Here is a 47301-nt window from a genome sequence, read left to right as displayed (position 1 = left end):
ATTGAGGCGGGCGAGTGTTGAGCGAGCAATAGGCTTGGCTCCGAGGTGGTAGAGCTTATGCCGCTGACTGGCGAGGCTGGACTCGATATCTCGAAGGCTTTGTCGGCCAGAAATCTGGGACATCGCAATGCCAATGAACTGATCCCAGCGTGAAGCAGAACGGAGCTTTTGCCCTACATGATGCTCACGGGCCGTTCGCTCGAAATCATGTCTGGACAAGGGCTGGAGCAACTGATGAAACGCGGTGTTATGATGAGACAAAGCCTGAATCCTTTGTGAGTAGAGTGTTTGGTCGCACTCTCATTTTACTCACTCGGATTCAGGCTTTTTCATTTACTGCTATTTATGGGACAGCAGTGGCATAAAGCCAGCTTTTTTCGTTTCGACTCTTACTGCTTGACGCGCTTGGTGCCCATGATTTCGACGTCAACACGACGATCAGGACGCAGGCAAGCGATCAGTTCGGCGCCACGGCCGGTGCAGTTAGCAACCGGTGCGGACTCGCCCAGGTAGCCAATGCTCATCTTGTTGGCGTCTACACCGGCATCAGCCAGGTTGGCAGCAACAGCTTCGGCACGGCGCTTGGACAGCTGCTCGTTGTAGGCGTCGCTACCGATCGGGTCTGCGTGGCCGACCAGTTTAACTTCCTTCAGGCTGGACAGGGTACCAATGTAGTTAACAATGTTGGAGGTATCGCCAACCTTGGTGCTGTCGAAGTCGAAGTAAAGTGCGAATTTTTTGGTGTCTTCCATCATCGCGTACATCGGCTCTGCCGGTGCCGGCTCTTCAGCTTTGGCGACAACGCCATCACAGCCGACTACGACTGCATTGCTTTCGCTCCAGAAGCCGGTGTGCCAGCATTCGCCAGAGCTGGTGCGCCAGATGGTGTCATCGCTGGTGGTTACATAACCTGCGTTGGTTTCGTGAGCTTGCGCCAGGGAGGCGCCAAGGGCCAGGGTGAGGCCAGCTGCAATCGCGAGTTTCTTCATCATCATATCCTTTTGAAAGTAGTGATGGTTTGTCTATTACGTATAGACGATTAAAACAATTTTGCCAGAGGTCCAGCTTGTTTTGTCAAAAGGACCAGTGTTCTTAGCATCCCTTATCAGGGTAAAACCTTTTTATACGGCTTTACCATGACGCTTTTGTAGACCCCGGCCGCACAGTACGGGTCTTTGTCTGCCCACTGTCTGGCCTGGTCCAAGGATTCAAACTCGGCTATCACCAGGCTGCCGGTAAAACCGGCGGGCCCCGGGTCTTCGCTGTCGACTGCAGGGAGAGGGCCGGCTGCGAAAAGACGCCCCTGCTCCTTCAACTGTTCCAACCGAGCCAGATGGTCGGGCCTGGCTTCCAGGCGTTTTTCCAGCGAGCCTTCAACATCCTCGGCTATAATAGCGTAATACATCGTCATGCCTCGTCAATATTAGTCTTGTTTGTGCTGCTGCGGAAGATGTTTAGAGATATAAACGCCCTGAGCGAGGATAAAAAGCAAGGTTAAACCCAGCATACCAAACAGCTTGAAGTTGACCCAAGTGTCTTCGCTGAAACCGTAGGCGACAACCAGATTCAGAACACCCATGCCCGCAAAAAAAGCGACCCAGCCCAGATTGAGGCGACGCCAGGTTTGCTGGGCCAGCTCGATACTGCTCTCCATCAGGCGCTGCACAACGGTCTTGCTCCCGATAAAGTGGCTACCGAGGAAGGCGATGCCGAATAACCAGTTAACGATTGTGGGTTTCCATTGAATAAAGGTCTTGTCCTGAAAAAGCACGGTGGCACCGCCGAGTAAAATAACGAGGGCCAGTGTGACCAATTGCATCTTTTCAATTTTGTGTGTTTTGAACCAAGTGTATGCCATCTGCGCCAGAGTGGCTGGAATCAGCACCGCTGTAGCTAAAATGATGTCACCGCTGACCTTGTAAACCACAAAAAAGACGATAATAGGGAGGAAATCGAGTAATATTTTCATAATAAGCAGCGCAGCTGTTTTCTTTGCGCTCAGTATAAAGGTCAGCCGATTAGAGTGAAACAGTATCCGAGTTACGATCTGCACTGTCATAGCCTTGCCTCCGATGGCGTTTTGGCTCCCGATGCGCTGGTTCACAGAGCTTACGAAGCGGGAGTCCGGGTGTTGGCGCTGACTGATCATGACTCGCTGGATGGCCTGGCTGCGGCTCGGGAAGCGGCGGGTGCGCTCGATGGATTCCGGTTAATAGACGGAATCGAGCTTACCTGTTTGTGGGAGCGGCGAGTCGTTCACCTGCTGGGCCTGGGTGTGGATCCTGAGGCGCCAGGTTGGGCAGAGTATCTGGCGAACCTCCGGCGGCTGCGGGAAGAGCGTGCCGAGCGAATAGCACACAAGCTGGTGAAGGCGGGGTTGCCTGATCTGCTTGAGGTTGCAAGGCGCAATGCCGGTGATGGGCAGATCGGTCGACCACATTTTGCGCAGGCGCTCGTTGATATGGGGCGAGTATCAACCGCCCAGCAGGCGTTCGACTGTTGGCTGGGGCGGGGTAAGGTGGGCGACGTGAAGGCATTGTGGCCAACTTTGGAAGAGGCGGTGGCTCAGGTGAAGCGAGCTCGGGGTTTTGCAGTAATCGCCCATCCTACAAAGTACAACCTGACTTTTAGCCGCCTGCGAACGCTGGTGAAGGATATGCTTGCTGCAGGGGGGGATGGTATCGAGGTCAGCTATCCCGGAGTGACTCCCAATCACCTTCGTGATTTGCAGCTTCTGGCCGAACGAGAAGCGCTTTGGGCGTCCGCGGGAAGTGACTTTCATTCACCGGAGCAGCGCTGGACGGCGTTGGGCCGATTCCCTGCGTTTAAATCCACCAGGCATCTGCTGGATGTCTTGATACCGAACTACACTGTGTAAAATAAGCGGTAACCTATTTGTTCGGTGGGTCGTTGGTACCATTGAAAGCGGGTTATTTAACCATCGTCCGGGATTCTCGGAGGTGTGTTTTGGATACGATTCAGGAGCCATTTGTGAGCCAGTTTTTTCAAATTCACCCAGAAACACCGCAGCAACGATTAATACAGCAGGCGGTGGAGATCATCAATAACGGTGGTGTTATCGTTTATCCCACCGATTGTGCCTATGCACTCGGTTGTCATCTGGGGGATAAAAGGGCCATGGAACGGATAAAGCGGATCAGACAACTGAACGACAAACATAATTTCACGTTGGTTTGTCGAGATCTTTCGGAAATATCGACCTATGCGAAGGTCGATAATCAAGCCTATCGCGCCATCAAGGCACACACCCCGGGTGCTTATACATTCATTTTAAGTGCCACCAGTGAGGTTCCCCGCAGGCTGCTTCATCCCAAGCGGCGTACGATCGGTATTCGTGTTCCAAATAACCCGATTGCCTTGGCTCTCACCGGTAGTTTGTCGGAGCCGATAATGAGTACTTCTTTGATTATGCCGGGTGACGAACTGCCGCTGACCGATCCTTATGATATTCGCGAGCTGCTTCAGCACGATGTGGATCTGGTCATAGATGGCGGGTATTGCGGAATGGAAGCGACCAGTGTTGTTAGTTTGATTAATGATATACCTGAGGTTTTGCGGCAGGGGGCCGGTGATACGAGCGCATTTGTGTAATTGAATCGGCTTAAATTGTTTTTATTCTTGCATTATTTTATTTATGAATGATAATTGCGTTTATTAATTAACCGGATGGGTGCGAGTATAGAATGACCGACTTTATCAAGAATCTGACCCGCAAAAATTCACTGCGTAAACAGACTCAGGACCTGGGTGTTGCTGACCTGGAAAAAGTGCTGTCCGACCTGACGGATATCATTGAAGAAAAACGTGCGGAAGAAGCGGCTAAGGCTGAAGCGGAGGCAGCGAAAGCCGAAGCGATCGAAGCGATCCGTAAACAGATGATGGAGGCCGGTATTGAGCTGGGTGAATTGGCTCAGCAGGTTGATACTTCACCGCGCAAGAGTGTTAAGGCTAAATATGTTATTGCCGATAGTGACGGCAAAGAGCATTTCTGGTCGGGTCGTGGCCGCACGCCGGTCGCCTTTGCTGAATATATGAAAGCTAAGGGTATCGGCAAAGATCAGCTGCCAACGGTAGACTAATCTCGAACAGACGAGATTTATAAAGGGGCCATGACCGTAAGGGTTGTGGTATCGGAAGAGCTCTCCAGTGCGCTGGGGAGCTTCTTTTATTTAGAGGCGACGTCAAATGCAAGATGAAAAGTTGCAAAAAGTATTGGCGCGCTCCGGGTTTGGCTCACGTCGTGAGATGGAGCGTGTAATCAGCGAGGGTCGTGTTCAGCTGAATATGACCGTTGCTAAGCTGGGTGACCGCGTTAAAGAGGGTGACAAGGTCGAGCTTGATGGGAAAACAGTGAAGCTTATTTTCCCGTCGGAAAGTACCTCCCGTGTGTTGATCTACAACAAGCCGGTGGGAGAGGTGTGTACGCGCCATGATCCTGAAGGGCGGCCAACGGTATTTGATAATCTGCCGCCTTTGAAACAGGGGCGCTGGATTGTTATTGGTCGTCTCGATATAAACACCACTGGATTACTGCTTTTTACGACGGATGGTGAGTTGGCCAATGCGATGATGCATCCGTCTGCAAATATCGATCGAGAATATGCGGTTCGTGTTCTCGGTGAAGTGGATGAGGCGATGCTCGAGCGTTTGACGCAGGGTGTTTTGCTTGATGATGGAATGGCGCGCTTTACCGATGTTCAATACTTTGACGGTGAAGGCGCTAATAAATGGTTTCATTGTGTCGTGATGGAGGGGCGTAACCGGGAGGTGCGTCGGCTCTGGGAGTCTCAAGGAATGCAGGTAAACCGCCTTAAACGCGTTCGCTTTGGGCCGGTATTTTTGCCCAGTGATGTGAAAGTCGGGACCTGGCGAGAGCTTGAGGTGAAAGAGGTCAATATTCTGCGCGATGAGCTCGGCCTGGAGCGGGTTTCGGCACGGTCTCGCTCGCCTGAAGTGGCAAAAGAAGAGCAGCGTCGCTACCGGCGGCAGCGAGTCCGCCAGAGTACCGAGGCACCTGCGGGAGAGCAGAAAGAGAGTGTGCGGGGTAAGCCGAAAGCGCGGCAGGTGGGGCGTCGCAATACACGGCGTTAATCGAGTCTAAACCGGCAGCGGAGTGAGCCGCTGTCGACTCCTGCTTCAGGCGCTGCCGTTGCCCTGAGCGTCCATTGATTGACCGTTAACATCCTTGCTTTGCGGCCCCATCAGGTACAGGTAAAGGGGCATGATCTCTTCCGGTGTCGGGTTGGTTTGTGGGTCTTCCGCCGGGTAGGCGTAAGCACGCATACTTGTGCGGGTCGCGCCCGGGTTGATGCAGTTGACGCGGACCGATGTCAGGTTTTCCAGCTCATCGGCCAGAATCTGCGACATGCCTTCGGTGGCAAACTTGGACACGGAGTAAGCGCCCCAGTGCGCCCGGCCCTTTCTGCCAACCCCGGACGAGGTGAAGATGATTGATGCGTCCTCGGATTTCTGCAGCAAGGGGAGCAGCGTCTGAGTCATTAAAAACGGGGCGTTTACATTCACTTTCATAACCTGATCCCAGATCACGGGATCATAGTTTTCCAGCGGTGTTCGTACGCCCAGAACCCCCGCGTTATGCAGCAAGCCATCCAGATGACCGAACGTATCGTGCAGCTGGTTGCTGAGCTCGATATAATCGTGCTCAGCTGCGGTCTCTAGATTAAGTGGAACAATCGCGGGTTGGGCAGCGCCGGCAGCTTCCAGTTCATCGTAAACCTTTTCCAGCTTTTCCAGTGTGCGGCCAAGCAGAATCACCGTTGCACCGTGGGCGGCATAGGCGTGTGCGGCAGCGCGACCAATACCGTCTCCCGCGCCGGTAACGAGAATAATGCGATCTTTTAGCAGATCTGCGGGCGGTTGATAGGTAAACATAAATAGTGGTTCCTTGCAGATGGCTATAAGAGGGATTCTAGCAGTGCGCGCAGTTCCTGAGTATCGGTGACCAGATGGGTTGCCTGCCAGGAGGCAGGGTCTTCATCGGTACCTATATATCCGTATCCGCAGGCAATAGTCGGCATGCCGGCGTTCTTTCCCGCTTCAATATCCCGTTGATGATCACCGATATAAAGGGTCTGGGCCGGGAGACTGTTCAGTTGACGGCAGCCAAGCAGAAGTGCTTCCGGGTTCGGCTTCGGGTGGGTGACATGCTCCGGACAAACAAGTGTCTTGCAGCGAGAATCAAGCTCCAGGTGCGCCAGTATTAAAGAGGCAAAACGCTCGGACTTATTGGTGACAATGCCCCAGGGAATGTTCCGCAGGTCGAGCCAGTCCAGAAGCGGCGGGATCCCCGTGAAAAGAGCGCCGCTTGCCGTCGGGTTGTCCTGGTACGCGTTTAGGAACCGTTCGACCAGCGGGAGGGTTGCGGGGTCATCCGGGGATGCATTGAAGGCACGGCAGACCATGGCACGGGCGCCTTCCGACACATGTGGGCGCAGCAGCTCGAAGGGTAGCGCGGGGTGAGTCTTATCGAGCATACCGCTCAGTATTCGGTGGAAGTCCCGCGCACTGTCAAGCAGGGTGCCGTCGAGGTCGAACAGTACGGCCTGCAGTTTGGTCATGCCGGGTCCGGCTTCTGAGCGGCGACCAGGTAGTTTACGCTCACGTCGTTGCTGTCGAGGCTGTAAACGCGGGTCAGCGGGTTGTAGACCAGTCCTGTCATCTCGGAGATTGACAGGCCGCTCTCGCGTATCCATTGGGCCAGCTCCGCCGGGCGAATAAACTTCTGAAAATCATGGGTGCCGTCCGGTACGAGCTTCAGAAAGCGTTCTGCTCCGATAATCGCGAACAGATAGCTTTTCGGGTTGCGATTCAGTGTAGAGAAAAAGAGCTTGCCGCCGGGTTTGGTCAATCGGGCGCATGCCCGAACCACGGAAGCCGGATCCGGTACATGTTCCAGCATCTCCATACAGGTCACGGTATCAAAGCTCTCCGGCGCTTCTTCGGCCAGTTGCTCGACCGGTATCTGTCGATAACGAACGCTGACGCCGCTCTCAAGGCCGTGCAATTTAGCAACTTTCAGCGGTGCCTCTCCCATATCAATCCCGGTAACCTCGGCGCCACGACGGGCCATGGACTCCGAAAGGATGCCGCCGCCGCAGCCGACATCCAGGACCGTCTTGCCGGACAGTGGTGCTATACGGTCCACAAAGCCGACACGCAGTGGGTTGATATCGTGCAGAGGTTTGAATTCACTCTCCTTGTCCCACCAGCGGCTGGCAAGCTCTTCAAACTTGGCGATTTCAGAGGGGTCAAAGTTGTGGCCGTGCTGTTGAGTCATGGTGAACGGGTACCTGAGTGAGAGGCTCTTGTGCCGTGTCTGTTGTGGCTGCATTCTATCACTACCGATGAGTGGCATTAAGTGGAGAGGTGGGTCTATGGTCTGGCTGTGGAAGAAACGCGAAAAGAAAACGCCACTGTCGAATCAAGCGAATGCCGGCATGAGCGGCAAAGGGGAGTCGGGGCTCTCCGTGTCAGGAGGTGCTTCCGGCGGGGGCAGCGAAGCGCTGCGGGTTGAGCTGTATCGAATAGCGGACGTTGTTCCCGTGCAGGTCGGTGATGATGTTACAGAGAGGGTGCGAGCGTCTCCAGAGGCGTTATTTGTGCCGGAGGAGGCGGTTCTCGAGCTGCGTTTCGCCGATGGGCAGCCGGACGAGGCTGTTGTGCTTGATGATACATTTTCACTGGGACGCTCAGTTCAGTCCATGTCGGGTTTTGCGATCGTTGCCGTCAAGGGCGGCAAGCTGTTGCGAGTCGACTCAGCTCAGCTGAGTGCCCTGAGTGACAGCCTGAGCCAGTTCTTGCTTAAACGGCTCTCGGTTGGGGAGGGGCGTGTTCTGTCTGCTGTATTGGCGGCTCAGAGCCGGGTGTTGGGACATCGTCAGCGTTTGGCCGAGCAGTTTTACTCGCTCTCGGTGAAAAGTCACAGTGATCTCGCTCAGTCTCAGTTGGTCCAGAAGGTTATAGCAAAGGTGCCTAAGCTTCCGGTTTCCACCGGGGAGCTGTTGTCGAAACTGTTGGATGAAACGAGCTCGCGAAGCGAAATCGCCGAACTCGTGCGTCAGGATCCGGTTCTGACCAGTCTTTTACTTAAAGCGATCAACTCCTCTCAATACAGCTTCGAGCAAAAAATAGCGGATGTGAACCGGGCCGTGACATTGATCGGGTTTGATGGTGTTTACCAGGTAATCATGGCAGAGGGTTTGCGTAAAAGTCTGCCTGATACACCGGTGTTCCGGCACAGCTATCAGAAAGCCGTTGAACTGTCGCATATCGCGTTTGCACTGGCCCAGATTACCGGGCGCGTGGCGCCCGCCGAGATGTCGACGGTTGCCTTGTTGCATGATTTAGGGCGTGTCGTGGCGGGTCTGCTGAGCGAGCAGAGTCCGGCATTGGTGCCCTTTGTTGGGCTGCTGCCTCCGGCTGTATTGGGTGGTCAGTTGCTGAAATCCTGGTCGCTGCCTGAACAGATCTGGTCGGCTGTGGCTGCTCAGGATTATCCCGAGTTTGCGGAACCCGACCGTCTGGAGCCGCTGATTCGCGATCGTGTTGCCATTTTGTATCTTTCGGAGCTCATTTATGAGCAGCAGGTGGTACGCCAAGAGGTGGGTGAGGCGGTCTATCTGCGAAGCTATCTACGCGCTGTAGGGCTTGGTAACAAGTCGCTGGATCTGATTTGGGAGACGGAACTGGTGCCTGTTATGCGAAAACGGCTGACGGCCCTGCCGGCAGGACTGAAGCAACTGATCGAAGCGCAGAAATCGGCGTAGCAATGTTTTTGCAAAGAAACTCTTAGACAAAAGAGACGGGCTGCTTGTTGCGCTCGGCTAGGCGTTAAAACCCTTCGTATGTGATATAATCCCGCGGTTTCAAAACACAGTGCATTACGCGCTGTGGGCCTTACGAACCAAGGAATGCTGAGCGAATGGGTGATCTAGCCAAAGAAGTTCTGCCAGTCAATATCGAAGACGAGCTAAAACAGTCCTACCTCGATTATGCCATGAGTGTAATCGTGGGGCGTGCGCTTCCCGATGTGCGTGACGGTCTCAAGCCGGTGCATCGCCGCGTGCTCTTCGCGATGAGCGAGCTGAACAACGACTGGAATAAGCCTTATAAGAAATCTGCCCGTGTGGTTGGTGATGTGATCGGTAAATATCACCCTCACGGTGACAGTGCCGTCTACGACACCATTGTCAGGATGGCGCAGGACTTTTCCATGCGTTATATGCTCGTGGACGGGCAGGGCAACTTTGGCTCGGTCGATGGTGATTCGGCGGCAGCCATGCGATACACCGAAATACGCATGGCCAAAATCTCCCATGAGTTGTTGGCGGATCTGGATAAGGAAACCGTTGATTACGTCGATAACTATGACGGTACCGAACGGATCCCCGCCGTTCTTCCGACCCGGGTGCCTAACCTTCTGGTGAATGGCTCTGCCGGTATCGCGGTGGGTATGGCGACCAATATCCCGCCCCACAACCTGGGTGAGGTAGTGCGTGGCTGTATCGCCCTGATCGAGAATCCGGAGCTGTCGGTTGATGATCTGATGGAGTTCATCCCGGGGCCCGACTTCCCCACCGGCGGCATCATCAACGGCCGTGCCGGTATTCTGCAGGCGTATCGTACCGGCCGTGGCCGGATCTATGTGCGTGCCCGCCATCATATTGAGGAACATCCCAAGAATGGCCGGCCGATGCTGGTTATCACTGAGATCCCTTACCAGCTTAACAAGGCACGTTTGATTGAAAAAATCGCCGAGCTGGTTAAAGAGAAGAAACTCGAGGGTATCAGTGAGCTTCGCGATGAGTCCGACAAGGACGGGATGCGCATTGTCATCGAACTTCGCCGTGGCGAAGTGCCCGAGGTCATCATCAATAACCTGTTTGCCCAGACCGCGCTGCAAAGCGTGTTTGGTATCAACATGGTGGCGCTGGTTGATGGTCAGCCCAAGGTGCTTGATCTTAAGTCCACGCTGGAGTGTTTCATCCGTCACCGTCGCGAAGTCGTGACCCGTCGTACCGTTTACGAACTGCGTAAAGCGCGTGAGCGTGGCCATGTCCTTGAAGGGCTGGCGGTCGCACTGGCGAATATCGATCCGGTGATCGAACTGATCAAGAGTTCCCCGACCCCGGCCGAAGCGAAAGAGCGCCTGATCGCGACACCCTGGGTGCCGGGCTCGGTACTCGATATGCTGGAACGCGCCGGTGAAGATGCCTGCCGTCCGGATGATCTGGAGCCGCAGTATGGTCTGCGTGACGGGCATTATCACCTGTCGCCGGTTCAGGCGCAGGCGATCCTGGATCTGCGTTTGCACCGTCTGACCGGTCTGGAACATGAAAAGCTGCTGGGTGAATACCGCGATCTGATCGAAAAAATCGCCGAGCTGCTGGAGATTCTCGGTTCCTATGAGCGCCTGATGGAAGTAATCCGCGAGGAACTGGACGCGATCATTGCTGAATACGCCGACGAGCGTCGCACCGAGATCCAGGCATCGATGCAGGATCTGACCGTCGCCGACCTGATCACCGAAGAGGATATGGTGGTCACAATTTCCCATGGTGGCTACGCCAAAACACAGCCGCTTAGTGCGTATCAGGCTCAGCGCCGGGGAGGTAAGGGTAAATCGGCGACGGCGATGAAGGATGAGGATTTCATCGAACATCTGCTGATCGCCAATACCCACGACACCATCCTGTGCTTCACCAACCACGGCAAGGTTTACTGGCGCAAGGTGTACGAGATTCCACCGGCCAGTCGTACCTCGCGGGGACGTCCGATCATCAATATCCTGCCGCTGGCGGAAGGGGAGCGTATCAGCGCGATCCTGCCTGTGGGCGAGTTCGACTCAGAGCGCTTTATCTTCATGGCGACCGCCAACGGTACCGTGAAGAAAACGCCGCTGGATGCGTTCTCTCGGCCACGGAGTACCGGCCTGATTGCGCTGGAAATTGTTGAAGGTGATCGCTTGATCAGCGCCTCCATCACCAGTGGGCAGGATGACGTGATGCTGGTTACCAGTGCCGGCAAGGCGATCCGCTTTAATGAGAGTGATGTTCGCTCCATGGGACGTACCGCCCGGGGTGTGCGCGGTGTGCGCATGGATGACGATACCAGCGTTATTGCGTTGATTATTCCACGCGAAGGTGGGCGTGTATTGACCGCTTCCGTTCATGGTTACGGTAAACAGACCGCCGTGGATGATTTCCCGCTGCGCGGTCGCGGTGGTCAGGGTGTGATTGCCATGCAGTGTACCGAACGTAACGGTGACCTGGCGGGCGCCGTACAGGTGCTGGAAGGTGATGATGTCATGCTGATCAGTGATCGCGGCACATTGGTGCGTACGCGAGGTGATGAGATTTCGGTGCTGGGTCGTAACACCCAGGGTGTGATGCTGATCCGTCTGGCTGAGGGTGAAAAACTATCCGGTCTGGCGCGCATTGAAGAACCGGACGAAGAAGAGCTGGACGCGGAATCTACCACCGAGTCCGACACTGAATCTGAGCAACCGGGTACTGACAGCTGATAGCGGGGCCGTTTTCGGCACGTTTTGGGGAGCGATAGAACGAATGACACGTAAGCACAACTTCAGTGCAGGTCCTGCGGCGCTGCCGCAGGCCGTGCTGGAACAGGCTCAGCAGGAGATGCTGGATTGGCAGGGCCGGGGCCTTTCGGTGATGGAAATGAGTCACCGGGATAAGGCGTTTATCGAAGTAGCCGAGACCGCAGAGCGCGATATCCGGGAGCTGTTGGCGATTCCGGAAAACTACAAAGTATTGTTTCTGCAGGGCGGTGCCACCAGCCAGTTCAGTATGGTGCCGATGAATCTGCTCAGGGGCGCTAGTAGCGCTGACTTTATCGATACCGGGATCTGGTCCCGAAAGGCGATTAAGGAAGCCGGGCGTTATGCGCAGGCACGGGTTGTCGCGAGTACTGAATCTCAGGCGTATTGTCGAGTGCCGGGGCAGGCTGAGCTTGATCTGGACCCGGCGGCGGCCTACGTGCATTACACCACCAACGAAACCATTGGTGGTGTTGAGTTTGATTATGTGCCGGAGACCGGTGAAGTGCCGCTGGTGGCGGACATGTCCTCCGATATTCTGGCCCGTCCCATCGATGTCAGCCGTTACGGCCTGATCTATGCCGGTGCTCAGAAAAATATTGGTCCGGCAGGGCTGACACTCGTCATCGTGCGCGATGACCTGATTGGCGAAACCGTCGCGGGCACACCCACCATGTTTGATTACAAGGTGCATGCGGACGCAGACTCTATGAACAACACGCCGCCCACCTTTGCCTGGTATATGACCGGGTTGGTCTTCAAGTGGCTGAAGGCGCAGGGTGGGGTTGAGGCTATCGCGCAGATCAACCAGCGCAAGGCCGAGAAACTCTACGCGGCCATCGACGGATCCGGCTTCTATAACAACCCCATCGATCGCCCGAACCGGTCGATCATGAACGTACCCTTCACGCTGGCGGACAGTAATCTGGATAGCCGTTTTCTGGATGAAGCCCAGGCGGCTGGCCTCTTGAACCTGAAAGGGCATCGCTCAGTGGGTGGCATGCGTGCGAGCATCTATAACGCCGTACCGGAAGCGTCGGTGGATGCGCTGATCGCGTTTATGCAGGAGTTTGAGCGTCGCTGCGGTTGAGGGGATGGCAATGAGTCAGCAGGAGACCCAGGAACAGGCCCTGAAAAAGGTGCGTGATCGGATCGATCAGGTGGATCGCGAGATACACCGGTTGCTCAATGAGCGCGCCCGCTGTGCCCAGCGCGTGGCGGAAATTAAAGCTGAATACGACAGCGAAGATGCGGTGTTCTACCGTCCCGAGCGGGAAGCCCAGGTGCTCCGACGTGTCATGGAGCGCAACGAAGGCCCCCTGGCAGATCAGGAGGTGGCTCGTCTGTTTCGGGAGGTGATGTCCGTTTGTCTGGCGCTGGAGCAGCCCATGCGCGTGGTTTTTCTGGGCCCGGAAGCCACCTTTACCCAGCAAGCCGCGCTCAAGCATTTTGGGCACTCTGTGCGTTGCTCGGCACTGGATAGTATGGAAGCGGTTTTCCGTGACGTGGAGTCCGGTCACGCCAACTACGGCGTGGTTCCCATCGAAAACGCCGCGGATGGCATGATCAGCCATACCCTGGACCTGTTCAGTCGCTTCAATGTCAGTATTTGCGGCGAAGTTGAGCTGCGTACCCACCAGCATCTTTTGATGCGTCCCGATGGAGAGCTGTCGAACATTGAGCGTATCTACGCCCATCCGTTTGCGTTGAACCAGTGCCATAGCTGGTTGGACGGGCATTGTCCCGGCGTTGAGCGGGTAGCGGTCAATTCCAACGCGGAAGCCGCACGCAAGGCGCAGGCGTCTGATCGACCGGCGGCTGCGATCGGTGGTGATATCGCGGCGGAGCTGTTCGATCTCTCCATCGTCCAGTCCAATATTGAAGATCAACCCGATAACACCACGCGGTACCTGGTGATTGGTAGGCAGGATGTAGGGCCAAGCGGGCAGGACAAAACATCGATCCTATTGATGGCGCACGACCGTCCCGGTGTGCTTTATGAGCTGCTGGCACCGTTCAGAGCACGCAATATCAGTTTGACCCGTGTAGAAAGCCGAGCGGCACCTCAATCCAAATGGGATATGTTGTTCTATCTGGACTTTGAAGGGCACAGTGCTCATGACGATGTTCAGGCTCTGCTCAGTGAACTTGAGTCGGAGTCGCAGGAGCTCAAGCTATTGGGGTCTTATCCCAAAGCTGTGCTGTGACGCTTGAAGTGGAGTGATAAATTGGCGATCGATTTTTACAGCAGGGCGACCGCTGGCGTCGCGACGCTCAATCCCTATCGGCCGGGTAAACCTGCCAGTGAGTTGCAGCGCGAGCTGGGCTTGACCGATATCGTGAGCCTGGCGAGCAACGAAAATCCCTTTGGTCCAAGCGTTAAGGCGTTGAATGCAGCGACCGAAGTCTTAACCGGAATGACCCGGTACCCGGATCCTACCGGCTACCGACTCAAGCAGGCGATTGCCGAACGCTTCGATCTGGCTGTGGATCAGCTGACCTTGGGCAACGGTTCCAATGAGTTACTGAACATATTGGCCCGTATCCTGGTGGAACCTGGGCAGGGTGTTGTTTACTCACAGTATGGATTTGTCGCCTACGAAATAGCAGCCCGTGTGGCTCAGGCAAAGCGCACCGTGGTTGCTGCCAGCGGGTTTGGGCATGATCTGGCGGCGATTGCCGGACAGGTTGATGAAACCACCCGGCTGGTTTTCCTGGCAAACCCCAACAACCCGACTGGAACGTCCTTTGACCGGAGCGAGTTTTCCGCTTTTATGCAGCGTGTTCCGGAACAGGTCGTCGTGGTACTCGATGAAGCCTATAGCGAATATGTCGAGCCAGAGGCGGACCTGCCTGATGGTCTGTCGCTGGTAAAGGAATACAGTAATCTGGTGGTGACGCGGACCTTTTCCAAAGCCTACGGTTTAGCTGGGTTGCGGGTTGGTTTTGCCAGTGCCAACCCTGAGCTGACCGATCTGATGAATCGGGTGCGCGAGCCATTCAACGTGAACTGTGCGGCGCTGGCGGCTGCGGAGGCCTCTCTGTTCGATGGTCAGTATCTGGAACGGGTTGTACAGACGTGCCGGGCCGGAAAAGCACAGCTACTCGAAGGGTTGAGTCACCTGGGTGTGTCGGTGCTGCCGTCGCAGGGAAACTTTCTCACGCTGGATTTGGGTCAGGACAGTACCGGCATTTACCAAAGCTTGCTGCGAGAGGGGGTCATTGTGCGACCGTTGCACCCTTATGATATGCCGAACCATCTGCGCGTGACCGTCGGGCTGGAAGCTGAGAATGAGCGCTGCCTGCAAGCGCTGAAAAAGGTGCTGTCGTGCTGAAGTTTTCCACCGACCGGGTTCTGGTCGTTGGTCTCGGGTTGATCGGCGGATCTCTGGCCCGCGCTCTCAGGGCCAGGGGGTTGGTCACCGAGGTGGTCGGTTTTGACCTCAACCGGTCAGAGTGTGAGCTGGGTGTTTCACTCGGGGTTATCGATCGTATCGGTGAAGACCTGCTTGAGGAGGTTCGCCGGGCAGATCTGGTCGTGCTTGCCGTACCGGTCAAAGTGATGGAGCAGGTTCTGGAGCAGATCCGTCCGGCACTGCGTGACAATACCTTGCTGACGGATGTGGGCAGCACCAAAAGTAATCTCGTAGCAACGGCCCGCCATCTTTTCACTGAACTGCCAGCCGGTTTTGTGCCGGGTCATCCCATTGCCGGTGCCGAAAAAAGTGGCGTAGGAGCGTCTGACGAAGCGTTATTTGTTCGGCGCAAGGTGATTCTGACGCCATTGCCGGAATCCGACCCGCAGGCAACCTTGGCCATAGCCAGGCTGTGGCAGGCGGTGGGGGCTGAAGTGTTGCAGATGGAGGTTCAGCGCCATGACGAGGTGTTGGCCGCAACCAGCCACTTACCCCATCTGCTGGCCTTCTCGTTGGTTGATACGCTGGCGCATGAGGCGGAAAACACCGATATATTTCGATACGCGGCCGGAGGGTTCCGGGACTTTACCCGCATCGCGGCCAGTGATCCGACCATGTGGCATGACATCTGTTTTGCCAACCGTGATCAGTTGTTGGTTCAGATCGACCGTTTTACCCAGGGCGTTGGTAAGTTGCGGGAGGCGATCGCGTCCGGCGAGAGTGAGCAGCTGCTGGGGATTTTTACCCGTGCCAAGGCGGCCCGCGAGCATTTTTCGCGGTTGTTGGCCCGCTCGGCCTATGCGCCGGATGTCCGAAATCAAACGCTGACGTTCTACACCCGGCCTGCGGGTGCACTGACCGGCTCGATTTCGGTGCCTGGCGATCGGTCTATCTCCCATCGCGCGGTTATGATTGCGGCACTTGCCGAAGGCGTAACGGACATCGAAGGCTTTCTCGAGGGTGAAGATAGTCTTGCGACGCTGCAGGCCTTCAGAGACCTGGGGGTGGTCATCGAGGGGCCACACCAAGGGCGTGTGCGCGTTTTCGGTGTTGGGCTAAAAGGCTTGCGTCCTCCGGTGGGCCCCCTCTATATGGGCGGTTCCGGCACCACAATGCGGTTGCTGTGTGGCGTGCTGGCTGCGCAAGCTTTCTCCACATCGCTTGAAGCGGATCAGCTGTTAAGCGAAGAGTCGATGATGGCAGTGCTTGAGCCGCTGCGGCAGCTCGGTGCCGAGGTAGAGAGTGAAACGGGCGCTAAACCCCCGTTGCGTATCGCTGGAAATGCGTTTATCGAAGCCCCTGACACGCCGTTGCAAACGGATAGCGCTCAGGTCAAATCAGCGTTGCTGCTGGCCGGACTTTACAGCTCGACACCGACTGTGATCACACAGGCACTGATGACACGCGATCACACCGAACGCATGTTGTCTCATTTTGGTTGTAAGCTGCAATGCAATGAGAATGTTATTGAGCTGTCACCGATGCAGCGCCCCCAGGCCACCCGGCTCAGTGTACCCGGTGATATAAGCTTGGCGTTCTACTATGTAGTGGCAGCGGCCATAACGCCGGGTTCCGATCTGACTCTGGAGCATGTGGGCTGTAACCCGACGCGAACGGCGTTGATTGAGCTGCTGCAGTTGATGGGAGCGGATATCCGGTGGATCAACAGACATGATGACTGTGCGGAGCCGGTAGCGGACTTGCGGGTGTGCTATGCCCCTCTGAAGGGCATCGATATACCCGGAGAGTATGCCCATGCGGCGCTGGACGAGTGCGCCCCGCTGTTGGTGGCGGCGTGTTTTGCTGCCGGTGAGACTCGGTTAATGGCGCCCAGTGATCAGATACTGGCAGGGAACGCCCGCCTGCAGTTGATGATCGATGCGCTGGTTCATCTGGGTGGTGACTGTGAGATCGAGAACAATCAGCTCTCTGTACGCCCGGGGCCGTTGACCGGGGGCGAGGTATCCAGTGGTGGTGATGCGCGTGTCGCCATGGCTTTGAGTGTGGCGGGGCAGCGGACACAGGGCCCGCTCAAGATTACCGCCTGCGCCGGCGTTGGTTTGTACTGCCCGGATTTTGTAGAGCAGGCTCGCCGGGTAGGAATGGAGCTTTTTAAGGAGGAGGACTGATGTCCCCGCAGGTTAACAAAGTACCGGTACTGACAGTCGATGGACCGAGTGGGTCTGGTAAAGGGACACTATGTAAGCTGCTTGCGAAGGCGCTGGGATGGCATCTGCTCGATAGCGGTGCACTCTATCGGCTGACCGCTCTGGCGGCGCGTCATCACGGGGTTTCTGTTGATGATACAGAGGCGCTGGAAGTGCTTGCGGCGCACCTGGATGTTCAGTTTGTGGCCGAGCACGATGAGCTGCAGGTGATCCTTGAAGGTGAAGAAGTCACCCTCGCCATCCGCAGTGAAGAGGTGGGGGCTGATGCGTCCGTTGTGGCAGCACTGGCTCCGGTGAGGCAGGCGCTTTTAAAACGTCAGCGAGACTTTGCGCAGCTACCGGGATTGGTAGCTGATGGTCGCGATATGGGTACTGTCGTGTTTCCCGAGGCCGATTTGAAAATCTACCTGGATGCCTCTCCGGAAGAGCGTGCTCAGCGTCGCTATAAGCAGTTGATTAGCAAGGGGCTGGGTGCTAGCCTTGAAGAGATACTGGACGATATAAGAGCGCGTGATGATCGGGATATGAATCGCGAGGTCGCGCCTCTGAGACCGGCGCCTGAGGCAATCGTGCTGGATAGCACGCAAATGGCAATAGATGAGGTTCTGCTGGCGGTGCTGGACGAAGCTAGACATAGAGGGTTGCGCTGATGTAACCCCTTTTTGAGGACCGAGGGTAATGAGCGAGAGTTTTGCCGAGCTGTTTGAAGAGAGTCTCAAGGACCTGGACATGGCACCGGGCTCGATCGTCATCGGGACGGTCGTGGCGATCGACAATGATTTTGTGATCGTCAACGCGGGACTCAAGTCGGAAGGGGTTATTCCGCTGGAGCAGTTCCGCGACGAGGAGGGTAACGTCGACCTTAAAGTCGGCGATGAGGTTAAGGTTGCCCTCGAGTCACTGGAAGATGGCTTTGGTTCCACTCAGCTCTCTCGCGAAAAGGCCCGTCGCGCTGAAGCCTGGTCTGTTCTGGAGCAGGCCTACAATCAGGAAGAGACCGTATCCGGCCATATTACCGGCAAAGTGCGTGGCGGTTTGACCGTGGATGTTAACGGCATAAACGCCTTCCTCCCCGGTTCTCTTGTTGATATTCGTCCCTTGCGTGATACCTCTCATCTGGAAGGGCAGGATCTGGAATTCAAGATCGTCAAGCTTGATGCGCGCACCAACAACATTGTCGTATCCCGTCGCGCCGTCCTTGAAGCTGCATACAGCGAAGAGCGCGAGAAGCTGCTTGAGAAAATGGAAGAGGGCATCGTCCTCAAGGGTATCGTCAAGAACCTGACCGACTACGGTGCCTTTATCGATCTGGGTGGCATCGACGGCCTGCTGCACATTACCGATATCGCCTGGAAGCGGGTTAAGCATCCCAGCGAAGTGCTTAAGATTGGCGATGAAATCGATGTCAAAGTCCTCAAATTTGATCGTGAACGCAGTCGCGTCTCGCTGGGTCTTAAGCAGCTGCAGGAAGACCCGTGGACCAAGCTCACGCAGGACTATAACGTGGGTGACAAGGTCACCGCACGGGTGACCAATCTGACTGACTACGGCTGTTTCGCCGAAATCACGGAAGGGATCGAAGGGTTGGTACATGTCTCTGAAATGGACTGGACCAACAAGAATATCCACCCCTCCAAAGTTGTGCAGATTGGTGATGAGGTCGAGGTTATGATTCTCGACATCGACCAGCAGCGCCGCCGTATCTCTCTGGGCATGAAGCAGTGCAAGCAGAACCCCTGGGAGGCATTCGCAAGCCAATACAAAAAAGGTGACCGGGTGCAGGGAGTTATTCGCTCGATCACCGATTTCGGTGTCTTCGTAGGACTCGATGGCGGCATCGATGGGCTGGTGCACATGTCCGATCTCTCATGGGATGAGTCCGGCGAAGAGGCGGTCAAGGCGTACAGCAAAGGCCAGGAGGTGGAAGCGCTGGTACTCTCCATCGATCCAGAGCGAGAGCGGATTGCGCTGGGTATCAAGCAGATGAATTCCGACCCGTTCCTGGAATACGCGGATCAGCATCCCAAAGGTGATATTGTTAAGGGACAGGTCACAGAAGTTACGCCGCGCCAAGCTACTGTCGCTTTAGTGGAAGGCGTTGATGGTCAGCTTAAAGTTTCTGAACTTTCGCGAGATCGTGTGGAAGACTTAACCACCGAGCTGAGCGTCGGGGATGAAATCGAGGCTGCCATTGGCAGTATTGACCGCCGGAACCGGGTGATCAACCTCTCCGTTAAGCAGGTCGAGATGCAGGAGCAGAAAGAAGCGCTGAAGTCCGTTCAGGAGCAGAGCGATGATACAGGCCCGACCACCATCGGTGATCTGATCAAGGCGCAAATGAACAAGCGCGACTCCTGATACCCCGGCAGAAAAGCCGGCCTGGGTCGGCTGGAAGCCAGAAAAACCCAGCGAGGAGCTGATATGACCAAGTCAGAGCTGATAGAGCGGTTAATCGATGCCCATCCGCAGCTGTCGGTCAAGGATGTAGAGCTTGCCGTAAAAACCATGTTGGACCATATGACCGAGACACTGGCTGAGGGGGAGCGAATCGAAATCAGGGGGTTTGGTAGTTTTTCGTTGCACTACCGCGCGCCCAGAATCGGTCGCAACCCCAAAACCGGTGAGTCTGTGCCGTTGCCGGCGAAGTATGTTCCCCACTTTAAACCGGGCAAAGAGCTCCGGGATCAAGTTAATGAAAGTTTGCAGGATGAGGGCTGATAGCCTTATCCACAACGGAGGCGGTAAACCGTGAGTTGGTTGAAAACCCTGATTGCGGCGGTGATCGGACTTTTTATTCTGGTCATCGGGATTTTGTTCACGGTACATAATACCGAGCCGGTCGCTATTGACCTGGTCTTCATCCAGCTACCCGAGATGACGCTGTCGCTCTGGCTGATTATAGCTTTTCTCTTAGGCGGCGTTTCAGGTGTGCTGATCTCAAGTATGACGATACTGGGGTTGCGTACCCGTCTCAGAGCGGCACAGCGCAAAGCGACGGCAAGCCGCCAGGAGGTTGAAAAGCTGAGGACGACGGCGCTGAAAGAACAGGGTTGAAATGGAGCTTGACCCGCTACTGCTGACGCTGCTTTTTGCGGCTATTGCAATTGGCTGGCTTCTTGGTCGCGCTCAAGTGAAGCGGACTACGCCGTCCGCCGATCGCTCATCCTGCTCAGATTCCAATCTCAACCCCGAGTATTTCCAGGGGCTTAACTACCTGATGAGTGACCGCACGGATGAGGCAATTGAGAGCTTCATCCGTGCGCTCGAGATTAATTCCGATACGATCCCGGCTCACCTGGCGCTCGCTCGCTTGCTCCGTCGCAAAGGCGATGTGGAACGCGCGATCCGCGTGCATCAAACGCTGCTGGCGCGGCCGGGTCTGAGCCGAACCGATTTTCATCGCATTCAAATGGCCCTGGCCCGTGATTACGAAGCGTCCGGTCTTCTCGATCGGGCTGAAAATCTGCTCGCTGGGATCATCACTGACCACCCGTCTGATCAAATAGCCGTCGAGGCGCGCAAGCTGTTAATCAAGCTCTATGAGAAAGAGGGGGAATGGCTTGACGCACTGGAGGTTGGTAGAAAGTTATCCAGCAGCGAGCAGCAGGCGATGGCTAACGAGCTGTCTCAATATTGTTGCGAGTTGGCTGAGCGGGCGCTGGATGGGAAACGATGGAATCTTGCGGAGCAATATCTGCGAGAGGCCGATGGCTTTGATACCCACTCGGTGCGCGCCAGTCTGCTACTTGCGCGCAGACATATGGAACAGGACAACTGGTCTCGTGCTATTAAGGCACTGTGTCGCGTCCGTGAACAGGATCCGGGCATGGTCTCGGAGACTATCGCGGACTTAAAACGCTGCTATGAAGCCTCCGACAGGCTTTCCGCGTTTGATCGTTATCTGGATACCTGTCTGGCTACAGCCCCCTCAACCACGGTGATGTTAGCCCGGGCTGAACGCCTTTGTGATGAGCAGGGCGTGATCGAGGCCGGGCTTTTTATTACCGATGAACTGAAGAAGCGACCGTCCGTGCGTGGCCTCAATCGGCTGATTGATATGCACCTGGCCCATGGTTCAGACAGTGCCCGTGAAAGTCTTACCGTTCTGCGAGGTTTAACGGGCCAGCTCGAGGCGGACAAACCCAAATACCAGTGTGGTCATTGCGGCTATGCAGGGAGAACATTGCTCTGGCAATGCCCTTCCTGCCGTCAATGGAATAAAATACGCCCCATCCAAGGCCTTGAAGGCGAATAAGTCACCGACTGAGAGAGATATATGCAGGCGGACACCCCAATTATTGTCGCGTTGGACTATCCCAGCGCGGACGCAGCCCTGGCGATGGCACAGCAGCTGGACCCCAAGCAGTGCCGGGTCAAGGTTGGCAAAGAGCTATTTACCCGTGCCGGCCCGGCGATCGTCGAGGCGCTGCACGCGCTGGGCTTTGAAGTCTTTCTTGATTTGAAGTTTCACGACATCCCCAACACGACAGCGAAGGCGGTCAAGGCGGCAGCCGAATTGGGCGTCTGGATGGTGAATGTGCATGCCAGTGGTGGACGTCGGATGATGGAGGCGGCCAGGAACGAGCTGGATACGGTGGTTGACTGTCAAACGCAGCTGATTGCAGTGACCGTGCTGACCAGTATGGAGCGTTCGGACCTGGCTGAGATCGGATTGGATCTGGATCCGATGGAGCAGGTCGTCAGGCTGGCCCGGCTGACACATGACTGTGGCCTCGATGGCGTCGTTTGCTCTGCGCAGGAAGCAAGTCGTCTGCGTGATGAGATCGGTTCTTCCTTCAGCCTGGTCACCCCCGGGATTCGACCTGCTTCAGCTGCTTCCGGTGATCAACGCCGTATCCTGACTCCCGAAGAAGCGGTCAAAGCCGGGTCGACCTATCTGGTCGTGGGACGCCCCGTGACTCAGGCAGATAATCCCGCTGCGGCGGCGAAGAGCATTGTGGAAGAGGCGGTTCGTGCTCGAGGGTTCTTGGCATAAATCCCTTTGGATAGTATGGTTGGAGGGTCGGTCAACGGATGATCGGCCCGCGGGCCAACAGGTTTGCGGCTCAAATGACTCCAAGGATCTAGGAGGTTGCTATGCGACCCTTGCTGAAGGCGCTTGTTCTTGGCGCTGCTCTGTTCTCCCCTTTCCTCCAGGCGGCACCTGTTAATCTTAATACGGCAACGGCCAGCGAGCTTGCCTCTGCACTGAATGGTGTAGGGCCTGCCAAGGCGGCGGCCATCGTGGAATACCGTGAGGCCAACGGTGGCTTCTCCAGTGTTGACGAGCTGGTGGAAGTTAGCGGCATCGGTGACGCGACGCTTGATAAAAACCGGGAGCTGATAGCCGTAGAGGCGGCTGAGGAGCCGGAGAGCTAATGCTCCAGCCGCCAGAGGCCGCGTGAGCAGCCTCTGGCGGGCGCGGTGTCAGAGAACGAAGGCCAACACCAGAGGAATCACGGCCAGGCTCGCCATATTGCTGATCAGTACGATGGAAGCAACTTGCTGAGGTTCCTGGTTATAGCGCTCGGATACCATATAGTTGAGTACGGCGGGCGGTAGTGCGCCAAAGAGAATCAGATAGGCGGTTTGAGTTTGGGTCAGATCCATTGCCATGGCCAAAGGAATGGCAATGACTAGCCCGGTGGCCGGTGACAGAATCGCGCCCCACAGACCCGGTTTCCAGTTGGTAAAATCGATGCTGGTCATACGTACGCCCAGTGAGAAAAGCATCAGCGGAATCGCTATTTGTCCCAGCATGTCGATCGGCGTGTGAATCACGGCAGGCAAGGGGATTTCAAGCAGGCTCCAGACTAAGCCTAACGCGGTCGCCAATATCATTGGGTTTCGTGTCAGCGTCATCGGATGGGTTCGGTGATCCATGATGTAGGCGCCCACCGTGAAATGCAGCAGGTTTTCGACCAGAAACATCACTACCGCTGCTGGCAGCGCGTACTCACCAAAAGCAAGAACAATCAGTGGTATACCCAGATTGCCGCTGTTATTGAACATCATCGGCGGGACAAAGGTTTTGGGTTGGACGCCGAGAACTTTGCAGACAGGCCAGACCAGCAGGCCAGAGCCCAATACGATAATCGCCGCGCCAATCGCCAGCTCTGCATGGGCAACCAGTTCGAATGACTCGGCGGACATCACCGAAAAAATAAGTGCTGGACAGAAAAGGTCCATATTGATGCGGTTGGCTACTGACATGTCGGTATGGGCTCGGCGCGCATAGAGATAGCCAAGTCCGACAATGGCAACAAGGGGGATGACTGTCTGGGCAATGCGCTCCAGCAGCTCAAACGGTGTGGCGTCCATGAAATTCCTTAAATACGCAGGCGGCCCCGTTTGTGGGGCACGGGTAGTCGACCTGACGCCCCGGGTCCGCCTGTTCCTGAATATTCGACCGCCAGCAGAGAAGGGGCGTTACAGGTATTCCTTGCCGGTCGGTACAACGAAAACCGGAATCTTAGCCTGTCGCACCACGTGATGGGTAGTGGGGCTGTGGTGCCCGAAAGTGTTTTCCTGGCCCATGATAATCACGTCGGCCTGGTACTTCTCCGCCTGGGATAGAATGGTGTCAGAGTGTTGACCTTCGGCAACAACGGTTTCCAGCTCAAAATCGAAATCGCGACCCAGGATTTTAAGCTCTTCGTCCCGGTACTTCTCGAGCCGTTGTTTCATTTGATCAAGAATCCGGTTGATACCCTCGTCGTGCATCTTTTTGATGGTATCTTCCGGCAGGTAGGTATGAATCAGGGCGCGCCCCATCTCTCCAACCGGCTCAACCACGTGCAGCATAATGACCCGGGCTCCAAGCTGGTGGGCAAGCTGTACGGCGTGGCGAAATACCGGGCGAGTATGTTCTCCCAGTGAGGTGGTGTACAGGATGGTCTTTATTTCGGGCAATGACATCGATCTTTCTCCTTCATCATGCGCCGGTCGTCTCGCCGGGCGTCATACGTATTCCTGATTTACACACGGGGCTGAATGCAGCGCTCCACCAAATACACGATTGAACGATACTCGATACCGCTGTGGTGGCTAAGCCCTATCTCACAGGTTCGGCTGGTTGAGTATCCGCCGTCGCATTGCTGGACCTGGCCCGGCAAGTGCCTGAGTGCATTTGCGTTAAGCTCCGGTGTACTAAACCCTTTGTCGCCGGCAAAGCCGCAACAGGTGATTCCTTCAGGTACCACGACCTTACTGGCACACTGCTCGACGATATTCTTAAGCGTATCGGCCTGGCCCATCCGGGTTGCGCTGCACGTAATGTGCAGTGCGACCTGCTCGTCAACCGGTTCGATCTCGACACGGTCTAGCACATGATCATGGATAAACTCGGTACTATCGTAAAGCGTGATCGCCGGGTCCAAATGTTCCCTCAATCTTAAACTGCAGGGGCTGGTATCAGAATAGACCGGAATTCGACCGCGTTCAGTGATTCGAAGCAGCTCCTTGTTCACTTCACCCATTTTTGCGGCGGCGGCATCAAACATACCTTTGGACTGGAACGGCATGCCGCAGCAAAGTGCTTCGAGGTTTGCAGGGTAGATAACCCGGTAACCTGCTTTAATCAGAAGAGATTCGGTCACTTCGTGCAGGGAGCGGCTATCTTGTCCATCGCGTTGTGGCCCCATGATACGGCTCGCGCAGCTGGGCAAATAGACGACGGCCGGTTTGTCCGTCTGGGCTGTGCTTTCGACACGCACTGGGGGCGCGGCTTTGGGCATGGCAGGCGTCCACTGCTGAACACGGTTGCCCGATAGTCGCCGCAGCCCCCCGGTCAGGCCAGCCATGGCGCGGCTGCCGAGCAGGCCATGCATGGTATCGGCTGATGACAGAGTCCAACGGGCGATTTTGGACACACCGGCATAGTGGTTGGCGAGCCAGCGGGCTTTGCCGGCATGCTCTTCGTTGCGCTGGTGACGGATTGAACGGGTCAGATCGCCGGTGTTGATGCCCACCGGACAAGCGGTGGAACAGAGTCCGCAGGCTGCGCAGGTTTCATCACCCTGAAAGTCGTAATCATCGCGCAGGCGGCGTAAGCGCTCGGGATCTTCGCCAGTCGCTTTGAGCCGTGCGATCTCTCGCCATATAACGATGCGTTGTCTCGGTGTGGTGGTCAACGCTCGTGAAGGGCAGACCGGCTCACAGAATCCGCACTCAATACATTTATCCACCAGTGGATCGGCGGCAGGCATTGGCTTGAGGTTGCTTAAGTGGATCGTGGGATCGGAGTTCAATATAACGCCCGGGTTGAGGATGTTCTGGGGATCGAGCAGTCCTTTTAGCTCCCTCATCAACTGATAGGCATCGGCACCCCACTCCAATTCTACGTAGGGTGCCATGTTGCGGCCGGTACCATGCTCAGCTTTCAGCGATCCGTCGAAGCGGCCAACAACCAGGTTCGAGACATCATCCATCAGGCCCGCATAGCGGTCGACTTCCTGCTGATTGTCGAAGGCCTGCGGGAATACAAAATGAAGATTCCCCTCCAGAGCGTGACCAAAAATCAGGGCGTTGTCATACCCCCAGCGCTCGAACAGCGTATGCAGCTCCGCCACGGCATCGGCGAGTTGAGCCACGGGGACGGCGATATCTTCAATCAGTACCGTGGTGCCGGTTTCCCGCACGGCACCTACGGCCGGAAACAGGCCCTTGCGAATAGCCCAGAAGCGTGCACAGGCTTGAGGGTCGCTGGTGAAACTGACCGGCTGGCTGGTTTGGAATCGAGTCAAGGTCCGCTCGATTGACTGGATCTGCGCGTCCATCGCCTGCGCGCTTTCTGCCCGGGTTTCGACCAAAAGGGCGGCGGCATCGTCAGGCAGCTCCTTAATGAAGGTGGGCATCCCGGCTTGGTTCTCGATCGATCGCAGTCCTGCGCGATCGATCAGCTCGACGGCCGCGACGGGCTCTGTCTTAAGAGCCGCGACCGCTTCGCAGCTGGTGCGAAGTTGGTCAAAGAAGATAAGGGCCGATGCTTTATGGGGATGCTCAGGTACAGTGCGGTAGGTGATTTCAGAGATAAAACCGAGAGTGCCCTCAGATCCGATCATCAGGTGCTGAAGGATTTCGATCGGGTCCTCGAAGTCGATTAGCGCATTGAGCGCATATCCAGTTGTGTTTTTCAGTCGGTATTTATGGGTAATACGGCTTGAGAGAGCCTCATTGGCTCGGGTGAGTCGGGCCAATGAATCCAATGCGTCAAGCAGGCTACGATGGGATTTGCGGAAGCTTTCTACGCTTTCGGTATCCCCTGTATCGAGCAAGGTGCCATCCGCGAGTACCAGGCGCATGGCGTCCAGGGTTCGGTAACTGTTCTGGGCAGTGCCGCAACACATACCGCTGGCGTTGTTGGCAGCGATACCGCCGATCTTGGCTGCGTTGATCGAGGCGGGGTCAGGACCTATTTTACGTTGGTAGGGTGCCAGATAACGGTTAGCCGTAGCACCTACGACGCCGGGTTGCAGGCTGATGCGTTCGGCGTTATCAAGAATTTTATGGTTGCTCCAGCCATCGCCCAGTACAACGAGAACCGAGTCAGTAATCGCCTGGCCGGAGAGGCTGGTGCCTGCGGCTCTGAAGGTGATGGCAATTTCGTGCTGCCGGGCAGCGCACACCACCCGAATCAGCTCGGCTTCAGATTCTACCCGGACAACCAGTTGCGGGATCAGGCGATAGAAGCTGGCGTCCGTTCCATAGGCCAGAGTGCGCAGAGGGTCACTGATAAGACGCTCGGCGGGAATAAACTGCTGGAGGCTGACCAAAAACTCTTGATGCTCGGACTTCATTGTGCCGTGATACCTCTATGATCGGCCCGTAAGACAATGCTGGGGGTATGTCTGGTTAGGGCCTGTTGAGTCGTTATTGTAGATAGATCGGTGTTGACTGGGGCGACGACCGAATCAGCTCTTGCTAAATTGGTAATACCAATTTACCATTAGTGCTGGGGTACTCTATTTATTTTTTAAGAGTTTTGTCAAATGCTTTCGCTCAAGTGCGTTACGGGGCGAATAGGTGTCAGCGTAGTCGACGAGGAACGGGCCATGGCCTATCAAAGTGTAAAACCGCCTAAACTTTCCGATGTGATCATGCAACGGATTGAAGAGATGATCATGGAAGGGACGTTTAAGCCCGGTCAGCGGCTACCGCCGGAGCGTGATTTGGCGCAGCAGTTTGATGTTTCACGGCCCTCGCTCAGGGAGGCTCTACAGAAATTGGCCGCCAAAGGCCTTTTGACCAGTCGGCAGGGGGGCGGCACCTATGTAACGGAAACGCTGGGTAATGGCCTGGTCGATCCGTTGCTGGACCTGTTTCGAACACACCCGGAGGCGCAGTACGATCTGCTCGAGTTCCGTCATGCGCTTGAGGGAGTCTCAGCCTACTATGCTGCGTTACGGTCAACTGCTGCTGACCGTGAGACGATCCGAGCCCGGTTTGAGGACCTGCAGCGCTATCACGAACTCAAAGCCTTTGATAAAGAGGTTTCGGCCGATGTGGAGTTTCATCTGGCGATAGCCGCGTCAACTCACAACGTGGTTCTATTGCATATGATGCGGGCGCTGTTCAGCCTTCTGCATCAACACATCGGGGACAACCTGCAAAACATATATCCCAAGAGTGAAATGCGTGAACGAATCCATGAGCAGCACGGTCTGCTGCTGGATGCGATCTGTGCAGGTGAACCGGAAGCTGCACGAAAGGCAGCGCATGATCATTTGGTCTATGTTGAAGAAGCCTTGCTTGAGCAGGGTAAGGAGAATACGCGACTGGAACGGGCGCTGAGGAGGGCGGATTTGACTCCTTAGTTTGTACAAAAACTACATGGTCTTTTCGTTATTACAATAACAAATTTTACACCTTCGTCGTTTTGTAGACTGATTGAAATACAATGTGTAGTATTATTACACATAATAAAGGAGAACGCTGTTATTGCAGTGCAAAACTACAAACAGCGAATTGGCCTCCGTTAAAAAAATAAGGGCGATGCGCAGTGCCGGTTCGGATTGCGTGAGCCCAATGCAAATAGACGGCTACAGGAATCGGAGAAAGCACAGTGCAAGAAGAGATGATTGAAGATATCGATCCGATCGAGACGGGTGAATGGCTTGAAGCCCTGGAATCGGTCGCTAAACATGATGGGGATGAACGCGCACGTTACCTGCTGACAAAGCTCGGCTCCCGTGCTGCCGAGATCGGTGTCGGTGGCGCAGGAACGCTGAACACGCCTTACGTAAACACGATTTCGCCGCGCGATGAAGTTCGCATGCCGGGCGACCTGTTTATGGAGCGTCGCATTCGTTCCTTTATTCGCTGGAATGCGATGGCGATGGTCATGCGTGCCAACGATAACGATGAGGGGTTGGGTGGCCACATCTCCAGCTTCTCCTCTTCCGCAACGCTTTACGATATCGGCTTTAACTATTTCTTCCACGGCCCCGAAGGCGACCGTGAAGCCGATATGGTGTTCTTCCAGGGACACATTGCGCCAGGTATCTATGCGCGAGCCTACCTTGAAGGTCGTCTGACCGAAGAGCAGCTGGACAACTTCCGTCGTGAAGTGGATGGCAATGGTCTTTCCTCTTACCCACACCCCTGGCTGATGCCGAACTTCTGGCAGTTCCCCACCGTTTCCATGGGGCTGGGGCCGATTCAGGCGATCTACCAGGCGCATGTGATGCGTTACCTCTCTGCGCGTGATCTGGTTAAGCGTGGCGATCGCAAGGTCTGGGCATTCCTTGGTGACGGTGAGTGTGATGAGCCGGAGACTCTGGGTGCGATCTCTCTGGCTGGTCGTGAACAGCTGGAAAACCTGGTGTTCGTCATTAACTGTAACCTGCAGCGTCTTGATGGTCCGGTGCGCGGTAACGGTAAGATCGTTCAGGAGCTGGAAGGTATCTTCCGCGGTGCCGGCTGGAACGTGATCAAGTGCCTCTGGGGCCGTCACTGGGACCCGCTGTTTGAAAAAGACACCAAAGGTCTGTTGCAGAAGCGCATGGATGAGGTGTGTGACGGCGAGTTGCAGAACTACAAGGCGAACGGCGGTGCTTATACCCGTGAGCACTTCTTCGGTAAATATCCGGAACTGGCTGAGCTGGTTAAGGATATGTCCGACGAGGAGATCATGAACCTTAACCGCGGTGGTCATGACCCGTACAAGGTGTACGCGGCCTACCATGCGGCGATGAATCACTCCGGTCAGCCCACCGTTATTCTGGCGCAGACAGTGAAAGGCTATGGTACGGGTCAGTCCGGTCAGGCCAAGAACGATACTCACTCCCTGAAGAAAGTGGCCATGGATGACCTCAAGTCGTTCCGTGACCGCTTCAACATCCCGCTCTCCGATGATCAGCTCAAGGAGGTGCCTTACTATCGTCCGGCACCCGATTCGGCAGAGATGAAATATATGCTGGATCGCCGTCAGAAGCTGGGTGGCTTCTACCCGGTCCGCCGTACCGAGTTTGAAAAGCTCGATACACCGGAGCTGGAGGCGTTCTCTGGTCAGCTCAAGGATTCCGGTGATCGTACGCTGTCGACCCAGATGGCGCTGAACCGCATCCTCAGCACGCTGGCCAAAGACAAGCAGATGGGGCAGCGTGTTGTTCCGATCGTACCGGATGAAGCACGTACCTTCGGTATGGAAGGTATGTTCCGTCAGCTGGGTATCTATTCATCCGCCGGTCAGCGCTATGTGCCGCATGACTCTGACCAGATCATGTTCTACAAGGAATCCAAGACCGGTCAGATTCTGGAAGAGGGTATTAACGAAGCGGGTGCCATGTCTGCGTGGATCGCAGCGGCAACTTCCTACGCGAACAACAACTGCACCATGGTGCCGTTCTATATCTACTACTCCATGTTCGGCTTCCAGCGCATCATGGATCTGGCCTGGGCGGCCGGTGATATGCAGGCGCGCGGCTTCCTGATCGGTGCAACCTCGGGCCGTACGACGCTGAACGGTGAAGGTCTGCAGCACCAGGACGGCCACAGCCACCTGATGGCGCAGATGATTCCGAACTGTGTGTCCTATGACCCGACTTACGGCTATGAGCTTGCCGTGATCATCCAGGATGGTCTCAAGCGCATGTATGTCAATCAGGAAAACCGCTTCTACTACATCACTACCTTGAACGAAAACTACCAGCATCCGGCGATGCCGCAGGGTGCCGAGGAAGGGATCGTGAAAGGGATCTACCTGCTCGAAGAGGGTAAGTCCGCGGACCTGAAGGTTCAGCTGTTCGGTTGTGGTTCGATCCTGCGCGAAGTGCGCGAAGGGGCCAAGCTGCTGCGCGAAGAGTTTGGTGTCGAATCCGATGTCTGGAGCACCACGTCCATCAACGAGCTGCGCCGTGAAGCACAGGATGTGGAGCGCTGGAATCTGCTGCATCCGGAGGATGAGCCTCGTGTGCCGTACATTCAGCAGGTGCTGGATGGTCACGAAGGACCGGTGGTTGCGTCCACGGACTATATCCGCCTGTATGCCGATCAGCTCCGTGAATATATCCCGCGTCGCTACAAGGTGCTCGGAACCGATGGTTTCGGTCGCTCCGATACCCGCAGTAAGCTGCGCGAATTCTTCGAAGTTAACCGTTACTACGTGTGTGTCGCGGCCCTCAAGGCGCTTCAGGAGGAGGGTAAAGTTGAGCCTTCCGTCGTTGCCAAGGCTATGCAGAAGTTCAATATCAACCCGGAGAAACCGGCCCCCTGGACCGTGTAAACCGGCAACTGAACATCTGAAGGTTAACGAGAGGACAGTATAGTGAGCACAACAACGATTACAGTGCCGGATATCGGTGGCTACGACGACGTCGATATCATCGAAGTTCTGGTCAAGGAAGGCGATACCATTGCCGAAGGCGACAGCCTGATCACTCTGGAGACCGACAAGGCTTCCATGGAAGTGCCGGCAACCGTCGGTGGTGTTATCAAAAAGGTATTGGTCAGCGAGGGTGGTACCTGCAGCGAAGGCGATGCCGTTGTCGAAGTGGAAGCGGAAGGTGGTTCATCTGAGCCTGCCGCTGAACAGGCGCCTCAAGAAGAGAAGTCCCAGGAGTCGGCTGCTGAGCCTGCTCCTGCTCCGGCTGCTTCATCCGGTGGTAGCCGCGTTGAATCGGTGACGATTCCGGATCTCAGCGGTGCCAGTGATGTGGACGTAATTGAGGTTCTTGTTAAGGACGGCGATCGCGTCGAAGAGGGTGATAGTCTGATCACTCTGGAAACGGATAAAGCCTCAATGGAAGTGCCGGCGCCGATGTCGGGTGTCGTGAAATCCATGAAGATCAGCGAAGGTGACAAGGTCAACGAAGGCGACCTGTTGTTGGAGCTGGAAGTTTCCGATGGAGGTGCGCCTGCTACCGAGACCCAGCAAGCCCTGGCTTCTGAGGCTTCTGCCGAATCTGCGGCTCCTGCACCTGCCGCATCTGGTGGTGTCGAGCAAGTACTGATTCCGGACCTGAGCGGCGCGACTGATGTGGACGTGATCGAGGTCCTGGTTAAAGATGGCGATACCGTAGAGGAAGGCGACAGCCTGATTACGCTTGAGACCGATAAGGCCTCCATGGAAGTGCCGGCACCCAAGGGTGGTGTGGTCAAGTCCATGAAGATCAGTGAAGGTGACAAGGTCAACGAAGGCGATCTGTTGCTGGAGCTGGAAGTGGCGGGTGGTTCTGAGCCTGCGCCTGCACCGGCTCAGGAGGCTCCCAAGGCGGCGTCAACGCCGGCTCCTGCGGCTGAAAAGCCCGCTGCAGCGGCGCCTTCGGCACCCAAGTCGGCAGCGGATCTGGCCGCGTTGGATCAGAAGAACAAGTCGGTCTATGCCGGCCCTGCAGTTCGTGCGTTGGCGCGTGAGTTCGGTGTTGATCTGACGAAGGTGACCGGCACTGCACGTAAGGGACGCATCGTTAAAGAGGACGTCCAGGCTTACGTCAAGTCGATCATGAAGCAGGTTGAGCAGGGGGGTGGCACTGCTGCCGCAGCTGTGACGGGTGGTTCCGGTATTCCACCGATCCCGGCTGTGGATTTCAGCAAGTTCGGTGAGACCGAGATGGTCAAGCTGAGCAAGGTGGATAAGATCACCCGCGACAATATGTCTCGCTGCTGGCTCAATATTCCCCATGTGACTCAGTTTGATGATGCCGATATCACCGAGCTGGAGAACTTCCGTAAGGAAATGAAGGATGCGGCGGCGAAAGAAGGGGTTAAGCTGACGCCGCTGCCGTTCATGATCAAAGCAGCTGCTATTGCACTGACCCGTCATCAGAAGTTCAACGCATCGCTGCACTCGGATGGTGAGCATATTGTCTACAAGAAGTATGTGAACATCGGTGTTGCAGTGGATACGCCGAACGGTCTGATGGTGCCGGTCATCAAGGATGCGGACAAGAAGAGCGTCTACGAACTGGCTCGGGAAGCGACGGAATTGGCTGGTAAAGCCAAGGATCGCAAGCTCAAGCCCAACGAAATGCAGGGTGCCTGCTTTACCATCTCAAGCCTGGGCGGTATTGGTGGCACCGGCTTTACGCCGATCGTCAATGCGCCGGAAGTGGCTATCCTGGGTATTTCCAAGGCTGATATCAAGCCGCGCTGGAATGGCAAAGAGTTCGAGCCGCGTCTGATGCTGCCGCTGTGTCTGTCCTACGATCACCGCGCGATCAACGGTGGTGATGCAGGGCGCTTCCTGACCGAGCTTAATGGCCTGCTCAGCGACATCCGTCGTCTGATTCTCTGATTACGGAATCGGATTTGAAAAGGGCTCCTTCGGGGGCCTTTTTTGTTTATACGGTACAGCGGGTTCTGCGTTGACTGGTATATCGAGATGGCGCGCTCTGTTATATCGGCAGAGATATGCTGCGATAAAACATCTGCATCAGAGTGCAAGGCTCTGAAGGGCGCTGAAAGTTTATGATGAAACTTGAACGTGTAAGGAAGAAAGCGTGAAGAAATGGTCGGGGTGACAGGATTTGAACCTACGACCCCTGCCTCCCGAAGACAGTGCTCTACCAGGCTGAGCTACACCCCGACTAGGTTGCCGTTTCCGATCGGATACGACGCTGGTACTTGGGTTGCGTGTTACTGCAACATATCGACTTGAGCGATTTGGCAGCAGATCGGGAAACCTGCGTCGTTCAAGTGAGCGCGAATTATAAGGGTTTTTGTTTCGCTGTCAACAAGTTGGGGGCGATTTGGAAGGGTGTTTAAATGGTTGATGCAGGCCGATAGCCAAGGTGCGTACCGAACGCCAAAAGCCGCATATGGCTGGGATACGTGGAGATTGGCGTAAAAATGGTCGGGGTGACAGGATTTGAACCTACGACCCCTGCCTCCCGAAGACAGTGCTCTACCAGGCTGAGCTACACCCCGACACAAGATGAAGAGAGCGAGCGCCCCTTCTGCCGTTATCGACTTTTGGCTAAAAGCCTTGCTGATACGACGGGGCGCATTATAGTGGCGGGCCTGTGCGATGCCAAGAGGCTAAATGAAAAAGAGGCCGTTGTTTTCGACTGCGTTGTGGGCGAGGAATCTGGAGGGGAGTGATGTTACGGGGCGTATTGGTTCTGCTGGGGTGTCAGCTTCTAGGTGAGCTGTTCGTTGTTGTTACGGGGATACCCGTCCCGGGTCCTGTTATTGGTATGTTGCTGCTGACTTTGGCTCTTGTTGTCGCTGGGCGGGCTGTGCCTGCCTGGCTGAAGACGGTATCGGATGGGCTGCTTAGCCATCTGGCGCTCTTATTTGTGCCGGCGGGCGTTGGCTTGATGGTGCACTTCGAACTACTCAGTCGGGAGTGGTTGGTGATGATTGTGACATTGGTCATCAGTACGGGGCTTACGATGGCGGTTACCGGGTGGGTGTTTCAGAAAATCATGCGCAGCCGGGGAGGGGAGCATGACTGAATTCTGGGTCTATTTCACGGCACGCCCTTTGCTATGGATCGTTCTGACGCTGGCGGTATTTATGTTCAGTCGGGAGATCAATCGCCGCCTGGGTGGGTCGTCCCTGTTTCATCCGGTATTGATCTCCATGGCCATCCTGATCGTGCTATTGGTCGCCACCGATACCAGTTATCAAACCTATTTTGAAGGTGCCCAGTTCATTCACTTTTTATTGGGACCGGCGACGGTAGCGCTGGCGGTGCCTCTATATGCCTATTTTGATCGTATACGTGAGAACTGGTTACCCATATTGGTAGCTGTACTCGTCGGCTCCCCTTTTGCGGTTATCAGTGCAACGATCATCGCCTGGGCGATGGGGGCAGAGCGCGAGACCATGTTAACAATGGCGCCGAAGTCGGTGACGTCGCCCATCGCCATCGGCATTGTTGAGAAGATCGGCGGGTATCCTTCCATGGCAGCGGGCATAGTGCTGGTGACCGGAATGATCGGCTGTGTGCTTGCGCCCTGGGTGTTCCGTTTGTGCAGAATTAAAGATGCCGCTGCGCGTGGATTTGCCATGGGGTTGGCTGCTCACGGTTTTGGCACTGCGCAGGCGCTCTCAATGGGGGCCTTGATTGGGGCCTTTGCAGGGCTTGCGATGGCGGTCAACGGTCTGGTTACGGCGTTCGTGCTGCCATTGCTGGTTTCTTTAGTCTCGGTCTGAAGTCGATGATTTGATAAAAATGCTGCACGGCAGTAAAGTTTCGCCCCGACCGAAAGATGAGCAAAATCTGCACTGAGGACACATGCGATCATGACACCGCTGGAGCGATATAAGCAGGATCTGCAAAGGGACGATTTTTCCTATGATCCGACACAGGAGATGGCCGTTGGACATCTACAGCGTCTGTATGATGATCTGGTCGCCGCAGAGAATGCGCCCACTCCCGGGTTTATGCAGCGTCTCAGTGCAAAAGTGAAACGTGAAAAGGCGGAACCGGTAAAGGGACTCTACTTTTGGGGTGGTGTAGGGCGTGGAAAAACCTACCTCATGGATACCTTCTATGACAGCCTGCCGTTCGAACGCAAAATGCGCACACACTTCCATCGGTTCATGCAACGCGTGCACCATGAGCTGAGACTGCTGGATGGAACCAAGAATCCGCTGGTAGAAATTGGCCGTAAGTATGCGGAAGAGACGCGCATCATCTGCTTCGATGAGTTCTTTGTTTCCGATATAACGGATGCCATGATTCTCGGTGGGCTCATGGAGCAATTGTTTGGTAACGGTGTCTCCCTGGTTGCAACATCGAATATCGTGCCGGACGGTCTCTATAAAGACGGATTGCAACGGGCGCGCTTCTTACCCGCGATCGACCTGCTAAAGCAATACACGGAGGTTGTTAACGTAGATGGTGGGATCGATTACCGTCTGCGAACACTGGAGCAGGCTGAGCTTTACCACTGGCCATTAGATGGTGCAGCGGATGAGAGTCTTAACAAAAGCTTCGAAGGGCTTGCCCCCGACCTGGAAGAGGTGGTCGAAGGGGAGGTGATCGAGGTAAACGGTCGCGGTATTCGCAGCCGTCGCGCGTGTGAAGATGTGGTGTGGTTCGATTTTGATGCGCTCTGTAACGGACCGCGCTCACAGAATGACTACATTGAATTGTCCAAGCTTTATCATGCCGTCGTTTTAAGTAATGTGCCGCAGTTGGGGCGCGCTAACGATGATGCCGCCCGGCGCTTCATCAATATGGTGGATGAGTTCTACGATAGCGGCGTGAAACTTATCATTTCGGCGGCCGTTCCCATCGATCAGATCTACAGTGAGGGGCGCCTTGAATTCGAAATTCAGCGCACGCAAAGCCGCTTGCTGGAGATGCAGTCCCACGACTATCTGGTGCGTGAGCATCGAGCCGGTTAGGTGGCTTTTTAGGCTGGATTTCCGAATGCGCCTTGTCTATAATTCGCGCTCCTCTGCAAGGGGTAGAGGATAGTGTACGTTGCAAACCCGGTTTCCGGGTGGGCAACCAATAACTATAAGGTAAGTCGGAATGGCCGGTTAAACCGGGTTCGAGACTTAAGATAGGTATAGAAACAATGAGCACAACTGTTAGCGCAAAGCCAGCCGAAGTGAAACGCGACTGGTACGTTGTTGACGCCGAGGGTAAAACTCTGGGTCGTCTGGCGACAGAAATCGCACGTCGTCTGCGTGGTAAGCACAAGCCGGAATACACTCCGCACGTGGATACCGGTGACTACATCGTTGTAGTCAACGCTGAGAAGGTCAATGTGACCGGCAACAAGCGTAACGCCAAGATGTACTATCGTCACTCCGGTTTTCCGGGTGGTCTGAAGGAAGCAAACTTCAACACGATGGTACAAACCTTCCCTGAGCGCACAATCGAGCTGGCCGTTAAAGGTATGCTGCCGAAGGGTCCGTTGGGTCGCGCCATGCACAGCAAGCTGAAAGTGTACGCCGGTGCTGAACATCCGCATCAGGCTCAGCAGCCTAAAGAACTGAATATTTAAGGGGAAGGCGAATAATGGCTACTACTCAGTACTACGGCACAGGCCGTCGCAAAACCTCAACCGCGCGCGTCTTCCTGCGCCCGGGTACCGGCACAGTAACGATCAACCAGCGTAGCCTGGAAGATTACTTCGGCCGCGAAACTGCTCGCATGATCGTTATGCAGCCGCTCGAACTGACTGAAACCAAAGAGAAGTTCGATGTTTACGTCACCGTTGCCGGTGGTGGTGGCTTTGGTCAGGCAGGTGCAATCCGTCACGGTATCACCCGTGCACTGATGGAATACGACGAAACGCTGCGTCCGACGCTGCGTCAGGCGGGTTATGTAACCCGTGATGCGCGTGCTGTTGAGCGTAAGAAAGTGGGTCTGCGTAAAGCACGTAAGCGTCCGCAGTTCTCCAAGCGTTAATTCGTTGCGCGGCTTTATGCTGCGCTGCAGAATTCAGAAAAAAGCTCGTGGCCTTTTCGGCTGCGGGCTTTTTTTATGTCAATTTTTTGTTGCATAAGTGCAACGATAAGCGGTTGATATTTGGTCGTATAGGGCGATTTTACCTTGTATCTATGGGGTAATTTCTTTAAGATTTCCGCCATTTGAAAAATCCGGTTTCGTGGTTTTCATGACTGAAAGGACGGCCAAACTTTTGTGTGTGCGAAAGTGGTTCGTCGATTGAGGGGAGATGAAGTTAATGAGCAATGACGGCGTGAATAAGGGTCGGCGCCGGCTTCTGATCGGTGCCACCTCTGCCGTAGGTGCAGTGGGTGCCGTGGGAGCTGCTGTCCCGTTCGTGGCTTCCTGGAATCCGAGTGCCAAGGCGAAAGCTGCCGGTGCACCTGCCAAGGCGGATATCAGCAAGCTTGAGCCTGGTCAGCAGATGATCGTTGAGTGGCGCGGTAAGCCAGTATGGGTCGTGAAACGTGGCCCGGAGGCACTGGCTAACCTGGAAAAGATGAACGATCGACTGGCAGATCCAAACTCCGAAAAGCCGCAGCAGCCGGATTATGTGCCGGGCACCCCCGCTCGTGCGCTGCGCCCGGAGATCGCGGTGATGGTGGGTATCTGTACGCACCTGGGTTGCTCGCCGACCTATCGTCCGGAAATCGCACCGGAAGATCTGGGTGAAGACTGGCTGGGTGGCTTCTTCTGCCCCTGTCACGGTTCCAAGTTCGATCTGTCCGGGCGCGTCTTTAAAGGCGTTCCGGCACCGACCAACCTGGTAATCCCACCGCACTCTTATGAAGACGATAACACGCTGGTTGTCGGCGTCGATCAGGAGGCTGTGTAATGGCTGGTACACGCAATAAAGGGAATCCGGGCCTGATGGGCTGGATCGACGACCGCTTCCCCGCCACAGCGATGTGGGAAGATCATCTCTCCAAATACTACGCGCCGAAGAACTTCAACTTTTGGTACTTCTTCGGTTCACTGGCACTGCTGGTGCTGGTTAACCAGATCCTGACCGGTATCTGGCTGACCATGAGCTACAACCCCAGTGCGGAAGGTGCTTTCGCCTCAGTTGAGTACATCATGCGTGATGTGGAGTACGGTTGGATACTGCGATATCTGCATTCCACCGGTGCTTCTGCATTCTTCGTGGTCGTGTACCTGCATATGTTCCGCGGCATGATGTACGGCTCTTACCGTAATCCGCGTGAGCTGGTGTGGATCTTCGGTATGACCATCTACCTGGCGCTGATGGCAGAAGCGTTCATGGGCTACCTGCTGCCATGGGGGCAGATGTCATACTGGGGTGCTCAGGTTATCGTCTCCCTGTTTGGTGCGATCCCGGCTATTGGTCCCGATCTTCAGCAGTGGATCCGCGGTGACTACCTGATCTCGGGGATTACCCTGAACCGTTTCTTCGCACTGCACGTTATTGCGCTCCCGATTGTTCTGTTGGCGCTGGTTGTGCTGCACATCATCGCGTTGCACGAAGTGGGTTCAAACAACCCGGATGGTGTCGAGATCAAGAAGAACAAAGATGAGAATGGTGTACCGCTGGACGGCATCCCGTTCCACCCGTACTACACCGTGAAAGATATTGTCGGTGTTGTGGTCTTCCTGGCCGTCTTCTGTACTGTCGTTTTCTGGTTCCCGGAGGGCGGTGGTTACTTCATAGAGAAGCCGAACTTCGAACCGGCTAACCCGCTGAAGACACCTGCGCATATCGCGCCGGTCTGGTACTTCACTCCGTTCTACGCCATGTTACGTGCGGTCACCTTCCCGCTGTTCGGTTTGGATGCCAAGTTCTGGGGCGTCGTGGTAATGGGTGCGGCGATTGCAATCCTCTTCGTACTGCCCTGGCTGGACCGTAGCCCGGTCAAATCGATTCGCTACAAGGGTATGCTGAGCAAGCTCTGGTTGCTGATCTTCGCAGTAAGCTTTGTGATCCTTGGCGTATTGGGTGCAATACCGTCTACGCCTGCGCGAACTCTGGTAGCTCAGATTTGTACCTTGCTCTATTTTGCGTACTTCCTACTGATGCCCTTCTACACCAGAATGGAACGCACTAAACCGGTACCGGAGAGGGTTACAGGATAATGAAAAAGTATCTTATTGCTCTGATGATGGTGCTGGCGCCGATGACCGCCAGTGCCGCTGGTGGCGCGGGAGTGCCGCTGGATTCGATGAATGTGGATCTGGAAAACAAGGCGTCCCTGCAGCGTGGTATGGCGACTTTCGTCAACCGTTGCATGGGTTGTCACTCGGCTCAGTACCAGCGTTTTGAGCGCGCGGCGACTGACCTGGAAATGCCGAACGAACTGGTCGAAGAACACCTGATCTTTGATAGCAACAAGAAGATCGGTGAGCAGATGACCATCGCCATGGCGAAGGAAGATGCGCAGAACTGGTTTGGTAACCCGCCGCCGGATCTGACGCTGGAGTCACGCCTGCGTGGTCCGGATTGGGTTTATACCTACCTGCGTAGCTTCTATCAGGACGAAGCGCGCCCCTGGGGTGTGAATAACACTGTATTCCCGGACGTGGGTATGCCCAACGTACTGGAAGATCTCCAGGGTACCGTGATCAATCACTGTACGCCTGAGGAGCTGCATTCGGGCAGTCACGGTAAAGTTGATCCGCTCACGGGTGACCGTATCGGTGGCTGCATGACGGTAGTGCCTGAGACTGGCTCCATGAGCGAAGAGGAGTTCGATCAGTACGTGTACGATCTGGTCAACTTCATGGCTTACATGGGCGAGCCGTCAGCCATGGTCTCTGGTAAAATCGGTACTTATGTATTGATCTTCCTCGCGATCCTGTTCGTATTCGCGTTTGCGTTGAAGAAAGAGTACTGGAAAGACATTCACTAAACACTTGGGTGTTGTGAATATGAAAACTACGCGGTCCCCTGGGCCGCGTAGATTTTTTGTTTAAGCACCTGACTTATTGATGGGGAATACTAGATGGGAGTTGTGGCCAAGCGTTCTTCCATGACCTTTTACTCGAATGGTGATGACCATTACAGCCACCGTGTACGTATCGTGCTGGCGGAGAAAGGGGTTGCAGTGGATGTTGTCGACTGCAAGGAGAGCGAATTGCCGGAAGATGTGGCGGCGCTGAATCCGTATAACAGTCTTCCGACCCTGCTGGATCGCGAACTGGTTCTGTATGAGCCGAATGTGATGATGGAATACCTGGATGAGCGTTTTCCACATCCGCCGCTGCTGCCGGTCTACCCTGTTGCGCGGGCTGAAAGTCGTCTTTTTATCCACCGCATTCAGCGTGACTGGTGCAAGGTGGCTGACGATATTCTCGAAGGCAAGGTGAAAGGTGCTGCGCTCGAAGAGGCTCGTAAGGATCTGCGTGATGGCCTGGTGGCTGTTTCGCCGATTTTCAACGAAAAGCCGTTTTTTATGAGTGAAGAGTTCAGCCTCGTGGATTGCTGTATCGCACCCATTCTATGGCGGTTGCCTATGATGGGTGTGGAACTGCCGGAAGCGCAGTGCAAGCCGCTGGTGGGTTACATGAAGCGTCTGTTCGAGCGTGATTCGTTCCAGGCCAGCCTGTCTGACGCTGAGCGGGAAATGCGCGACTAAGCATATCTCTGCTTATCGGGTAAATGATCAAAACAAGGGATGGGGTTGGTGCTCCGTCCCTTTTTATTTGGGGAGGAAGGATGTCTGTTACGGCGAGTCGGCCCTATCTGTTGAGGGCTCTGTACGAATGGTTGAGCGACAATAGTCTGACCAGTCATCTGGTGGTGGATGCGACTGTCGATGGGGTGAAAGTCCCTGAAGCCTTTGTTCAGGACGGCCAGATTACGTTGAATATCGCCCCGGGTGCAATTCAGGGGCTGTTGATGGATAACTCCGCTGTCAGTTTTAATGCCCGTTTTTCCGGTCAGCCGATGAATGTGTATGTACCAGTAGCTGCTGTGCTGGCGATCTACGCGCGTGAAAACGGTGTAGGTATGGGGTTTGGGGCGGAGCCGGGTGCTGATGCGCTAATCGCCGAGCCGGAGCCGGAGCCGCCGACGCCTCAAGGTGGGGGAGGCGGGCGGCCCTCACTGAAAGTGGTTAAGTAACGTCGCTCAGTCGATATATTCGAACACTTTGACGATCTTGCGTACGCCGGGAACGCTGCGCACGATCGTCACGGCTGTTTCCGCTTCGGGGCGTTTGATCAGGCCCATCAGATAAACGACCCCGTTTTCGGTAACGACCTTGATACGGTTACCTGCCACGCCTTTATCGGCCAGTAGCTGGATCTTGACCCGGCTTGTCAGGTACACATCGTTGGTGCGAACGATACCTGAGGTGGGGCCGGCAATCTCCAGTTCGTTGTGGATCTTGGTAACTTCCCGGGTCGCAGCGGTTATCTGTTGCGCTTCATTTCGGATGTTTTGGTCCGGGACTTGTCCGGTCAATAGCACCTGGCCGTTGTAGCTGGTGACATTGATGTGTGACTGGGCCAGGCGTTCCGAACCCTTGCTCAGGTTGACAAGAACCTTGGTTTCAATGACCTCATCTTCAATATAATTACCCAGGGTGCGGCTGGCCGGATCTTCCTTGATTGGCTCGTCACGCGCAGAGCTAATGACGGTGGCGCATCCGCCCATAACGCTGGCGGCGAGCACGATAGCGAGGCTCAGTGAGGTTTTCTTCACGTTCAAGCTCCAAAAAGTTGGTAATCGATCAGGTCGCACAGGCAGTGCAGGACCAGAAGTTGTGCGTCGTACACCAGCGATTCGTCGGCGCTGGGAATGCAGATCTCAATTTCGTCACGGGCCAGCAGAGCCGTCATGTTGCCACCGTCACCGCCGGTCAGTGCGATTACTTGCATCTCTCGGTCGTGGGCAGCCTGTATCGCCTGGACCAGGCTTGTGCTGCGACCGTTGGGGGAGACGGCCAACAGTACGTCGCCGGGCTGTCCAAGTGCTCTGATCTGCTTGGCGTACACTTCCGCGAAGCTGCTGTCTTCAGTGATTGCGCTCATGGCTGCGCTGTCGGCATTTAGCGTCATCGCGGGAAGCCCGGGCCGTTCCTGGCGGAATCGGCTCAGCAGTAGCGATGAAAAATGCTGACACAAAGCGCCGGCGCCGCCATTGCCAACGCAGACAATCTTGTTTTCATTGACCAGGCAATGCAACAACAGTTCACCGGCTTCGGCAATCAGCGGGGTGTAGTGCTCGATGGTTTGGGCGTTGATCTCCATCGAGTTGTGAAACTGGCTGACGATACGGTCTTCTAGTTCCATGCGTCATTATATCCGGGCTTCAGGGTCGAAAGGCGTCTTTATACCATATCGGCGGTCGTTCAGCCGAGTCTGACTCGTAAGCAATTACATCAAAGCGGCAGGGTAGCGCACTCCAGCCGGGGTTGCGTGCCAGTAAAAAACGGGCGGTTCTGATCAGTTTCTGCTGCTTTCGTAGGTCAACCGACTGTGCAGCGCCGCCAAAACCTGAGCCGCTGCGCTGTCTGACCTCAATGAACACCAGGTGTTCGCCGTCACGCATGATCAGGTCGATCTCGCCCAGGCGACACTGTGCGTTGCGCTTTAGGGTTTTGAGCCCCATTGACTGTAAATAGTGCTCGGCTTTCTGTTCGGCATCCTTGCCCTTTGCTTTGCGATCCATCGCGTTGCTCCTAGTTTATGGATGGGGTTTCCCCGGTCTGTGGCGCTTCGGGCGCTGGCGTAAAGCTGACCGGTTCCGGTACGCCGTCGTTAAAGCGAGCCCAGGGAAGCTTTCGATGGACCCGGCCATTGGCGCCGATGCTCAGTGTACCGGTTTCTGCGGCCAGGAAGGCGTCAGGTGCCTCCGCCAGTTGTTTGAGGTAGGGATGGAGCTGGTAGGCATCAATGCCCAGTGCATAGAGCCGACCAAAGCGTCCGTCGGCATCGGTGCGTTTGTCGGTCAGGGACTGGTGGATCGGGCTTGGAGGAAGAATGACCCAGGGGAGATCCAGAAAATAGATACCATTCAGATCCACATCCCGCACCGCATCAGGGTTGCCTTCATAGATGTGCGAGGTGGCATATACCGGCAAATCTCCGGCAAAGTGGAATGCGAGCATCGGTTTGATCTGCCGGGCGTCCGATGGCAGTGCAATGATCAGGATGGCATCGATGTCATCCCGCGGGCGCTCATCAAACTCGAAGCGGCTGCCTGTGACGCGACGAATCTCGGTGGCACGCGCCTGGCTCTGGTCGGTCAATAGTAGCGAGGCGATCTGGCCGGACAGGGTCTCGTCTGCTGTGTAGGCGAGCTCGGCAGAGACGGCTCCGCCCAGGGCTTCCAGCTCTGTGGTCAGACGTCGAGCCAGCCGAGCGCCCCATTCGGCATCCGGGCGAATCATGGCGACACGTTGGTAGCCTGAACGGTTGGCTTGCTGGGCGAGCAGCGTTGCTTCCTGTTCCGAGGCTAAATCCAACTGGTAAAGGTTCGGATTGGCGGTCGGAGATTGGTTGAGAGCCAGAATCGGCACCGGTGGGTTGCTGATGCCACTCAGGCGCTCTACATAGTCACGGGCCAGCGGTCCGATAATCAGGTCAATCTGTTCCTGCTGAACGGCGGAGAAAAGTTTATCCGGGGTATCGATGAGCGTGCTGTCCAGACTGATTATTTCCGGGGCGTTTGCTGGCGTGGTTCTCAGGCTGGCGGCAAAAAAACCTTCGCTGATTGCTCGGGCAGGTTCGGCAAGCGGGCCGGAGAAGGGAAGGAGCAGGCCGATTTTTCGGGGAGCCAGTTTTTCACCGCGTTGAGTTGAGAGACCGGCCGGTGCGAGTCGATAGGCCGGGTGGCTTTCCCATAGTGTGCGCCATTGAGACAAAGCGTTTTCATCGCGACTGATATCACCAGTGGAGCGAACAGCCAGTGCCAGTTCAAACCAACCCTGTTCGAAAAAGTCGTTGTTCTCGTTCGTCAGTTGTTCCAGCGTGGCCGTGTCGATTCGGTCCAGCAGTCGCCAAAGGCGGTTATGGATCGATTGGCGGCGCTGCGGCGATTGTTCTGCCTTGGCTTCGGCGATCATCTGTCGGGCCGCACTGACGGGATCGCCTCCATCGGTAAGCAGTTGTTCCTGCAGTGCATCAGCCCGGGTGCGTTGTGATGGGCTCAGCATTGCGGTTGGCAGCTTGTCCAATGCCCGCTGCGCCAGGTTTCGATCGCCCAGCATCATGGCGGCCTGTGCTTGAAGCAGCAAAACGTCATTGATAGATGTCGGCTGCAGCAGGGTGGTGTCGAGGGCGGCGAGTAGATCAAGCGCCTCCAGCGGCTGATTTTGCCCGATCAGTGTTTTAGCGGCGGTCAAACGCAGACGGGCTGCTGTCGCTGGATCTGCCGCGGCGGCTTGTTGCAGAAGGGCCTCGGTTTCGGTGGGACGGCGCTCTGCTTCCTTCTCGGGCATGGGGACGGTGCTACAGGCGCCGATCAGGGTGGTCAGAAAAATGCACAGAGGCAGTCTCATTCTATTCAGCATATACTCGCACCACTGCAGGTATGGATGGAGAAAGATGTCGGAACCGATTCTATATATAGTCGCGACACCGATCGGTAATCTGGGCGACCTGTCGCCCCGGGCCCGGGAGGTTCTGGATGGTGTTGATCTCGTCGCAGCCGAAGATACCCGCCACAGCGGCCGTTTGCTTGCGCACTTTAACATTAAAGTGCCGATGATATCAGTGCATGATCACAACGAACGGCAGCGTGCCGATACGGTGCTGGAACGGCTGCGAGCCGGGCAGTCCGTGGCGTTGATCTCGGATGCGGGGACGCCGCTTATTTCCGATCCCGGGTTTGTGTTGGTGCGTGCCGTCCGCGAGGCGGGCTTTCAGGTTTCGCCGGTACCCGGTTGCTGCGCATTTATCGCTGCATTAAGCGCCTCGGGCCTGCCTTCCGACCGCTTTCTGTTCGAGGGTTTTTTACCGGCCAAATCCTCGGGGCGTCGGCAGCGGCTGGAGGCACTGGTTGATCAGGAGCCAACGCTGATCTTCTATGAGTCTACCCATCGGATACTGGCAAGTCTCACCGATATGCAGGCTGTGTTTGGTGGTGAACGCTATGCGGTCGTGGCGCGGGAACTTACCAAGACCTTTGAGACCATCCAGGGTGATACGCTAACGGGTCTTGTCGAGTGGATGAGCGCTGATCCCATGCAGCAGAAGGGGGAGTTTGTCGTCATGGTACAGGGCGCGCCGAAGCAGGAGGCAAGTATCGATGCCGAGGTGCTGCGCATTCTCAATCTGCTGGCGCAGGAGATGCCGCCGAAAAAGGCCGCGGGTCTTGCCGCCCAGATCACCGGTCTGAAGAAAAATGCGTTGTATCAGGCGCTATTAGATCAAACTCAATAGATAGTCGTGCGGCGGGGTTGTGTATAACCCCGCACCCGGTATACTTCGCGCCGGGAGTCTGCCAGACAATCGCTGCTGCGTTCGCGCAGGGGAGGAAAGTCCGGGCTCTGCAGGGCAGGGTGCCAGATAACGTCTGGGCGGCGCGAGCCGACGGAAAGTGCAACAGAAAGTATACCGCCTAAGCATCTTCGGATGCCGGTAAGGTTGAAATGGTGCGGTAAGAGCGCACCGCGTGGGTGGCAACATTCCACGGCGATGGTAAACCCCACCCGGAGCAAGACCAAATAGGGACCCTTAAGGCGTGGCCCGCGCCGGGTCCGGGTAGGTTGCTGGAGACCTGTGGTGACGCAGGTCCTAGATGAATGATTGTCCACGACAAAACCCGGCTTATCGGCAGACTCCCACTGCCGTTCCCTCCTTTCAGCCCTAATCGAATCACCTCATTCCATCGGTGAGGAGCGTAAAACGCTTTTTCGTGACCGAATTTTTCCTGCCTGATTGAATTATTCACAAGCCTATCCCTGTTTTTCGGGACTGCGGCTAATCCCGTCTTTTTAATAATGTCTTTGAACTCAATCACTTCCCCGATATCTCGGTTTTATCGTGTTCGCGGCTGAATGAATGGCCCAAAAATGCCGCCGACTCTCGGCTTGTGGGTTTCAGTTGAGGGTGGACTTTTCACTACTTCTGGATCATGAACTTAGGAGAGATGTGTTCAGCAGCCGAAAACAATTTTTGAAGCTGAGAGCAGACTTTAGCGCAGTCTGATCGTTTGATATGGACTTTTCGTTTAACTCTTTGTTTATATGAGATTTTTCGTATTATTTCTACAGGTTAAATGTAGCGGCATACAGCCATTAAAGCAAATTAAATGGAGGTGTGACCGTTGGCCAGAAGTGCCATTGTCTCGATAGCGGTATGCAGTACATCGATCTAACCTAGGGACTTAACGTTCGAGGGGAATGACAATGAAGGATAGTGAGACCCAGGGGGAGGAGCAGAGCTTGTCACCAGATGATGAACGTCTTATCAAGACGGGTCTCAAGGTCTTCAAAAATATTGCAACTAAGTGGAGCATGACTCTTGAGCAGCAAAGTGCTTTGTTAGGTTGTGATGACGAGACTCTTAACCGTTGGATGCATGGAAATGTGACACCTACCGAGCAGGAGCTCATGAAGCTTGTGCTAACGAGGATTTCACATGTCTTCGGCATTTATAGATCCCTCCACCTTTTAATCGAAAACGAGGAGCTAGCCGACTCCTGGTTGCACAAATCCAATCTTGAGTTTGATGGGCAAAGTGCAACTAGCCTAATAGTTCGAGATGGCCTCAATGGCTTGGAACGGGTACACGAATATCTCCAGAAGCTGTGTGAGCATCTTGCGTGAATGTGGGCGGATCAAAGAGTCATGAACTTGATGTACAGCACATGAGTAAGTTGATGATTTGGCACTTTGCTATCACACATCAGATAGCTCTTGATACTAAAAATGCTCTGTACTGGCAATCTTCTCACCTCGGCAGCATAATCTTTCGATTACATTAAAGAACGAAATGGATTTCAGCTGATGTGGCATGACAACGAAACCACAATTGACTATCTGAACTTTGGGGTAGTTGCCGACGCTTGCGCTAGCTTACTGAAACAGAGTGGCGGTCAACCAATTTCGATAGGTGTGTCAGGTGGATGGGGAGCAGGCAAGTCTTCTCTCGTTAAAATGATTGCTGCTCGCTTAGAGGAGCCCTCGGAGCAACAGCTTCAAAAAAACCGTTATGTAGTCATTACTTTCAACCCTTGGCTTTATCAAGACTTTGAAAGTGCACGTAGTGAACCGCCCCGGCTTTACCGGAGACTCCATATCTTGAGAGGATGGAGTTATGAACTCACCAAAACGATACTCCCCCGAAGTCCGGGAGCGAGCT

Annotated in this window: 47 protein-coding genes, 2 tRNA genes and 1 other RNA gene; 34 read left to right on the top strand and 16 right to left on the bottom strand. The window is 55.4% G+C overall.

What is annotated here, in order from left to right:
* The 4 genes from G403_RS25055 to G403_RS0117415 all read right to left on the bottom strand — a co-directional run.
* Positions 1–261: DUF4372 domain-containing protein (locus G403_RS25055; protein ID WP_027855124.1), on the bottom strand; the 261-nt coding region annotated here is incomplete at its 3' end.
* 128 nt (positions 262–389) lie between these two features.
* A complete protein-coding gene (locus G403_RS0117425) occupies positions 390–989 on the bottom strand; it encodes an OmpA family protein (RefSeq protein ID WP_027855123.1) in 600 nt (199 codons plus the stop codon).
* 116 nt (positions 990–1105) lie between these two features.
* A complete protein-coding gene (locus tag G403_RS0117420) occupies positions 1106–1405 on the bottom strand; it encodes a YciI family protein (protein ID WP_027855122.1) in 300 nt (99 codons plus the stop codon).
* Positions 1406–1423: 18 nt separating this feature from the next.
* Positions 1424–1969, bottom strand: coding sequence for a septation protein A (locus G403_RS0117415; RefSeq protein WP_027855121.1), 546 nt, complete (start codon positions 1967–1969; stop codon positions 1424–1426).
* A 54-nt stretch (positions 1970–2023) separates the two neighbouring features.
* On the opposite strand from G403_RS0117415, the gene G403_RS0117410 reads away from it, so the two are divergent.
* The 4 genes from G403_RS0117410 to rluB all read left to right on the top strand — a co-directional run bounded on the left by G403_RS0117410 (position 2024) and on the right by rluB (position 5112).
* The gene (locus tag G403_RS0117410) at positions 2024–2878 is read left to right on the top strand and encodes a PHP domain-containing protein (protein WP_036234373.1); all 855 of its coding nucleotides are present in this window, start codon (positions 2024–2026) and stop codon (positions 2876–2878) included.
* 113 nt (positions 2879–2991) lie between these two features.
* Complete coding sequence (locus G403_RS0117405) at positions 2992–3612, top strand: L-threonylcarbamoyladenylate synthase (protein WP_027855119.1); 621 nt, start codon at positions 2992–2994, stop codon at positions 3610–3612.
* Between the two features lie 92 nt (positions 3613–3704).
* Entirely contained in the window at positions 3705–4100 is a 396-nt protein-coding gene (locus G403_RS0117400) for an H-NS family histone-like protein (RefSeq protein WP_027855118.1), read from the top strand.
* A 106-nt stretch (positions 4101–4206) separates the two neighbouring features.
* Entirely contained in the window at positions 4207–5112 is a 906-nt protein-coding gene (gene rluB, locus G403_RS0117395) for a 23S rRNA pseudouridine(2605) synthase RluB (RefSeq protein WP_027855117.1), read from the top strand.
* Between the two features lie 45 nt (positions 5113–5157).
* Here rluB and G403_RS0117390 read toward each other — a convergent pair whose 3' ends face one another.
* Genes G403_RS0117390 through ubiG form a run of 3 tightly spaced genes read right to left on the bottom strand, consistent with a single transcriptional unit; the run spans position 5158 to position 7318 of the window.
* Complete coding sequence (locus G403_RS0117390; protein WP_027855116.1) at positions 5158–5913, bottom strand: YciK family oxidoreductase; 756 nt, start codon at positions 5911–5913, stop codon at positions 5158–5160.
* Positions 5914–5936: 23 nt separating this feature from the next.
* Positions 5937–6599, bottom strand: a complete 663-nt coding sequence (locus G403_RS0117385; protein ID WP_027855115.1) for an HAD family hydrolase — start codon at positions 6597–6599, stop codon at positions 5937–5939.
* Positions 6596–7318: a bifunctional 2-polyprenyl-6-hydroxyphenol methylase/3-demethylubiquinol 3-O-methyltransferase UbiG gene (gene ubiG / locus G403_RS0117380; protein WP_027855114.1), complete on the bottom strand. Its 723-nt coding sequence runs from the start codon at positions 7316–7318 to the stop codon at positions 6596–6598. The genes G403_RS0117385 and ubiG overlap by 4 nt, the downstream gene beginning before the upstream one ends.
* Before the next feature lie 97 nt (positions 7319–7415).
* Between ubiG and G403_RS0117375 the strand changes: the two genes are divergently transcribed.
* From G403_RS0117375 to G403_RS0117315, 13 genes are all read left to right on the top strand, one after another.
* Positions 7416–8807 (top strand): HDOD domain-containing protein, encoded by a 1392-nt coding sequence (locus tag G403_RS0117375; protein WP_027855113.1) that lies wholly within the window; start codon positions 7416–7418, stop codon positions 8805–8807.
* 155 nt (positions 8808–8962) lie between these two features.
* Positions 8963–11563 carry a DNA gyrase subunit A gene (gene gyrA / locus G403_RS23780; RefSeq protein ID WP_036234370.1) on the top strand — a complete coding sequence of 867 codons (2601 nt, stop codon included), beginning with the start codon at positions 8963–8965 and terminating at the stop codon, positions 11561–11563.
* A gap of 43 nt (positions 11564–11606) precedes the next feature.
* A complete protein-coding gene (gene serC, locus G403_RS0117365) occupies positions 11607–12689 on the top strand; it encodes a 3-phosphoserine/phosphohydroxythreonine transaminase (protein WP_027855112.1) in 1083 nt (360 codons plus the stop codon).
* Between the two features lie 10 nt (positions 12690–12699).
* Positions 12700–13806: a prephenate dehydratase gene (pheA, locus tag G403_RS0117360; protein ID WP_027855111.1), complete on the top strand. Its 1107-nt coding sequence runs from the start codon at positions 12700–12702 to the stop codon at positions 13804–13806.
* A gap of 21 nt (positions 13807–13827) precedes the next feature.
* Positions 13828–14934 (top strand): histidinol-phosphate transaminase, encoded by a 1107-nt coding sequence (gene hisC, locus G403_RS0117355; RefSeq protein ID WP_027855110.1) that lies wholly within the window; start codon positions 13828–13830, stop codon positions 14932–14934.
* On the top strand, positions 14928–17144 hold the full coding sequence (locus G403_RS0117350) for a bifunctional prephenate dehydrogenase/3-phosphoshikimate 1-carboxyvinyltransferase (RefSeq protein ID WP_027855109.1): 2217 nt from the start codon (positions 14928–14930) through the stop codon (positions 17142–17144). Before hisC ends, G403_RS0117350 begins: the two co-directional genes overlap by 7 nt.
* Positions 17144–17833, top strand: coding sequence for a (d)CMP kinase (gene cmk, locus G403_RS0117345; RefSeq protein ID WP_027855108.1), 690 nt, complete (start codon positions 17144–17146; stop codon positions 17831–17833). The genes G403_RS0117350 and cmk overlap by 1 nt, the downstream gene beginning before the upstream one ends.
* 28 nt (positions 17834–17861) lie before the next feature.
* Positions 17862–19541, top strand: coding sequence for a 30S ribosomal protein S1 (gene rpsA / locus G403_RS0117340; protein ID WP_027855107.1), 1680 nt, complete (start codon positions 17862–17864; stop codon positions 19539–19541).
* A gap of 63 nt (positions 19542–19604) precedes the next feature.
* Positions 19605–19901 carry an integration host factor subunit beta gene (ihfB, locus tag G403_RS0117335; RefSeq protein ID WP_027855106.1) on the top strand — a complete coding sequence of 99 codons (297 nt, stop codon included), beginning with the start codon at positions 19605–19607 and terminating at the stop codon, positions 19899–19901.
* 30 nt (positions 19902–19931) lie between these two features.
* The gene (locus G403_RS0117330; protein WP_027855105.1) at positions 19932–20237 is read left to right on the top strand and encodes a LapA family protein; all 306 of its coding nucleotides are present in this window, start codon (positions 19932–19934) and stop codon (positions 20235–20237) included.
* A 1-nt stretch (position 20238) separates the two neighbouring features.
* Entirely contained in the window at positions 20239–21438 is a 1200-nt protein-coding gene (gene lapB, locus G403_RS0117325) for a lipopolysaccharide assembly protein LapB (RefSeq protein ID WP_027855104.1), read from the top strand.
* 21 nt (positions 21439–21459) lie between these two features.
* Positions 21460–22179, top strand: coding sequence for an orotidine-5'-phosphate decarboxylase (gene pyrF / locus G403_RS0117320; RefSeq protein WP_027855103.1), 720 nt, complete (start codon positions 21460–21462; stop codon positions 22177–22179).
* Positions 22180–22280: 101 nt separating this feature from the next.
* The gene (locus G403_RS0117315; RefSeq protein WP_027855102.1) at positions 22281–22562 is read left to right on the top strand and encodes a ComEA family DNA-binding protein; all 282 of its coding nucleotides are present in this window, start codon (positions 22281–22283) and stop codon (positions 22560–22562) included.
* 48 nt (positions 22563–22610) lie between these two features.
* Here G403_RS0117315 and G403_RS0117310 read toward each other — a convergent pair whose 3' ends face one another.
* The 3 genes from G403_RS0117310 to G403_RS0117300 form a co-directional block, all read right to left on the bottom strand.
* Positions 22611–23504: an AEC family transporter gene (locus G403_RS0117310; protein ID WP_027855101.1), complete on the bottom strand. Its 894-nt coding sequence runs from the start codon at positions 23502–23504 to the stop codon at positions 22611–22613.
* Positions 23505–23612: 108 nt separating this feature from the next.
* Positions 23613–24101 carry a universal stress protein gene (locus tag G403_RS0117305; RefSeq protein ID WP_027855100.1) on the bottom strand — a complete coding sequence of 163 codons (489 nt, stop codon included), beginning with the start codon at positions 24099–24101 and terminating at the stop codon, positions 23613–23615.
* Between the two features lie 59 nt (positions 24102–24160).
* On the bottom strand, positions 24161–26980 hold the full coding sequence (locus G403_RS0117300) for an FAD-binding and (Fe-S)-binding domain-containing protein (RefSeq protein WP_027855099.1): 2820 nt from the start codon (positions 26978–26980) through the stop codon (positions 24161–24163).
* Positions 26981–27235: 255 nt separating this feature from the next.
* On the opposite strand from G403_RS0117300, the gene pdhR reads away from it, so the two are divergent.
* The 3 genes from pdhR to aceF all read left to right on the top strand — a co-directional run bounded on the left by pdhR (position 27236) and on the right by aceF (position 32916).
* On the top strand, positions 27236–27997 hold the full coding sequence (gene pdhR, locus G403_RS0117295; protein ID WP_027855098.1) for a pyruvate dehydrogenase complex transcriptional repressor PdhR: 762 nt from the start codon (positions 27236–27238) through the stop codon (positions 27995–27997).
* Between the two features lie 260 nt (positions 27998–28257).
* Positions 28258–30906 carry a pyruvate dehydrogenase (acetyl-transferring), homodimeric type gene (gene aceE / locus G403_RS0117290; RefSeq protein ID WP_027855097.1) on the top strand — a complete coding sequence of 883 codons (2649 nt, stop codon included), beginning with the start codon at positions 28258–28260 and terminating at the stop codon, positions 30904–30906.
* Between the two features lie 42 nt (positions 30907–30948).
* Positions 30949–32916 carry a dihydrolipoyllysine-residue acetyltransferase gene (aceF, locus tag G403_RS0117285; RefSeq protein ID WP_027855096.1) on the top strand — a complete coding sequence of 656 codons (1968 nt, stop codon included), beginning with the start codon at positions 30949–30951 and terminating at the stop codon, positions 32914–32916.
* 214 nt (positions 32917–33130) lie between these two features.
* Here aceF and G403_RS0117280 read toward each other — a convergent pair.
* Positions 33131–33207: transfer RNA gene (locus tag G403_RS0117280), tRNA-Pro, on the bottom strand.
* 264 nt (positions 33208–33471) lie between these two features.
* Positions 33472–33548: transfer RNA gene (locus G403_RS0117275), tRNA-Pro, on the bottom strand.
* Positions 33549–33721: 173 nt separating this feature from the next.
* Here G403_RS0117275 and G403_RS0117270 point away from each other — a divergent pair.
* The 10 genes from G403_RS0117270 to G403_RS0117220 all read left to right on the top strand — a co-directional run bounded on the left by G403_RS0117270 (position 33722) and on the right by G403_RS0117220 (position 41113).
* On the top strand, positions 33722–34078 hold the full coding sequence (locus G403_RS0117270; RefSeq protein ID WP_027855095.1) for a CidA/LrgA family protein: 357 nt from the start codon (positions 33722–33724) through the stop codon (positions 34076–34078).
* The gene (locus tag G403_RS0117265) at positions 34071–34781 is read left to right on the top strand and encodes an LrgB family protein (RefSeq protein WP_027855094.1); all 711 of its coding nucleotides are present in this window, start codon (positions 34071–34073) and stop codon (positions 34779–34781) included. The genes G403_RS0117270 and G403_RS0117265 overlap by 8 nt, the downstream gene beginning before the upstream one ends.
* Positions 34782–34871: 90 nt before the next feature.
* Positions 34872–35981 carry a cell division protein ZapE gene (gene zapE / locus G403_RS0117260; protein WP_027855093.1) on the top strand — a complete coding sequence of 370 codons (1110 nt, stop codon included), beginning with the start codon at positions 34872–34874 and terminating at the stop codon, positions 35979–35981.
* Between the two features lie 176 nt (positions 35982–36157).
* Positions 36158–36589: a 50S ribosomal protein L13 gene (rplM, locus tag G403_RS0117255; protein WP_027855092.1), complete on the top strand. Its 432-nt coding sequence runs from the start codon at positions 36158–36160 to the stop codon at positions 36587–36589.
* 14 nt (positions 36590–36603) lie between these two features.
* Positions 36604–36996: a 30S ribosomal protein S9 gene (gene rpsI / locus G403_RS0117250; protein ID WP_027855091.1), complete on the top strand. Its 393-nt coding sequence runs from the start codon at positions 36604–36606 to the stop codon at positions 36994–36996.
* Between the two features lie 277 nt (positions 36997–37273).
* Positions 37274–37870 (top strand): ubiquinol-cytochrome c reductase iron-sulfur subunit, encoded by a 597-nt coding sequence (gene petA, locus G403_RS0117240; protein ID WP_027855090.1) that lies wholly within the window; start codon positions 37274–37276, stop codon positions 37868–37870.
* The gene (locus G403_RS0117235) at positions 37870–39126 is read left to right on the top strand and encodes a cytochrome b (protein WP_051299206.1); all 1257 of its coding nucleotides are present in this window, start codon (positions 37870–37872) and stop codon (positions 39124–39126) included. Before petA ends, G403_RS0117235 begins: the two co-directional genes overlap by 1 nt.
* Complete coding sequence (locus tag G403_RS0117230; protein WP_027855088.1) at positions 39126–39899, top strand: cytochrome c1; 774 nt, start codon at positions 39126–39128, stop codon at positions 39897–39899. Before G403_RS0117235 ends, G403_RS0117230 begins: the two co-directional genes overlap by 1 nt.
* A gap of 93 nt (positions 39900–39992) precedes the next feature.
* The gene (locus G403_RS0117225) at positions 39993–40625 is read left to right on the top strand and encodes a glutathione S-transferase N-terminal domain-containing protein (protein ID WP_027855087.1); all 633 of its coding nucleotides are present in this window, start codon (positions 39993–39995) and stop codon (positions 40623–40625) included.
* A gap of 80 nt (positions 40626–40705) precedes the next feature.
* Positions 40706–41113: a ClpXP protease specificity-enhancing factor gene (locus tag G403_RS0117220; protein ID WP_036234362.1), complete on the top strand. Its 408-nt coding sequence runs from the start codon at positions 40706–40708 to the stop codon at positions 41111–41113.
* A gap of 6 nt (positions 41114–41119) precedes the next feature.
* On the opposite strand, the gene G403_RS0117215 is transcribed toward G403_RS0117220, so the two are convergent.
* From G403_RS0117215 to G403_RS0117200, 4 genes are read right to left on the bottom strand one after another with little or no spacing between them, the layout of a single operon-like run.
* Positions 41120–41695 carry a BON domain-containing protein gene (locus tag G403_RS0117215; RefSeq protein ID WP_027855085.1) on the bottom strand — a complete coding sequence of 192 codons (576 nt, stop codon included), beginning with the start codon at positions 41693–41695 and terminating at the stop codon, positions 41120–41122.
* Positions 41696–41697: 2 nt separating this feature from the next.
* Entirely contained in the window at positions 41698–42285 is a 588-nt protein-coding gene (locus G403_RS0117210) for an SIS domain-containing protein (protein ID WP_027855084.1), read from the bottom strand.
* Between the two features lie 19 nt (positions 42286–42304).
* A complete protein-coding gene (locus G403_RS0117205; RefSeq protein WP_027855083.1) occupies positions 42305–42664 on the bottom strand; it encodes a YraN family protein in 360 nt (119 codons plus the stop codon).
* Positions 42665–42674: 10 nt separating this feature from the next.
* Positions 42675–44495, bottom strand: a complete 1821-nt coding sequence (locus G403_RS0117200; RefSeq protein WP_211232709.1) for a penicillin-binding protein activator — start codon at positions 44493–44495, stop codon at positions 42675–42677.
* Positions 44496–44541: 46 nt separating this feature from the next.
* Between G403_RS0117200 and rsmI the strand changes: the two genes are divergently transcribed.
* The 4 genes from rsmI to G403_RS23775 form a co-directional block, all read left to right on the top strand.
* Positions 44542–45378: a 16S rRNA (cytidine(1402)-2'-O)-methyltransferase gene (gene rsmI, locus G403_RS0117195; RefSeq protein ID WP_027855081.1), complete on the top strand. Its 837-nt coding sequence runs from the start codon at positions 44542–44544 to the stop codon at positions 45376–45378.
* A gap of 53 nt (positions 45379–45431) precedes the next feature.
* Positions 45432–45784, top strand: an RNA gene (gene rnpB / locus G403_RS24655) — RNase P RNA component class A.
* A gap of 562 nt (positions 45785–46346) precedes the next feature.
* Complete coding sequence (locus G403_RS0117190; protein WP_027855080.1) at positions 46347–46766, top strand: antitoxin Xre/MbcA/ParS toxin-binding domain-containing protein; 420 nt, start codon at positions 46347–46349, stop codon at positions 46764–46766.
* 180 nt (positions 46767–46946) lie between these two features.
* On the top strand, positions 46947–47301 hold a 355-nt coding region (locus G403_RS23775), incomplete at its 3' end, for a P-loop NTPase fold protein (protein WP_036234360.1).

Source organism: Marinobacterium litorale DSM 23545 (assembly GCF_000428985.1).
Taxonomy (GTDB): Bacteria; Pseudomonadota; Gammaproteobacteria; order Pseudomonadales; family Balneatricaceae; genus Marinobacterium_D; species Marinobacterium_D litorale.
Note: the sequence above shows the minus strand (reverse complement) of the source record. Positions and strands in the feature narration are given on the sequence as shown.

What these genes read in the sequence shown, in the direction of transcription:
- G403_RS0117225 (WP_027855087.1), top strand. Translation starts at nt 39,993, where the DNA reads ATGGGAGTTGTGGCCAAGCGTTCTTCCATGACCTTTTACTCGAATGGT.
- rplM (WP_027855092.1), top strand. Translation starts at nt 36,158, where the DNA reads ATGAGCACAACTGTTAGCGCAAAGCCAGCCGAAGTGAAACGCGACTGG.
- G403_RS0117375 (WP_027855113.1), top strand. Translation starts at nt 7,416, where the DNA reads ATGGTCTGGCTGTGGAAGAAACGCGAAAAGAAAACGCCACTGTCGAAT.
- pyrF (WP_027855103.1), top strand. Translation starts at nt 21,460, where the DNA reads ATGCAGGCGGACACCCCAATTATTGTCGCGTTGGACTATCCCAGCGCG.
- G403_RS0117265 (WP_027855094.1), top strand. Translation starts at nt 34,071, where the DNA reads ATGACTGAATTCTGGGTCTATTTCACGGCACGCCCTTTGCTATGGATC.
- G403_RS0117220 (WP_036234362.1), top strand. Translation starts at nt 40,706, where the DNA reads ATGTCTGTTACGGCGAGTCGGCCCTATCTGTTGAGGGCTCTGTACGAA.
- G403_RS0117390 (WP_027855116.1), bottom strand. Translation starts at nt 5,913, where the DNA reads ATGTTTACCTATCAACCGCCCGCAGATCTGCTAAAAGATCGCATTATT.
- zapE (WP_027855093.1), top strand. Translation starts at nt 34,872, where the DNA reads ATGACACCGCTGGAGCGATATAAGCAGGATCTGCAAAGGGACGATTTT.
- ubiG (WP_027855114.1), bottom strand. Translation starts at nt 7,318, where the DNA reads ATGACTCAACAGCACGGCCACAACTTTGACCCCTCTGAAATCGCCAAG.
- G403_RS0117415 (WP_027855121.1), bottom strand. Translation starts at nt 1,969, where the DNA reads ATGAAAATATTACTCGATTTCCTCCCTATTATCGTCTTTTTTGTGGTT.
- gyrA (WP_036234370.1), top strand. Translation starts at nt 8,963, where the DNA reads ATGGGTGATCTAGCCAAAGAAGTTCTGCCAGTCAATATCGAAGACGAG.
- G403_RS0117230 (WP_027855088.1), top strand. Translation starts at nt 39,126, where the DNA reads ATGAAAAAGTATCTTATTGCTCTGATGATGGTGCTGGCGCCGATGACC.
- G403_RS0117315 (WP_027855102.1), top strand. Translation starts at nt 22,281, where the DNA reads ATGCGACCCTTGCTGAAGGCGCTTGTTCTTGGCGCTGCTCTGTTCTCC.
- G403_RS0117205 (WP_027855083.1), bottom strand. Translation starts at nt 42,664, where the DNA reads ATGGATCGCAAAGCAAAGGGCAAGGATGCCGAACAGAAAGCCGAGCAC.
- rpsA (WP_027855107.1), top strand. Translation starts at nt 17,862, where the DNA reads ATGAGCGAGAGTTTTGCCGAGCTGTTTGAAGAGAGTCTCAAGGACCTG.
- ihfB (WP_027855106.1), top strand. Translation starts at nt 19,605, where the DNA reads ATGACCAAGTCAGAGCTGATAGAGCGGTTAATCGATGCCCATCCGCAG.
- G403_RS0117385 (WP_027855115.1), bottom strand. Translation starts at nt 6,599, where the DNA reads ATGACCAAACTGCAGGCCGTACTGTTCGACCTCGACGGCACCCTGCTT.
- G403_RS0117310 (WP_027855101.1), bottom strand. Translation starts at nt 23,504, where the DNA reads ATGGACGCCACACCGTTTGAGCTGCTGGAGCGCATTGCCCAGACAGTC.
- G403_RS0117210 (WP_027855084.1), bottom strand. Translation starts at nt 42,285, where the DNA reads ATGGAACTAGAAGACCGTATCGTCAGCCAGTTTCACAACTCGATGGAG.
- rsmI (WP_027855081.1), top strand. Translation starts at nt 44,542, where the DNA reads ATGTCGGAACCGATTCTATATATAGTCGCGACACCGATCGGTAATCTG.
- serC (WP_027855112.1), top strand. Translation starts at nt 11,607, where the DNA reads ATGACACGTAAGCACAACTTCAGTGCAGGTCCTGCGGCGCTGCCGCAG.
- pdhR (WP_027855098.1), top strand. Translation starts at nt 27,236, where the DNA reads ATGGCCTATCAAAGTGTAAAACCGCCTAAACTTTCCGATGTGATCATG.
- G403_RS0117235 (WP_051299206.1), top strand. Translation starts at nt 37,870, where the DNA reads ATGGCTGGTACACGCAATAAAGGGAATCCGGGCCTGATGGGCTGGATC.
- G403_RS0117420 (WP_027855122.1), bottom strand. Translation starts at nt 1,405, where the DNA reads ATGTATTACGCTATTATAGCCGAGGATGTTGAAGGCTCGCTGGAAAAA.
- lapB (WP_027855104.1), top strand. Translation starts at nt 20,239, where the DNA reads ATGGAGCTTGACCCGCTACTGCTGACGCTGCTTTTTGCGGCTATTGCA.
- G403_RS0117425 (WP_027855123.1), bottom strand. Translation starts at nt 989, where the DNA reads ATGAAGAAACTCGCGATTGCAGCTGGCCTCACCCTGGCCCTTGGCGCC.
- aceE (WP_027855097.1), top strand. Translation starts at nt 28,258, where the DNA reads ATGATTGAAGATATCGATCCGATCGAGACGGGTGAATGGCTTGAAGCC.
- petA (WP_027855090.1), top strand. Translation starts at nt 37,274, where the DNA reads ATGAGCAATGACGGCGTGAATAAGGGTCGGCGCCGGCTTCTGATCGGT.
- G403_RS0117190 (WP_027855080.1), top strand. Translation starts at nt 46,347, where the DNA reads ATGAAGGATAGTGAGACCCAGGGGGAGGAGCAGAGCTTGTCACCAGAT.
- G403_RS0117300 (WP_027855099.1), bottom strand. Translation starts at nt 26,980, where the DNA reads ATGAAGTCCGAGCATCAAGAGTTTTTGGTCAGCCTCCAGCAGTTTATT.
- rluB (WP_027855117.1), top strand. Translation starts at nt 4,207, where the DNA reads ATGCAAGATGAAAAGTTGCAAAAAGTATTGGCGCGCTCCGGGTTTGGC.
- G403_RS0117270 (WP_027855095.1), top strand. Translation starts at nt 33,722, where the DNA reads ATGTTACGGGGCGTATTGGTTCTGCTGGGGTGTCAGCTTCTAGGTGAG.
- rpsI (WP_027855091.1), top strand. Translation starts at nt 36,604, where the DNA reads ATGGCTACTACTCAGTACTACGGCACAGGCCGTCGCAAAACCTCAACC.
- cmk (WP_027855108.1), top strand. Translation starts at nt 17,144, where the DNA reads ATGTCCCCGCAGGTTAACAAAGTACCGGTACTGACAGTCGATGGACCG.
- pheA (WP_027855111.1), top strand. Translation starts at nt 12,700, where the DNA reads ATGAGTCAGCAGGAGACCCAGGAACAGGCCCTGAAAAAGGTGCGTGAT.
- G403_RS0117200 (WP_211232709.1), bottom strand. Translation starts at nt 44,495, where the DNA reads ATGAGACTGCCTCTGTGCATTTTTCTGACCACCCTGATCGGCGCCTGT.
- G403_RS0117400 (WP_027855118.1), top strand. Translation starts at nt 3,705, where the DNA reads ATGACCGACTTTATCAAGAATCTGACCCGCAAAAATTCACTGCGTAAA.
- G403_RS0117305 (WP_027855100.1), bottom strand. Translation starts at nt 24,101, where the DNA reads ATGTCATTGCCCGAAATAAAGACCATCCTGTACACCACCTCACTGGGA.